General features: G+C 69.4%; 80 protein-coding genes (1 of these 80 only partly in view). 70 read left to right on the top strand and 10 right to left on the bottom strand.

Annotated features, from left to right (window positions below; all coding sequences use genetic code 11):
* The 11 genes from ACFC09_RS36260 to ACFC09_RS36210 all read left to right on the top strand — a co-directional run.
* Positions 1-753 carry the 3' portion of a hypothetical protein gene (locus ACFC09_RS36260; protein ID WP_376535583.1) on the top strand. Its footprint begins 126 nt before the window's first position, so only the last 753 of its 879 coding nucleotides appear in the window; its start codon lies off the left edge, out of view; its stop codon occupies positions 751-753.
* Positions 734-1351, top strand: a complete 618-nt coding sequence (locus ACFC09_RS36255) for a DnaA ATPase domain-containing protein (RefSeq protein ID WP_376535581.1) — start codon at positions 734-736, stop codon at positions 1349-1351. The genes ACFC09_RS36260 and ACFC09_RS36255 overlap by 20 nt, the downstream gene beginning before the upstream one ends.
* Positions 1348-2712: a DnaB-like helicase C-terminal domain-containing protein gene (locus ACFC09_RS36250; RefSeq protein WP_376535579.1), complete on the top strand. Its 1365-nt coding sequence runs from the start codon at positions 1348-1350 to the stop codon at positions 2710-2712. Before ACFC09_RS36255 ends, ACFC09_RS36250 begins: the two co-directional genes overlap by 4 nt.
* Positions 2712-2993 carry a hypothetical protein gene (locus ACFC09_RS36245; RefSeq protein WP_376535577.1) on the top strand — a complete coding sequence of 94 codons (282 nt, stop codon included), beginning with the start codon at positions 2712-2714 and terminating at the stop codon, positions 2991-2993. Before ACFC09_RS36250 ends, ACFC09_RS36245 begins: the two co-directional genes overlap by 1 nt.
* Positions 2993-3469, top strand: a complete 477-nt coding sequence (locus ACFC09_RS36240) for a hypothetical protein (RefSeq protein ID WP_376535575.1) — start codon at positions 2993-2995, stop codon at positions 3467-3469. The genes ACFC09_RS36245 and ACFC09_RS36240 overlap by 1 nt, the downstream gene beginning before the upstream one ends.
* A 90-nt stretch (positions 3470-3559) precedes the next feature.
* Positions 3560-3931: a hypothetical protein gene (locus ACFC09_RS36235; RefSeq protein ID WP_376535573.1), complete on the top strand. Its 372-nt coding sequence runs from the start codon at positions 3560-3562 to the stop codon at positions 3929-3931.
* An 83-nt stretch (positions 3932-4014) separates the two neighbouring features.
* Positions 4015-4338 carry a MazG-like family protein gene (locus tag ACFC09_RS36230; RefSeq protein ID WP_376535571.1) on the top strand — a complete coding sequence of 108 codons (324 nt, stop codon included), beginning with the start codon at positions 4015-4017 and terminating at the stop codon, positions 4336-4338.
* A 520-nt stretch (positions 4339-4858) separates the two neighbouring features.
* Entirely contained in the window at positions 4859-5350 is a 492-nt protein-coding gene (locus ACFC09_RS36225) for a hypothetical protein (RefSeq protein ID WP_376535569.1), read from the top strand.
* A 257-nt stretch (positions 5351-5607) separates the two neighbouring features.
* Positions 5608-6207, top strand: coding sequence for a hypothetical protein (locus tag ACFC09_RS36220; protein WP_376535567.1), 600 nt, complete (start codon positions 5608-5610; stop codon positions 6205-6207).
* Positions 6208-6337: 130 nt separating this feature from the next.
* Entirely contained in the window at positions 6338-6616 is a 279-nt protein-coding gene (locus ACFC09_RS36215) for a hypothetical protein (RefSeq protein ID WP_376535565.1), read from the top strand.
* Between the two features lie 18 nt (positions 6617-6634).
* Positions 6635-6886, top strand: coding sequence for a hypothetical protein (locus tag ACFC09_RS36210; protein WP_376535563.1), 252 nt, complete (start codon positions 6635-6637; stop codon positions 6884-6886).
* A 59-nt stretch (positions 6887-6945) separates the two neighbouring features.
* Here ACFC09_RS36210 and ACFC09_RS36205 read toward each other — a convergent pair whose 3' ends face one another.
* From ACFC09_RS36205 to ACFC09_RS36185, 5 genes are all read right to left on the bottom strand, one after another.
* Positions 6946-7341: a DUF3307 domain-containing protein gene (locus ACFC09_RS36205; RefSeq protein ID WP_376535561.1), complete on the bottom strand. Its 396-nt coding sequence runs from the start codon at positions 7339-7341 to the stop codon at positions 6946-6948.
* An 83-nt stretch (positions 7342-7424) separates the two neighbouring features.
* Entirely contained in the window at positions 7425-7625 is a 201-nt protein-coding gene (locus tag ACFC09_RS36200) for a hypothetical protein (RefSeq protein ID WP_376535559.1), read from the bottom strand.
* Between the two features lie 48 nt (positions 7626-7673).
* Positions 7674-8069, bottom strand: a complete 396-nt coding sequence (locus tag ACFC09_RS36195; RefSeq protein ID WP_376535557.1) for a hypothetical protein — start codon at positions 8067-8069, stop codon at positions 7674-7676.
* A gap of 169 nt (positions 8070-8238) precedes the next feature.
* Complete coding sequence (locus tag ACFC09_RS36190) at positions 8239-8529, bottom strand: hypothetical protein (protein ID WP_376535555.1); 291 nt, start codon at positions 8527-8529, stop codon at positions 8239-8241.
* Positions 8530-8786: 257 nt separating this feature from the next.
* Complete coding sequence (locus ACFC09_RS36185) at positions 8787-10286, bottom strand: peptide deformylase (RefSeq protein WP_376535553.1); 1500 nt, start codon at positions 10284-10286, stop codon at positions 8787-8789.
* 587 nt (positions 10287-10873) lie between these two features.
* Here ACFC09_RS36185 and ACFC09_RS36180 point away from each other — a divergent pair.
* From ACFC09_RS36180 to ACFC09_RS35920, 53 genes are all read left to right on the top strand, one after another.
* Positions 10874-11374 (top strand): DUF6907 domain-containing protein, encoded by a 501-nt coding sequence (locus ACFC09_RS36180; protein ID WP_376535551.1) that lies wholly within the window; start codon positions 10874-10876, stop codon positions 11372-11374.
* The gene (locus ACFC09_RS36175) at positions 11371-11658 is read left to right on the top strand and encodes a hypothetical protein (RefSeq protein WP_376535549.1); all 288 of its coding nucleotides are present in this window, start codon (positions 11371-11373) and stop codon (positions 11656-11658) included. The genes ACFC09_RS36180 and ACFC09_RS36175 overlap by 4 nt, the downstream gene beginning before the upstream one ends.
* Positions 11659-11731: 73 nt before the next feature.
* Positions 11732-11854 carry a hypothetical protein gene (locus tag ACFC09_RS36170; protein WP_376535547.1) on the top strand — a complete coding sequence of 41 codons (123 nt, stop codon included), beginning with the start codon at positions 11732-11734 and terminating at the stop codon, positions 11852-11854.
* A 116-nt stretch (positions 11855-11970) separates the two neighbouring features.
* Positions 11971-12201, top strand: a complete 231-nt coding sequence (locus ACFC09_RS36165) for a hypothetical protein (RefSeq protein ID WP_376535545.1) — start codon at positions 11971-11973, stop codon at positions 12199-12201.
* 32 nt (positions 12202-12233) lie between these two features.
* On the top strand, positions 12234-12470 hold the full coding sequence (locus tag ACFC09_RS36160; protein ID WP_376535544.1) for a hypothetical protein: 237 nt from the start codon (positions 12234-12236) through the stop codon (positions 12468-12470).
* Between the two features lie 147 nt (positions 12471-12617).
* A complete protein-coding gene (locus tag ACFC09_RS36155) occupies positions 12618-12788 on the top strand; it encodes a hypothetical protein (protein ID WP_376535542.1) in 171 nt (56 codons plus the stop codon).
* 130 nt (positions 12789-12918) lie between these two features.
* Complete coding sequence (locus ACFC09_RS36150; RefSeq protein WP_376535540.1) at positions 12919-13299, top strand: ATPase; 381 nt, start codon at positions 12919-12921, stop codon at positions 13297-13299.
* A 33-nt stretch (positions 13300-13332) separates the two neighbouring features.
* Positions 13333-13539 (top strand): hypothetical protein, encoded by a 207-nt coding sequence (locus ACFC09_RS36145; RefSeq protein WP_376535538.1) that lies wholly within the window; start codon positions 13333-13335, stop codon positions 13537-13539.
* A 93-nt stretch (positions 13540-13632) separates the two neighbouring features.
* Complete coding sequence (locus ACFC09_RS36140) at positions 13633-14112, top strand: hypothetical protein (protein ID WP_376535536.1); 480 nt, start codon at positions 13633-13635, stop codon at positions 14110-14112.
* Between the two features lie 48 nt (positions 14113-14160).
* A complete protein-coding gene (locus ACFC09_RS36135) occupies positions 14161-14343 on the top strand; it encodes a hypothetical protein (RefSeq protein WP_376535534.1) in 183 nt (60 codons plus the stop codon).
* A gap of 56 nt (positions 14344-14399) precedes the next feature.
* On the top strand, positions 14400-14597 hold the full coding sequence (locus ACFC09_RS36130; protein WP_376535532.1) for a hypothetical protein: 198 nt from the start codon (positions 14400-14402) through the stop codon (positions 14595-14597).
* A gap of 93 nt (positions 14598-14690) precedes the next feature.
* The gene (locus ACFC09_RS36125) at positions 14691-14888 is read left to right on the top strand and encodes a hypothetical protein (protein ID WP_376535530.1); all 198 of its coding nucleotides are present in this window, start codon (positions 14691-14693) and stop codon (positions 14886-14888) included.
* Complete coding sequence (locus ACFC09_RS36120; RefSeq protein WP_376535528.1) at positions 14888-15091, top strand: DUF4236 domain-containing protein; 204 nt, start codon at positions 14888-14890, stop codon at positions 15089-15091. Before ACFC09_RS36125 ends, ACFC09_RS36120 begins: the two co-directional genes overlap by 1 nt.
* A 107-nt stretch (positions 15092-15198) precedes the next feature.
* A complete protein-coding gene (locus ACFC09_RS36115) occupies positions 15199-16626 on the top strand; it encodes a hypothetical protein (protein ID WP_376535526.1) in 1428 nt (475 codons plus the stop codon).
* Positions 16627-16671: 45 nt separating this feature from the next.
* Positions 16672-17253 (top strand): hypothetical protein, encoded by a 582-nt coding sequence (locus ACFC09_RS36110; RefSeq protein WP_376535524.1) that lies wholly within the window; start codon positions 16672-16674, stop codon positions 17251-17253.
* 59 nt (positions 17254-17312) lie between these two features.
* Positions 17313-19520, top strand: coding sequence for a hypothetical protein (locus ACFC09_RS36105; protein ID WP_376535522.1), 2208 nt, complete (start codon positions 17313-17315; stop codon positions 19518-19520).
* A gap of 211 nt (positions 19521-19731) precedes the next feature.
* The gene (locus ACFC09_RS36100) at positions 19732-20049 is read left to right on the top strand and encodes a hypothetical protein (RefSeq protein ID WP_376535520.1); all 318 of its coding nucleotides are present in this window, start codon (positions 19732-19734) and stop codon (positions 20047-20049) included.
* 21 nt (positions 20050-20070) lie between these two features.
* The gene (locus tag ACFC09_RS36095) at positions 20071-20262 is read left to right on the top strand and encodes a hypothetical protein (RefSeq protein ID WP_376535518.1); all 192 of its coding nucleotides are present in this window, start codon (positions 20071-20073) and stop codon (positions 20260-20262) included.
* Positions 20263-20291: 29 nt separating this feature from the next.
* On the top strand, positions 20292-20459 hold the full coding sequence (locus ACFC09_RS36090) for a hypothetical protein (RefSeq protein WP_376535516.1): 168 nt from the start codon (positions 20292-20294) through the stop codon (positions 20457-20459).
* A gap of 88 nt (positions 20460-20547) precedes the next feature.
* Complete coding sequence (locus ACFC09_RS36085) at positions 20548-21048, top strand: hypothetical protein (RefSeq protein ID WP_376535514.1); 501 nt, start codon at positions 20548-20550, stop codon at positions 21046-21048.
* A gap of 11 nt (positions 21049-21059) precedes the next feature.
* Positions 21060-21254 carry a hypothetical protein gene (locus tag ACFC09_RS36080; RefSeq protein WP_376535512.1) on the top strand — a complete coding sequence of 65 codons (195 nt, stop codon included), beginning with the start codon at positions 21060-21062 and terminating at the stop codon, positions 21252-21254.
* A gap of 11 nt (positions 21255-21265) precedes the next feature.
* Positions 21266-21481 carry a hypothetical protein gene (locus tag ACFC09_RS36075; RefSeq protein ID WP_376535510.1) on the top strand — a complete coding sequence of 72 codons (216 nt, stop codon included), beginning with the start codon at positions 21266-21268 and terminating at the stop codon, positions 21479-21481.
* A gap of 7 nt (positions 21482-21488) precedes the next feature.
* Positions 21489-21722: a hypothetical protein gene (locus ACFC09_RS36070; protein WP_376535508.1), complete on the top strand. Its 234-nt coding sequence runs from the start codon at positions 21489-21491 to the stop codon at positions 21720-21722.
* A 118-nt stretch (positions 21723-21840) separates the two neighbouring features.
* Complete coding sequence (locus ACFC09_RS36065) at positions 21841-22476, top strand: GIY-YIG nuclease family protein (RefSeq protein ID WP_376535506.1); 636 nt, start codon at positions 21841-21843, stop codon at positions 22474-22476.
* A gap of 124 nt (positions 22477-22600) precedes the next feature.
* Positions 22601-22885, top strand: coding sequence for a helix-turn-helix domain-containing protein (locus tag ACFC09_RS36060; RefSeq protein WP_376535504.1), 285 nt, complete (start codon positions 22601-22603; stop codon positions 22883-22885).
* Between the two features lie 994 nt (positions 22886-23879).
* A complete protein-coding gene (locus ACFC09_RS36055) occupies positions 23880-24431 on the top strand; it encodes a hypothetical protein (protein WP_376535502.1) in 552 nt (183 codons plus the stop codon).
* Positions 24412-25989 (top strand): hypothetical protein, encoded by a 1578-nt coding sequence (locus tag ACFC09_RS36050; RefSeq protein WP_376535500.1) that lies wholly within the window; start codon positions 24412-24414, stop codon positions 25987-25989. Before ACFC09_RS36055 ends, ACFC09_RS36050 begins: the two co-directional genes overlap by 20 nt.
* A gap of 13 nt (positions 25990-26002) precedes the next feature.
* Positions 26003-27424, top strand: coding sequence for a phage portal protein (locus ACFC09_RS36045; RefSeq protein ID WP_376535498.1), 1422 nt, complete (start codon positions 26003-26005; stop codon positions 27422-27424).
* A complete protein-coding gene (locus tag ACFC09_RS36040; protein ID WP_376535496.1) occupies positions 27424-28431 on the top strand; it encodes a hypothetical protein in 1008 nt (335 codons plus the stop codon). The genes ACFC09_RS36045 and ACFC09_RS36040 overlap by 1 nt, the downstream gene beginning before the upstream one ends.
* Positions 28432-28479: 48 nt before the next feature.
* Positions 28480-29169, top strand: coding sequence for a hypothetical protein (locus tag ACFC09_RS36035; RefSeq protein ID WP_376535494.1), 690 nt, complete (start codon positions 28480-28482; stop codon positions 29167-29169).
* Positions 29166-29354: a ribosomal-processing cysteine protease Prp gene (locus tag ACFC09_RS36030; protein ID WP_376535492.1), complete on the top strand. Its 189-nt coding sequence runs from the start codon at positions 29166-29168 to the stop codon at positions 29352-29354. The genes ACFC09_RS36035 and ACFC09_RS36030 overlap by 4 nt, the downstream gene beginning before the upstream one ends.
* Positions 29355-29357: 3 nt before the next feature.
* Positions 29358-30650 carry a hypothetical protein gene (locus tag ACFC09_RS36025; protein WP_376535490.1) on the top strand — a complete coding sequence of 431 codons (1293 nt, stop codon included), beginning with the start codon at positions 29358-29360 and terminating at the stop codon, positions 30648-30650.
* 56 nt (positions 30651-30706) lie between these two features.
* On the top strand, positions 30707-31066 hold the full coding sequence (locus tag ACFC09_RS36020; RefSeq protein ID WP_376535488.1) for a hypothetical protein: 360 nt from the start codon (positions 30707-30709) through the stop codon (positions 31064-31066).
* A gap of 13 nt (positions 31067-31079) precedes the next feature.
* Positions 31080-31703 carry a hypothetical protein gene (locus tag ACFC09_RS36015; protein ID WP_376535486.1) on the top strand — a complete coding sequence of 208 codons (624 nt, stop codon included), beginning with the start codon at positions 31080-31082 and terminating at the stop codon, positions 31701-31703.
* A complete protein-coding gene (locus ACFC09_RS36010) occupies positions 31700-32113 on the top strand; it encodes a DUF6093 family protein (protein WP_376535484.1) in 414 nt (137 codons plus the stop codon). The genes ACFC09_RS36015 and ACFC09_RS36010 overlap by 4 nt, the downstream gene beginning before the upstream one ends.
* A complete protein-coding gene (locus ACFC09_RS36005; protein WP_376535482.1) occupies positions 32113-32511 on the top strand; it encodes a hypothetical protein in 399 nt (132 codons plus the stop codon). The genes ACFC09_RS36010 and ACFC09_RS36005 overlap by 1 nt, the downstream gene beginning before the upstream one ends.
* A 5-nt stretch (positions 32512-32516) precedes the next feature.
* Entirely contained in the window at positions 32517-32927 is a 411-nt protein-coding gene (locus ACFC09_RS36000; protein ID WP_376535480.1) for a hypothetical protein, read from the top strand.
* A gap of 11 nt (positions 32928-32938) precedes the next feature.
* The gene (locus ACFC09_RS35995) at positions 32939-33268 is read left to right on the top strand and encodes a hypothetical protein (RefSeq protein WP_376535478.1); all 330 of its coding nucleotides are present in this window, start codon (positions 32939-32941) and stop codon (positions 33266-33268) included.
* 66 nt (positions 33269-33334) lie between these two features.
* On the top strand, positions 33335-33814 hold the full coding sequence (locus tag ACFC09_RS35990; protein WP_376535476.1) for a hypothetical protein: 480 nt from the start codon (positions 33335-33337) through the stop codon (positions 33812-33814).
* Entirely contained in the window at positions 33814-34332 is a 519-nt protein-coding gene (locus ACFC09_RS35985; RefSeq protein ID WP_376535474.1) for a hypothetical protein, read from the top strand. Before ACFC09_RS35990 ends, ACFC09_RS35985 begins: the two co-directional genes overlap by 1 nt.
* Before the next feature lie 47 nt (positions 34333-34379).
* Positions 34380-34631 (top strand): hypothetical protein, encoded by a 252-nt coding sequence (locus ACFC09_RS35980; RefSeq protein WP_376535472.1) that lies wholly within the window; start codon positions 34380-34382, stop codon positions 34629-34631.
* Between the two features lie 37 nt (positions 34632-34668).
* Positions 34669-38748 carry a phage tail tape measure protein gene (locus ACFC09_RS35975; protein WP_376535470.1) on the top strand — a complete coding sequence of 1360 codons (4080 nt, stop codon included), beginning with the start codon at positions 34669-34671 and terminating at the stop codon, positions 38746-38748.
* 19 nt (positions 38749-38767) lie between these two features.
* Positions 38768-39637, top strand: a complete 870-nt coding sequence (locus ACFC09_RS35970) for a hypothetical protein (RefSeq protein ID WP_376535468.1) — start codon at positions 38768-38770, stop codon at positions 39635-39637.
* 22 nt (positions 39638-39659) lie between these two features.
* The gene (locus ACFC09_RS35965; protein WP_376535466.1) at positions 39660-40724 is read left to right on the top strand and encodes a hypothetical protein; all 1065 of its coding nucleotides are present in this window, start codon (positions 39660-39662) and stop codon (positions 40722-40724) included.
* The gene (locus tag ACFC09_RS35960) at positions 40721-41806 is read left to right on the top strand and encodes a hypothetical protein (RefSeq protein ID WP_376535464.1); all 1086 of its coding nucleotides are present in this window, start codon (positions 40721-40723) and stop codon (positions 41804-41806) included. The genes ACFC09_RS35965 and ACFC09_RS35960 overlap by 4 nt, the downstream gene beginning before the upstream one ends.
* On the top strand, positions 41806-42552 hold the full coding sequence (locus ACFC09_RS35955; protein WP_376535462.1) for a hypothetical protein: 747 nt from the start codon (positions 41806-41808) through the stop codon (positions 42550-42552). Before ACFC09_RS35960 ends, ACFC09_RS35955 begins: the two co-directional genes overlap by 1 nt.
* Positions 42549-42788, top strand: coding sequence for a hypothetical protein (locus ACFC09_RS35950; protein ID WP_376535460.1), 240 nt, complete (start codon positions 42549-42551; stop codon positions 42786-42788). Before ACFC09_RS35955 ends, ACFC09_RS35950 begins: the two co-directional genes overlap by 4 nt.
* A gap of 60 nt (positions 42789-42848) precedes the next feature.
* A complete protein-coding gene (locus tag ACFC09_RS35945; protein ID WP_376535458.1) occupies positions 42849-43769 on the top strand; it encodes an N-acetylmuramoyl-L-alanine amidase in 921 nt (306 codons plus the stop codon).
* A gap of 17 nt (positions 43770-43786) precedes the next feature.
* Positions 43787-44005, top strand: coding sequence for a hypothetical protein (locus ACFC09_RS35940; protein ID WP_376535456.1), 219 nt, complete (start codon positions 43787-43789; stop codon positions 44003-44005).
* Between the two features lie 35 nt (positions 44006-44040).
* Entirely contained in the window at positions 44041-44340 is a 300-nt protein-coding gene (locus tag ACFC09_RS35935) for a hypothetical protein (RefSeq protein ID WP_376535454.1), read from the top strand.
* Positions 44337-44975 carry a collagen-like protein gene (locus ACFC09_RS35930; RefSeq protein WP_376535452.1) on the top strand — a complete coding sequence of 213 codons (639 nt, stop codon included), beginning with the start codon at positions 44337-44339 and terminating at the stop codon, positions 44973-44975. The genes ACFC09_RS35935 and ACFC09_RS35930 overlap by 4 nt, the downstream gene beginning before the upstream one ends.
* Positions 44976-44983: 8 nt before the next feature.
* Positions 44984-45160, top strand: a complete 177-nt coding sequence (locus tag ACFC09_RS35925) for a hypothetical protein (protein WP_376535450.1) — start codon at positions 44984-44986, stop codon at positions 45158-45160.
* A gap of 374 nt (positions 45161-45534) precedes the next feature.
* Positions 45535-45855, top strand: a complete 321-nt coding sequence (locus ACFC09_RS35920; protein ID WP_376535448.1) for a hypothetical protein — start codon at positions 45535-45537, stop codon at positions 45853-45855.
* 144 nt (positions 45856-45999) lie between these two features.
* Here ACFC09_RS35920 and ACFC09_RS35915 read toward each other — a convergent pair whose 3' ends face one another.
* The gene (locus tag ACFC09_RS35915) at positions 46000-46224 is read right to left on the bottom strand and encodes a hypothetical protein (protein ID WP_376535446.1); all 225 of its coding nucleotides are present in this window, start codon (positions 46222-46224) and stop codon (positions 46000-46002) included.
* Positions 46225-46332: 108 nt separating this feature from the next.
* Here ACFC09_RS35915 and ACFC09_RS35910 point away from each other — a divergent pair, with 108 nt between their 5' ends.
* The 3 genes from ACFC09_RS35910 to ACFC09_RS35900 all read left to right on the top strand — a co-directional run bounded on the left by ACFC09_RS35910 (position 46333) and on the right by ACFC09_RS35900 (position 48118).
* Positions 46333-46710, top strand: a complete 378-nt coding sequence (locus ACFC09_RS35910) for a hypothetical protein (protein ID WP_376535444.1) — start codon at positions 46333-46335, stop codon at positions 46708-46710.
* Positions 46711-46798: 88 nt separating this feature from the next.
* The gene (locus ACFC09_RS35905) at positions 46799-47086 is read left to right on the top strand and encodes a hypothetical protein (RefSeq protein WP_376535442.1); all 288 of its coding nucleotides are present in this window, start codon (positions 46799-46801) and stop codon (positions 47084-47086) included.
* A gap of 12 nt (positions 47087-47098) precedes the next feature.
* Positions 47099-48118, top strand: a complete 1020-nt coding sequence (locus ACFC09_RS35900) for a tyrosine-type recombinase/integrase (protein WP_376535440.1) — start codon at positions 47099-47101, stop codon at positions 48116-48118.
* A 289-nt stretch (positions 48119-48407) separates the two neighbouring features.
* Here ACFC09_RS35900 and ACFC09_RS35895 read toward each other — a convergent pair whose 3' ends face one another.
* Positions 48408-48818, bottom strand: coding sequence for a DUF6233 domain-containing protein (locus ACFC09_RS35895; RefSeq protein ID WP_376535438.1), 411 nt, complete (start codon positions 48816-48818; stop codon positions 48408-48410).
* Between the two features lie 38 nt (positions 48819-48856).
* On the opposite strand from ACFC09_RS35895, the gene ACFC09_RS35890 reads away from it, so the two are divergent.
* Entirely contained in the window at positions 48857-49054 is a 198-nt protein-coding gene (locus tag ACFC09_RS35890) for a hypothetical protein (protein ID WP_376535436.1), read from the top strand.
* Positions 49055-49285: 231 nt separating this feature from the next.
* Here the strand turns inward: ACFC09_RS35890 and ACFC09_RS35885 are convergent, their stop codons facing one another.
* From ACFC09_RS35885 to ACFC09_RS35875, 3 genes are read right to left on the bottom strand one after another with little or no spacing between them, the layout of a single operon-like run.
* Positions 49286-49483, bottom strand: a complete 198-nt coding sequence (locus ACFC09_RS35885) for a hypothetical protein (protein WP_376535434.1) — start codon at positions 49481-49483, stop codon at positions 49286-49288.
* A 10-nt stretch (positions 49484-49493) separates the two neighbouring features.
* Complete coding sequence (locus tag ACFC09_RS35880) at positions 49494-49673, bottom strand: hypothetical protein (protein WP_376535432.1); 180 nt, start codon at positions 49671-49673, stop codon at positions 49494-49496.
* Positions 49674-49707: 34 nt separating this feature from the next.
* Positions 49708-49944, bottom strand: a complete 237-nt coding sequence (locus ACFC09_RS35875) for a GntR family transcriptional regulator (RefSeq protein ID WP_376535430.1) — start codon at positions 49942-49944, stop codon at positions 49708-49710.
* 137 nt (positions 49945-50081) lie between these two features.
* Between ACFC09_RS35875 and ACFC09_RS35870 the strand changes: the two genes are divergently transcribed.
* Together ACFC09_RS35870 and ACFC09_RS35865 are read left to right on the top strand one after the other, a co-directional pair.
* The gene (locus ACFC09_RS35870; protein WP_376535428.1) at positions 50082-50426 is read left to right on the top strand and encodes a DUF6415 family natural product biosynthesis protein; all 345 of its coding nucleotides are present in this window, start codon (positions 50082-50084) and stop codon (positions 50424-50426) included.
* A gap of 224 nt (positions 50427-50650) precedes the next feature.
* On the top strand, positions 50651-50887 hold the full coding sequence (locus ACFC09_RS35865) for a hypothetical protein (protein ID WP_376535426.1): 237 nt from the start codon (positions 50651-50653) through the stop codon (positions 50885-50887).
* Positions 50888-51195 lie beyond the last annotated feature (308 nt).

Genomic DNA, 51195 nt, shown 5'->3' with positions numbered 1-51195 from the left:
CAGTTGACCGACGGCGTGATCCCCATGCGTCTCGTTCCCCGGCTGACCGACGGAAGCAAACCCGAAGCAAGTGCTTCGGCCCTGGTTCGCGTTGGCTTGTGGCACGAAGGCGCGCACGAGTGCCCGCGATGCCCCCAAGCAGCCCCCGACACATACGTCATCCACGACTACACGGAGCACCAGCGGTCAGCCTCCGAGGTCGCAGACCTTCGAGCGAAGCGTTCCGCCGCAGGTCAGAGGGGTGGCAAGCGCTCCGGTGAGTCCCGTCGAGCCGCCGCGAAGGGCGAAGCAAACGGTGAAGCACTTGCTTCGCATTTGGTGAAGCAAAACGGAAGCAAAACCGAAGCAGAGACAGAGACAGAGACAGAAGAAGAAAAGAGATATACGCGAACTCCTTCGGAGCCCGCGGATGCCCCTCCCCGAGCCGACGTCGAACGCGTCTGCCGACACCTCGCCGCCGTGCTCGAAAAAGGCGGCAGCAAGAAGCCGAAGATCACCGACCGCTGGCGCAACGACGTCCGCCTGCTCATCGACAAGGACGGCATCACGCCCGAGCAGGCCGTGGCCGCCATCGACTGGGCCCACGCCAACGACTTCTGGCAGGCCCACATCCTCAGCCCGGCCAAGCTCCGCCAGAAATACGACACCCTCCGCCGCCAAGCCGCTGCCGAACAGCGCAAGGGCCGGCCGACCGGGCCCGCTACCGCCTCCCACGACGACGAGGAGAACCCCGATGACCTCCGCTTCGGCTGACAGCCTCAGCCCCCGCGAATCCGTCCTCCTGGAGCGCCAGTCCATCGCGCTCAACCGGTTCGACGACAACACCCCCGACCTCTACCGCCGCCCCATCGAACTGCCCGACAAGGTCGCCGACTGGATCGCCGGCTTCGGCGGACGCAGCCTGTTCCTCACCGGCGCCATCGGAGTCGGCAAGACCCACACCGCATGGAAGACCTGCCACCGCTGGCTCGAAGCCCAGTACGCGCCCGGCATGCCCTGGCGCGGCAGCCCTGTCATCAAGACCTACCGCTCCACGGCCCTGTTCGACGCCCTGCGCCCGGACGCCCCCGACGGCGAGGGCGGCTCGCTGGTGAAGAAGCTCCAGACGGTCGACCTGCTGTTCGTGGACGACCTGGCCGCCGCCCGAGCCTCCGCGTGGACACAGGAGCGGCTGTTCGAGATTTTCGACGAGCGGTACATCCGCCGCCGCCCCGTGATCATCACCTGTGACGTGCTGCCCAGCCAGCTGTCCGAAGTCACTGGCCCGCGCGTCGCCTCCCGGCTTGCCGAGATGTGCGGCTCCAGCGTCGTCCGCCTCACCGGCCCGGACCGCCGGCAGGTGGCCGCGTGAGCACCGAAACCGAAATGTGGGGGCCCGACGAGGCCACCGCGCCCGAACCGGACGACCGCCTCAAAGCCGAGCAGATCCTCGCCGCCACCGCCATGGCCGAGCCTGCCTGCGTCGACGACCTGTCCGCCAAGGGCTTCGACCCCGCGGACATCGCCGACGAGCGCTACCGCATGGTCTGGTACGCGGTCGAGGAACTCGCGTCCACGCTGACCGCCTCCGCGATCCGCTGGCAGGCCGTTGCCCGTCTTCTGCAGCGGTGGCACGCCGAAGGTCGCATGGTCTCCCGGCCGCTCACCGAGACCGACCTTGGCGAGCTGTACGTCATCGGCCAGCCCGGCGCCGCCGAATGGTGGGCCAACGAGGTGGCACGCAATGCGGTCGCGGCCCGTGCCGCCGCACTCGGCGTCAACATCCGTGTCCGCGCAACCAATCCGGCATTCGACCCTGACACGGACGTGGCCGCCATCCAGTCCGAGGTCGACGCCCTCATCCGGCCCGCCGGCCAGTCGCAGATGGCCGACCTCGGCGATCTGCTGCCTGCCGTCATCGAACGCGCCACCACGAAGCCGACTCTGGAAGACCGGGTTCCCACCGGGTTCATCGACCTCGACATCCTGCTGAACGGGGGCTGGGCCGGCGGTCAGATGGTCGTCATCGGGGCCCGGCCGGCCATGGGCAAGTCGACGCTGGCTGCCTGCTTCGCTCGCGCCGCCGCGATCACCAACCGTGTACCGACGGCGATCTGGTCGCTGGAGATGTCCAGCCATGACTTCACGATCACCATGCTCTGCGGCGAAGTGAAGATCCCCGTGCATCACCTCAAGCGCGGCGAGGTCGACAACACCGTCCTGGTCCGGGCCGCGGAGAAGCTCCCGACGATCGCCGACGCTCCCTTGAAGATCGACGACAACCCGTACCTGACCCTGCCGGGTCTGCGCGCTCAGATCCGCACGCTGGTGCGGACGTTCGGACTCAAGGTCGTCTTCGTCGACTACCTGCAGTTGATGCAGGCGCCGCCCGCCGAGTCCCGGCAGGTTGCCGTGTCGATCATCTCCCGCACGCTGAAGCTGATCGCCAAGGAATTCGGGATCACCGTCATCGTCCTGGCTCAGCTCAACCGAGGCAACGAGCAGCGTTCCGACAAGACCCCGCTGGTGTCCGACCTCCGCGAGTCCGGATCGATCGAGCAGGACGCCGACATCGTCATCCTTCTGCACCGCGAGGACGCCTACGAGAAGGAGTCGCCCCGGGCGGGCGAGGCCGACGTGATTGTCGGCAAGCACCGCGGAGGAGCCCCGGGCACTGTCACCGTCGCCGCTCAGCTCCACTACGGCCGTTTCGTCGACATGGCGGAGTCGTGATGGACAGGCCCACCGTCGACGACATCGCCGCCATGCGCGAGGACGGCGACCTCACCGACTACCTGATCTCCCTGACCGGCCGTACCCGCACCAAGCCCAAGCCGGCCCCGCTCGCCGCGGTCCCGGAGCCCGGCTACCGGATCACGCACGCCGGCGGCTGGCCGTTAGGCACCGCCGCCACCGGACCCACCCCGCCGCCCGGCCGGTGCAGCTGCGCCAAGTGCAAGCAGTCCGTTCCCGCCGCACCGATCACCCACTCCCACGAAAGCGAGGTCGCCTGATGACCGCCACCGCCCGCACCAACACCCCTGACCGGATCAACGACGGCTCGACCACGATCCGCCTCAAGCGCGCCTGCAACGGCTGCGGCCAGTACCTCGGCGACGCCGACAACCGCGATGTCGACGAGTGCGGCAACCTCACCGACGTCCGCAGCGAGTGCCCCGACTGCTGGCCGCTCGTCGAGCTGGAGGCCGCGGGCTGCGATGTCCGCCAGCTGACCGAGCGCAGCATCGGCGGCCTCTGGCGGTGGATCGACAACGGAAAGCCGTTCTACGTCGACGACCCGACGAACACCAAAGGCCGGGCGGACGGTACCCCGCGCGGCCTCAAGGTCGACGGCCTGTCGGTCTTCAACGTCGAGGCCACCGACTACGCCGACCGCCGGCATGTCGCCCGCTTCGGCGACTGGATCATCCGCCACCCCGATGGCCGCTGGTCCGTCCACAAGGCGCCCGCTTCTGCCCGGCCCGCCTGACTCCCGTCCCTTGACAGCACTGCGGCCCGCGCCGGGGCGTATCCGGCGCGGGCCTGGACCCGAACCCTACCGACCCGCCAGGAGGAACCCGTGACCACCATTGACCCCCGCGTCCGACAGCTTGCCCAGCGACGGCAGGACATCGCACACGAAGAGTCCAGCATCAACCCCGCATGGGGCGACCTCACCGAGCAGAGCCAGAAGGTGCTCTTGGGCGAAGCCGCCGAGTGGCTACGCGCCGCAGTCGAGGCCGGGCTCGCCCCGCTAGCCGGGCGGCCCACCGACAAGCACGACGCCGTTTGGCTCGACAACTACGGACAGCTGTGGGGCGAGTACCAGACCAGCCCGCCCTCCCACGGCGACGCAATCCTGCGCCTCGTCTGGGCGTCCGAGCAGTGCAGCTCCAAGGAGGAGCTGGAGGAGGAGGGCACAGAGTTCCGCCTCATCGGCTGGAGCGAATAGCGCCCCGCCACCACGCACCAGCCGCCCGTGGGCGAATCACGGGCGGCTGGCCACCGAACCGTACCCAACCCTTGGAGGAACCCGTGCTCAACCCCGACCAGTGGAAGACGATCTACGGCCTAGTCGGATGGCTGGACCGTGAGAACGGCTGCAGCCAGCAGGAGATCTGCCTGCGCCTGCTCAAGCTGTCGGAGGAGGCCGGCGAGGTCGCCCAGGCATGGATCGGCACCGTCGGCCAGAACCCGCGCAAGGGCACCACCCACACCCGGGCCGACGTCTGCGAAGAACTCTGCGACGTGATCGTCACCGCCGCGGTCGCACTGGTATCGATCGCCGACGGCAACCCTGACGACTTCCTCGCCGCCAAGCTCGACAAGATCGCCGCCCGGGTGGGGGTGACCGGCTGATGCCCCGCGTCATCCGCGCCCCGAAACCGAACCAGCACGAGCGTGTCCAACGCCAGGCCACTGTTGACGTGCTGCTCGGCCGTGCCCTTCGCGGCGTCCTCACCGTCCCGGAGGCCGCGGTGCTCGCCGACTACTGGCGGGCCGAACGGCGGTTGGCCGACGTGACGCGCCGGAGTCTCGCCCACACGACGCGCGCCCTGCAGCGGCACCGGGAAGCCGCCGACGCCACCATCCGGGCCCTGGAAGGGCGAGTTGAGGAACTACTCGCCGCCGTCGGGGGTGACGCACATGGGGCCGTACAGGCGCCCCCAGGGCCCTCAGATTGCCCTCAGAGCGATCGGGAGCCCGCGCGGGGCGCTCGGGACGACGGAGGCGCCGACAGGGCGGCAGAGAGGCGTACAGGGGCTGCGGCGTGACAGGCGGCCGTCAGGCGGCCCGGGAGACCCGTTCCGGGCCGTCACCCCGACCAGAGGCCAAAAGGCCGTCAGAGACCAAACCAGCAACCCGGAAAGGGCAAGCAGTGACCGACCAGACCAACCCCGCCCCGGCGGACCTCCGGCAGCGCATCGCCGAGGCGCTCATGCGTTGGGCCGAAGGCGGCAACGACCCGAAGTACGCGACGCTCCGCCGCCCCGAGATCGTCACGCGGAACGCCTACGGTCGCGCCGACGCCGTCCTCGCCGAACTGCGGCCCGAACTCGATCGGCTCGGTGACTACGAGAACCGCATCAACTGGGGCACCAGCTGCGGATCCTGCGCCCACGTCCTCGACTCCTCCATCCGCGAGACCGACCGCGCCGAGAAGGCCGAGGCCGCCGTCGCCCGCGCGCAGAACCTCGGCAACGTCTGGTTGGACGCACCCGACCCGCTGGCCCGCGCCATGGCCGCCGACCTCATCAACTGCATCCGCGGACCCCAGCGGCCCGCGCCCGCCCACGATGCCGGGCCGACCATCGCCGAGGCAGCCGCCAACGACGTCCGGTGGTGGGGCGGCGAGAAGACGGGGGAGTGACCTCAAGCCGAGCCGGGCGGCGCCGCCTCACCGCGGCCGTCATCCGGTTCCACACCCGCCCGGCGGAGCGCCGCCTCGAACGCCTGCCGGCGTCGCGGTTTGGCCCAGACCGTCGAGCTGGCGGCACGAGCCAGATCCGCCCTCAACTGATCGAACGCTGGCGCCCCTGACAGCTCCCGCAACCTGCGACTTCTCATGCATAACCAACGCGCCACCGCACCAGCCGTAACCGCAATACCGCCGAACGGAGCACGCTGATGTACCCCGCCGAACTTCCCTGCGCCGTCTGCGACAAGCCCGCCCGCGACCGTGTGCACCGCGGCTGCCGCGACCGCATGGCCGACGCGCTCCGCGAACTCCCACAGCTGTACCGGGATCTCGCCGAGGCGATGCTGCCCGCCCGGCGGGGCGACGGGCCGGCCGTCTCCGGCACCCCCGGCCGCGGCCTCCCCGGCGGCGACGCCCTCGACCTGCGCTCGCGCGGCGGCATCGAAGGCGTCGTCGGCGGCTGGGCACGCGATCTGTGCGAGCGGGAGCGGTGGGAGATCCCTCAACAGCAGTCGGTGGAGGCCATCGTCGACTGGTCGTGCGGCCTGCTCCTCGCCAACCTCGCCGTCATCTGCGACGAGCACCCCGCTGTGAAAGAGCTGGCGGACGAACTCCAGCAGATCAGCGGCCAGGCCCGCCGCGTCATCACCGGCGAGAAGCCGCCCCGCCGTATCGGCGTCACCTGCTCCTGCGGGCGGACTCTCCGCGTCACCCTCGACACCGTCGGCATCCGCTGCCCCGGCTGCAGCGCGCAGTACGGACACGCGGAGGCGCTCCGGCTGCCGCTCGCGGAACGGCGGGCGGCGTAGCGACTCGGCTCTGGGCCCCCTGGCGCATGCCGCTTTGGGGGCCTCGCCCCGCGACCCCACCACCGCGCATCCGTAGGTGCGCTACGGTGAAATCACGATGCGAGAATTTAGTCCGATGGGGGTAAGCGAGATGAGCGAGCAGCAGTGGACCATCGAGTCCATCCGCGACGCCCTCGGCAGCCCCGACCTCGCCCAACGCTTCCTCGCCGAGATCAACCGGGCGCCGGCTCACGAACTGCTTCAGGTCTTCGCGAAGTGGGAGCGCATCGCCAAGAATCTCACCGTGGCCTTCGACGACGACACCGTGACGGCCGTACAGCGCGGCGAGGAGCCCGACGGCCGGTGGATCGATGGTACCGACCGGCTTCGGCAGGCAGCTGACCGGTTTCACTCACACGGAGCAGCCTGACCTGACAGTCTCTACGGTGTGTACAAGCTTCGCCACACAGCGGCAGTAGAGGCCGTCTGGGACTCCCTCCCCGAGCTGGCCAACGAAGAATTCGACCGCGCCATCATCGCCGTGTGCGAAGACCCATGGACCCACACCGAGCCCCGTGACGGCGACCCTCGCGATGTCCGACGCGTCCTCATCCTCCAGCACACCGTCGCCGCGCTGCTGATCATGGACGCGCCACCCGTCCGCAGGGTGTACCTCCGGCACGTCGACTACCTCGGTTGACTGTTGCGAAGGCCCCGACCGGGTTCCGGTCGGGGCCTTCGTCGTGCCGTACAGGCGGATCAGACGGCCGCGAGGAACAGGGCGGCGACAACGAGGGCCAGGACGTGCGCGGTCTGGTCGACGTGGGCCGCGCCGCCGTGCTGCGCCCAACCGGCCTGCCTGGCGAACCGCATCCAGCGGGCGACGGGCCAACGGCGGTCGATCACCGCGTGGGTGGCGCCGATCCAGACCAGCGCGGCCACGCTAGCGGGGATGCCGGCGCTGTCGCCGAGGACGGCCGCGCCGACGAGCAGGGCCAGCGCGCAGACCCCGACGTGCGTCCCGGCGTGGGCCAGGTTGGCCCGCCAACCCGCGGTAGAGCAGTCGGCCTTGTGCCCGGCCTGGTGGTCGGTCTGCAGCGGGTAGTCCGCGGCGAGATGCGCGGCGTAGAGCAGGACGAATAACTCTGCGAACATGGCGGTGCCTCCGGGTCTCGTGACGGGTCTCGGGCGGTGCGGGGTGGCCGTGCGCCTGGCAGTGGACGGCCACCCCGGCGGAGTCAGCGGCGGCGGAAGAGGCTGCCGCCCTTCTTGTTCTTCTGGTCTCCGTCCTCGGCTTCCCGCAGCCACTTGGGGCGCTGGTCCGGGATGCGGCTGCCGACCGGCGGCGGGGTCTGGTCCGGGATGTTGCTGCCGGGCATCGGGGCCGGGTAGGGCAGCGCGGCGGAGTCGTCGGTGGTCTTCTTCTTGTTGCCGAGCATGTCGTCTCCTGTGATGTGTGGATGGTTGGTGTTGCTGGTCAGCGCTGGTCAGCGCTGGTCGGGCCAGTTGCCGGTCCGTGCCCAGGTCTCCCAGGGCGTCGGCTCGGCCGGGGGCAGGGTGCCTTTCTGGCGGCGGCTGGCGACGGTGCTGCGGGACTCGCCCAGCCAGCAGGCCACTTCGGCGTGGGATGCGTTCGGGGACTCGCGCAGAGCCATGTCGCGCACGCCGCCCAGCTCGTGGATGAGGGCCGAGGCGTCCTTGGCGACCGGCCACCACGCCTCGCGCTCTGTCCCGCTCCTGATGTCGGCGATCGCCCAGATCGCGCGCCCGAGCAGGCATGCCATGTGCGTGGCGTCGTCGCCGAGCATTTCGGTTTCCTGCGCAGTCAGCCGCAGGGTGATTTCGGTGCCGCCGTCGCCGGTAGCCGTGGCGGTCTGTTCCATGGGAGTCCCCTCTCGCTGCACGAAGTTCGTACACTGAGAACTGTACGAGGTTCGTACAGTGATGGCAAGGGCGGAGGCCCACCCAACCCCAAGCGCCCGCCGGACAGCACGAGGCCCCACCCGATCCGGGTGGGGCCTTCAGGTATCAGCCTGGGAGGGAGGTGCTGTGCTACGGCGTCCACTGCTCGGTGCAGGCAAGACAGATCCGCCGGTTCGTCCACCGCGCCCGAGCCAACTCCGCAGCCTCCGCACGCCGGTGAAGCACCACGCCCCAGCCGACCCCCGCCGCGACCGCAGCAAGACCGGCGAACACCGCACCCGACACGACGGCCACAACACCCAGCAACGCCAGACCGGCCGCCGCCAGATACGAAACATCCGCCGCGGCCGGCTGCGCGTACACGTCACGCAGCGGCGAACCCGGCGGAAGACTGTCCCGGTAGTGAGAGAGCAACTGCACGTTCGACGATCCACACTTCGAGCTCGGGCAATTCATGGCAACCTCGGTCAGTCCGGGGTGAGTTGGTTACGCCAGACTCCGAACCGCGGAGATCCACAGCAAGCCACTACGGGAGACTGTGGCGCGGGTCACCGAGATGGCATCACGCAGGACCCAGCAGCCACACGGCGGCCGACTGACAGACGGGAGCCCCATCCCGGGCAGGATGGGACTCTCGGCATCGAAGGACTACGCGGCTGCTACGGGCGCTTCAACTATCATTTGGCCCCTGACCCGTAGCTCCAGTTGCTCCCGGTGCCCCGATACTCCGAGACGGGAATGGGGCTGATGCCCTCGCGCATCCGTCCCCGGTAGAGCATGCCGTGCAGGTGGTCCACTTCGTGGGCGACGAGTCGGGCCAGACCGCGCTCGAAGATGGTGATGCGCTCGGTGCCGTCGATGTCCTGGTGCTCGACGCTGATCGCGAGCGGTCGGGGGACTTTGCCGCGGACATCGAAGAAGCTCAGGCAGCCCTCGTACTGCTCATCGCTCTCGGGTGCCTCCTCGACGATGCGAGGGTTGAAGAGGGTGATTGCCTCGCCGTCGGGGGAGCGGACGATGGCGGCGGCCCGGTCGATGCCGATCTGTGGGGCCGCGATCCCCATGCCCTTGCCGAAGACGTGGACCGTGGAGGCCCGTTCGGCGGCAGAGACCAATTCGGCCACGACGCGGCGGGCGTCTTCCGCCTCATCCGGGAAGTCGAACGGCCGGGCCGTCTTGGTAAGGATCGGGTCGCCTTCCTGGACGATGCCGACGGCTCGCATCCTCTCGCTGGCGGTCGCTTCGGTCTCCGCTACGTGCAAGTTCTCCTCCTGGGTTGGGCGTGCGCGGAACTTCCATTCGAGCCGGTATCGGGCGTGCAGCGGCGGGTCGTCCGTCGACCACGAGTAGACACGCCGGCCGTCCTCGTCGGTGCGGCGTATGGCGGTACGGAACGGCAGGGCTTCGGCTGTCATCGTGGTTTCGGTGCCCCACACCGTGGGGTCGAGCGCAGTGGGGAAATCCAGACGGACGCTCATCCTGCGGGTAGGCAGGCGGACCGCGCGCTGGAACCAGGTTCCCCACTTGTCGTCGCCGACGGTGTAGCTGTACTCAAGCCACGCCGAATCCCCTGGGTACAGCGGGTATTGGCCGTGCTCGTTCTCAAAGAGTAACCACAGTTCCTTGAACGCGTCCCGGTCGTGCTTCACGCGCCACGTGAGAGGTTCGCCATCGACGTTGGCACTCAGGTCGATTTCATCCCAGGTGAGGGGGTGCTCGCGGTAGTGCTGGTTGGAGCGCTCTGGGTTGCCCGGGTATCGGTCGACCGAGATGCGGATCAGGTAGCGGGTCACCGGATCCGGAGAGTCGTTGTAAAGCCGGCGCCGCTGCGTCGCCCGGTAGGTGTGGCCGTCGTAGTAGAGCGTCGTGTCCTCGTGCTCCACGATCAGGCTCGTGGCGTGGGAGTCCTCGCCGTTGGGCGCCTGATGCGGGACGGGCGTGCGACCGGTTGCCTCCAGGGCCCGGAACGCACGTCGTAGCGCTCCGCCGGCGCGCAGCACGTCGTCTGCCTGGCTGGCGAAGGCACTGGACGGGGCCAGCTGCCCGCCCTCGACCTTGGACACGTAGGACGGCGTGTAGCCGACCTTGCTGGCGAGCGAGGACTGCGAGAGGCCCCGCACGTCGCGCCAGTACTTCAACTCGGCGATGAACGCCTCGGCTGCCTGCTGCTCGGGCATGGCTCCCCTGCCTGTGCCTGTGCCTGTGATTGAGCTATGAGTGATCGACTTTCAGGCTGCCGTCACACCTGTGGCCTGCGGTGTCCTACTTGTCGAAGCCGAGGCAAGCTCGGCTCAAGATGACGGGAGGTCTACTGCTGATCGATTACTGAGTCCGACGCGGAGGCTGGCTTTGACCACGGTCCGGCGGCCGGGCGGTCGGGCAGCTTCGAGCCGGGTCGCCGCATGTACCAGCGCATGAATTCGCGCAGTACCTGCCCGCGAGGGCTACGCCCTTTGGGATGCACTGCCCTGGCTGCCGCCTCGAAGGACTCCCATTCGTCATCCGAGGCCCGGAAGCGTCTTGGGGTGTCGTACTCGGCGTCAGGACTCATAGCACAGAGGTTAAACGCTCGTGGCCACGAACAGCAAGGAACCGGACATGCATTCGTGGCTACAAAAATCTTGGCGCACCCGCTTGCTTTGTAGCCACGAACCGTCCTAGGTTTGTAGCCACAAGGTCGCCCCGGAAACGAGGCAGCCCCGCATGGTGCGTCAACACCAATGCGGGGCTTGGGTCCGCCCTTCCCTAGCAAGGAGACCGAACCGTGAGCAATACCGTACCTCACGAGAACATCCACCCTTTCCCGGCGGTAATGCCGGGGCACAGCCTGGTCCCGGCCCGCGTGGGCCGCGCCAACGACGCGAGTGTGATCGTGTACGTCGAGTGCCCGAACTGGTGCACAGTCGACCACGTCACGGACCCGGTCGCTGACGCTGTGGACATCTCGCATATCTCCGACTCCGAGGGGCTGTACGTCCGGTCCTTCATGAAGACCGCTCCGACGCAGGAGCTGTTCGCGGCCATCCAGACGGACCCGGTCGCGAGCGACCCGCGGCTGCGGCAGGCGCACGTCGTCATCGAGGACGGTGGCAACGACTACGGGTATCTGACGCCGGAGATGGCCGAGGATCTCGCCGATAAGGCAGTCAGCTTCGCCTCTCACCTGCGCCACCTGGCCCGTACCGCCCGCCTGCACAACACGGCCGGTGACTCGGACCCGAGCATGGACGAAGCTCTGCAGCGGGTCAGTGGAGGTGCGGCATGAGCACCCTCGCCGACCGCCCGACCCCGTCGAATCTTCCCCCGGCCGCACTGCGTGCGATGCGCTCCCTGGAGCTGCGCCTCACCTTCCCGCCGCAGGTCGTGGAGGCGGTTGCCCGCTATGAGGCGGCGGCTGTGCATGCCCGGGATCTGGCTGCGGTGGCTGCGTCGGGCCGGATGTCGGATTTGGACGCGGACAGTCTGGCCGCGGCCGAGGATCTGATGGCCGATGCCCGCGCGACGTTGGCCTCCGCCGGCCAGTTGCGCCTGATCGAGGTCGCGTCGTGAGCGACGAGCACGCGAAGGCGAAGGAGCCGTTGCCGACGAGGCCGCCGCGCCCGCACCCGCAGGGGGTGACGTCGTGACGGAAGAGGAGGCTGCGGACGCCCTGGCCCAGCAGCGCATGCAGGAAGCCCAGCGGGCAGCAGAGGCTGCTGAAGCCGCCCGCGCCGAGGCTGCCCGACTGGCCGCCGAGCGCGGCTGACCCCCTGATCGCCGTGGGTGGCGGGGATGACGTTCCCCCGCGGCCCCTGCCGCCCACGGCCCACCATCCCGATCCACCCCCAAGTACCCCTTGACCGAGAGGTTCCGTGATTCCGCATGTCTCCGTACCTGTTCTCTGCCGACCTGGGCGCCACCGAGCCGGGCCGCCGGGCGCGTGCCGCGACGCTCGTGGCCGACGTGAACGTCCTGTCCATCAGCGACTTGTTCGCCGACTACGCCGCCGCGGTGGCGTCCGGGGATCGGGCGCGGGTGGCGGAGATCCGTCTCGCCGCCGACCCGGGCCTGCTCGCCGAGCTGGACGGCTTCGACTACCCGGCCGCCGCCTGATCACTCACCCCAACTTCCGAGAGGAGCCCGTGATGGGCAGCACGACCGACTACTTCGAGATCGCCACCGACGAGGGCCTGTTCCGGATCGGCGACACCGCCCCGGACGGCACTGTCGAGACGGACCTTGGCGCCAACGTGGAGGTGACCGTCGAGTCGTACCAGCAGGCCGGTGACTGGGTCGACATCCGCTTGTCCGGCGGCTACGTCCTCAGCCTGCCGGAGACCCGAGTCAAGTACATCCTCACCCGCGACCCGGCCGCCGCCTGAGCGGCCCCTGATCGGCTGCCGCGCGGCCGTCTACCCCCCCCGTCCCGCGCGGCAGCACCCAGCCCCGGCCCGGCCACCACGGGCGTGAGCAGCAAAGCAGGCCGGGGCGCGCACCACCACCCGAACCCAATCCGAGAGGAATCGGATATGCAGCGAAAGATCGTCAGCAAGCAGTTTGTGCACAAGGGCGGCGCTGCCCAGGTCGAGATGGATCGTGACGGCCGCCTCTACATGCGCTGCTCTGGATGCCGCGTCGAGAAGCGCCCCGCGGGCATGGCGCCCGCGCTCAAGGCCCTGACTGACCACGTGGCGGAGTAAGAGCCGCGTCATCTGCCCCGTTCGTGGAGCAGTATCCAGCCCCGGCCTGGCCGAACCCGGGTCTATGCCTCAAACGCAGGCCGGGGCACGCATCACCAACCGAACCCCAACCCGAGAGGAGGGCCCGTCGATGGCCACCGTCGAGATCGTCAGCTTCGGTTACCTGCACGCCGCTGCCCCTGAGGCCGACGTAATCGTCGACCTGCGGCGGGCGTTCCGTGACCCGCATGTGGATCCGCGGATGCGGCAGCTGACTGGCCGTGACCGTCTGGTGCAGCAGGCCGTGCTCCACACCGCTGGTGTTCGCCAGCTGCTGCGGGCCACGGTCCGTCAGGTGCAGGCGTATGCGGCTGGCCCGTCCGTGGAGCGGATCGTCATCGGGTCGGGGTGTGCGGGCGGTCGGCACAGGTCGGTTGTTGTCGCAGACCGGCTGGCTCGCCGTCTTCGCCGCCGCGGCTACACGGTCACCGTCCACCACCGCGACATCCACCAGCCGGTCGTCAACCGCTGACCGGTTGCCCATCCAACAGAGGAGTTACCCGACATGAACGTCTCCGCCCGCATCCTCACTCGTGCTGCCAGCCTCGCCGGCAACCACGACGCCACTGTCGAGATCCACGACGACTCCCGCCGCTCCACTGCCCGCTGCCAGTCCTGCGGCTGGTCCAAGGATCACGGCATCGCGTACCGGCCCCGGGTCCTGGAGTGGGCGCAGGAGCACGCCGACCAGTGCACCGCCCTCCCTGGCTAGACCGTCCACCCAGCCCCGGCATCCCGCCGTGAGGGCGCCGGATCGACTCCGGCCCGGGGCGCGCACCACCCACCCGTTCTGATTGGAGGACTGATGATTGACATGTTGGTTGCCGTCGGCTATTCGCCGGTGGCGGAGGCAGAGCAGACCGTCCGGCTGGCTGAGGCTGCTCGCCTCGTGGGGGAGCTCCCGTACAGGTGGCTGGAGATCGGTCTGCGCCGGGCGCCGGCTGCGGCAGCGGCCCGGCACCTGGACGGCGCCGCTGATGTGCTTGCCCGCGAGGGCTGGACCCAGAACCAGATGCGCGCCCGTGACGGCGGTGTCTGCCTCGCGAAGGCCCTGATGCGGGCTGCGGAACTCGGGCACGGCGACCACCCCGATCGGCCTGGCATGGACTTCCGGGCCACCACGTACTACGTGGCCGGCCGCTACCTGGACGTGATGGTGCTGGCCCGCACCGGCAGTCCCAAGTGGTACCTCGGCTGGAACGACGCCCCCGGCCGCACGGCCGTCGAGGTCCTGGAGTTGGTCCGGGACGCCGCCGAGTTCGCCCGCGTCCACGGCCCCCGCTGAACGACGGCGGACACGCACCGGCACCCGATCCGATTCGAGAGGAAGTACGTGACCGCCAACGGGGGCTACGAAGCCGAACTCGACCGCATCTACGCCCAGGCCCGGCGAGCTGCCGAAGTGTGCGCGAGCGATCAGATCGCCGCTGCGACAGCTCACCTCACCGATCAGGCCGAGATCACTCGCGTCACCGGCGAGATCGTCGATACCTACCGCGAGATCGCTGGCGCCTGACCGGCTGCCCCAACTGCACACCCGTCGACTAGCAGCCCCAACCTGAGAGGACCCGCATGTTTCGCAAGGGCGACACGGTCACCGTCATCGACGGTGGCACAGACAACCCCGGCACAGAAGGCTGCACCGGCACGGTCGTCGATGACGGCTCCCTGTCCGGCGGGCTGATCGCCGTGAGGGGCATCGACGGCCGATTCGCCGAGGCGATCAAGGGCTACCGCGGCTACACCGCCGACCAGATCAAACACGCCTGACCGGCTGCCCGCGGCGTGCGTCCCCGGACGTGCGCCAAGGAGAACCGGCCGGCACCACCCCCACTCGAATGCCTGACCTGAGAAGAGGTCGTCATGTCCCGTTACACCCGCTGGCTGCTGCTGGCGCTCGTCCTGATCGTCATCGGTGCGTGGCCGGCCGCGGCCGCCCCGATCGGTCTGGTCGCCACCGGCGCGGCCGTGATCGTCGGCCTGATCCCCGGGCCCGTGCAGTTGCTTGTTGCGGTCATCGCCTGGCTGAAGCACCGGCCCGCCCCGAAGGCGGTGGCCTGATGCCGATCACGTTCCGCAAGTCGTTCCGGATCCTGCCCGGCGTCCGCCTGAACATCAACCGCCGCAGCTGGTCGATCACGTTGGGCGGCGGCAACGGGCCGCGCCACACGATCTCGTCGACCGGGCGGCGCACCACCTCGCTCGATCTGCCCGGCCCGTTCGGGTGGCGGTCCACCCGGTCCCGGCGCAGGCGGGGGGAGTGACGTGAAGTTCCTGTCGTTCCTCTGCGTCGCTGTATCGATCGCGGCGATCGCGTTCGCCGTCGGCCAGCACTTCTAACCACCCCACACACGAAGGGATACCGATCACCGTGACCGCCACATCCGTCGAGAAGGTCAACGGGACGCCCCACCCCGCGCCCGAACTCGGGGAGGAGCGGCCGGAGACCAGCCAGACACAGCACCCGACCGCGCCCGCGGCCGTGTCTCGGCGCGAGGAGAAGCGCCGCGACGCCCGTGCCGACCGCGCCGAGGCCCGCGAAGACCGCGCCCACGAGCGGGCTGAGGCACGCAAGGACGCCGAGCACCGCCGCCACCTCAAGGAGCAGGCGCGGCAGGCCAAGCTGGAACTCCAGCAGCAGAAGCGCGCCGACCAGGAGAAGGCCCGCGCGAAGCGGCGCAAGGAGCGCCGCGCGGCCTGGGCGGCTGTACAGATCAAGCTGGCGCATCACATGCCGCTGTGGGGTCTGCCCGTGGTTGCCGTCTCCCTGATCATGGGGTGGTCCGGGCAGGCCGGCGCCGCCGCGCACCTTGGTATGGGATGGGCCGCCCCCGGCGTGCCGGTCCTCACCGAGGGCATGACGATGACCTTCGCCGGGCTCACAGGGCAGGCGATCGATCAGAAGCGCCCCCACCGCTGGCTGTTGCGCATCACCTGGGCTACTGCCTTGCTGGCTGCGTCCGTCAATGGCTTCGGTCACCTGGTCGAGGACGACTCGGCCGGCGGCATCTACAGGGCGAGCGCCTATGCGGGCGCGTCACTGGCGGCGCTCGCCCTGTGGGCGGTCGTGATCCGCTCCAAGCGGGCGGCGATCTCCGGCCGGACGGCCGACGAGATCGCCCGCTGGAAGCGGATCGGCCGCCGTCATCCGATCCTGGTCCACCGCGCCCGGCATGTCGCCGACAACACCGGCGTCAGCCTCTTGGCGGCCTACGAGACGGTGTGGGAGCGAGCGAACGGGGCGAAGCCGGGGGCTCCGTCGATCAGTGAGATCCGTGCTTCCCAGCGGGCCGCGTACCGGCGTCGTGCCGCCGAGTCCTGGGATGGGCGGCGCCGGTTCAGGCGCGGCCAGGGCGTGCCCGCCGTACCGGTTCCCGTCATCTCCCCGGACTCGACTGAGCGCCCGCAGGAAGGTGCGCCCAGGGATGCGCGTACCCCCGTACAGGCCCCCGTGCTGCCGGTCGCCCTACTGGTTCCCGGGGGGAAAGGGGAGTGGGTCGAGCACCCCATCCCGGTGCTCCCGATGGCCTCTTCGAAGAGTGTCCGGACACGGGGCGACGACACCGCTACAACCCGCTTCCCGCAAGGGAAGGACGCGAATTCGAAGCGCGTCCGAGACGGCGTCGCCGACGACCGGCTCACCGCCGTCCGCAGGCTCGTGGCGGAAGCCTCCAAGGAGGGCCGAGACCTCCGGAAGCACCCGTCCAACCGGTCCGCCGCCCGCGCCCTCGGATGCCGACCGGGAACCGCCCGAGACCTCCTCGCCACCGTCCTCGCCGAGTACGGCATCACCCGCTGACAGTTCGCCCGAACGACACCCAATCGATTCCCGTCTGGAGAAAACATGTCCCCGTACTTCCGTCAGATCGCCGTCTCGGGCAGCGCGGCTGTGGCCCTCCTCGGAGGCGCCGCCGCGATCACCACCGCGAGCGCGCCCACCGCTTCGGCGGCCGAGACGCACGCCGTTGCCGAGCGTGCCGTGACCGCCCCCGTGACCCTGCCGGACGGCCGCACTATGCGGATCACCGGCATGGGCGGCTACGGCCACCAGGCCAGCACCGACCACGTCGCGACCGTCGCGTCCTTCAGCACCGACTCGACCCCGGACGGGCTCACCCCCGACAACGGCAGCGCCGGCTCCAGCCTGCAGAACCCCTACAACCAGCAGCAGGTCCCGGCCGGCTACAACCAGCAGATCACCACCCAGTCCAGCGGCGGCGCCATCGGCGTCGGGATCGTCACCATCCTCATCCTGGGGATCGTCGTCTTCTACAAGGTCCGGCACGGCGGGCTGAAGACCGGTGACGCCGTACTCGGCGGCCTGTTCGGTATCGCTCTGTCCGGCACGGTCATCGGCGCCATGGGCAGCCAGCTCACCAACTCCCTCGTCGGCTCGCTGGGCACCATGCTCGGCGGCCTCGGCTAACCACCCCGCGGCGGGGCCCAACCCGGGCCCCGTCCCCGACCCCAGGAAGGAGCAGTCTCGTGGCCACCGAAGCCGAGCCCGTTGAGAAGACCGACCAGCAGCCGCAGGAGGCGGCCGAGCCCACCCGCGGCGACCGCATGAAGGCGGCGTTCAAGGAGCAGCGCGGCCACGCTGCGGCCCGCACGAAGGCATGGCTCGGAGGCGAGGACATCGACCCGGTCGCCGCAATCCAGCTCGCCACCGAGACGAAGCAGCGCCAGCACGCTACGAAGGTCGCCCGGCAGCAGCAGACCACCGCCGAAGCGGTGGGCCACCTCTTCCACGCCAAGAAGCGGGCCGAGGCCGGGGAGACCGTGCCCGCGTCCGTGCTCGCGACCCTCGGCGGTCGGGCCGCGGCGGCAGAGGCCCGCCTGGAGCAGCTGCAGGCGACGCCCGTGATGCCGCCCAACGACCGCGAGATCGCGGGCGCCCGGCACAGCAAGCGCGCCGGACGGGCGGCGATCGTCGCCGGCGGTGGGCTCGCCTCCCTGCCCGTGCTCGGCACTGCCCTGCAGATGACCGCCCACGGTCAGCCGATCGTCCTCGCCGCCCTGGGTACCGCGGCCGGGTACGGCTGGTACCTCGTGTCCCGCCCTTTCGCCGCCGGCCAGCCTGCACCTGCCCCGACCATGGAGACGCAGCCGCTGGCCGCCCCGGTCAACCTGAGCAAGGAGGAGCCGACCACACGGCCGGAGACCCGACCGGTGATGCGGGAGTTCAACGCCCCGCCGCCGCCCGCGCTCACGGTTGAGGAACTCGACCAGGCGCTCCGTAACATCGGCGAGGTCAAGCCCAACGAGCAGATCCAGATCCTGGCCGTGCCGCAGCGGGAGAAGGACGGGAACACCACCGTCGTCTTCGACCTGCCGCCCCGTACAACGGTCGCTGAGCTGAAGAAGAAGCTGCCCAAGCTCGCCGGTGCGCTCGGACGCGACGTGTCCATGGTCGACGTGGAGAAGGCCGGCACCGAGGCCCGTACATCCCTCTGGCTGACGGACCGGGACCCGTTCGAGGACACCCGTCCCTCGCCGCTCCTCACGAAGCCGGAGCAACTGGACGCCTGGAAGGACGGCGTGCCCGTCGCCTGGAACAAGCGCGGCATCACCATCCGGCTGTCGATCAACAACCAGTCGTATGTGATCGCTGGCATGACCCGCTCCGGGAAAGGCGTCGGCGCGTCCAACCTGGTCGTCGGTGCATCGTTCGACCCGCGGATCAACCTGCGGGTCGTCGCAGGCAAGAACAACGGCGAGTGGGACCCCTACGCCAAGGCAGGAGTCGCCAGCACCTACTTCAAGCCCAGCCCCGAACGTCTCCTCGCCCTGCTGAAGGCCCTCCTTGCCGACAAGGACCGCAGAGAGCGGGACCTCGGCAAGCTCAGCAAGAGCAAGCTCGTGGTGCCCGTCATCGAGCAGATCGGCGGCGTGGAGCTGCTGGTCATCGACGAGTTGGCCACGTACACCCGGCCGGGCAAGCCGCTCCGTGACGAGATCCTGGAGGCGCTGATCGAGCTGTCCGCCGTCGCTGCAGGCGCGGGCATCCTGATGGTGCTGATCACGCAGTACCCCGAGGTCGATGTCATCCCGCAGGCGCTGGCGATGAACTGCGGTGCCCGGTGGGCGATGCGGGTGGAGAACGGGACCCAGTCCAACGCAATCCTCGGTGCCGGCCAGGCGGGTGCTGGGCGGGACGCGTCGAAGTTCGATCCGCCGCGGCAGGGCTTCGGTTGGCTGGTCAACCCGTTCGCTGGCGTCACCGACCTTGCTCGGTCCTTCGACTTGGACGAGGACGAGCGCGGCGAGATCACCATGCTGTTGGAGAAGTCGGCGAAGATCCGGGAGGCCGCGGGGCGGCTGGCGGGGCAGTGGGAGGACCCGATCGAGCAGTATCTCCTCAACGCCACCGGGCTGTCATCGGCAGCCGGCGGCCCCAAGCGGGACGGCGTCCCGGGGCGGAACGTCCTCGCCCACACGCCGGAGCAGCGCATGCAGATGGACGCGCTCCGTGGCTGCCTGATCGCCATGAACGACCTCGGCCGGGACTTCGCCCGCGTCCGGGAGATGGCCGAGATGATCGGCGACGGTATGACGGAGAAGCGTCTCGGCGATCTGCTCCGCGCCGCCGGAGCGGGCGGCACGATCAAGGCCGAGATCGAGGGTGTCGGCCGGGTGAACGGCTACCAGCGGGCCGACATCAAGGACGCGCTGGACCTGCTCGAAGGCAACTGAAGCTGCGCCGATATGTGAACTTTGCCCCGGACAGTCACCCGGACGGTGCCCTATATGCCCCGGACTGTCCGCCTGGATGAGTCGGACGCCACCCGGACGCTGTCCGGACACTGTCCGCCCTCCGTCCGGCTCTGCCTGGGGTGCAGTCCGGGGCAAATCATCCCATGTCCACCCGAACAAACCACCACAAACCAGAAACGGAGCTACACCCATGCCCAAGACCTGGGGCAAGGACCAGGCACGGAAGTTCTGCCGCGAGTTGAAGCCCGACCACACCTACTACGTGATCCGGGAGACCACGCACCTCAGCCCGCTCACGGACAAGTACCACGCCATTTCGATTACGTTTCCCGACCGGCTGCCGCTCACCAACAACCCCTGCACCGAGCACGGCTACAGCGCCGAACAGTTCTGCCAGCTGTTCGGGCCCGTCTACGACGCCAAGCCGTCCAGCGTCCGCCTCGTCGAGGACCCCGGCCCCCAGTTCGCGCCGATGGTCGGCTGCGTCGACAGCTGGATCGGCTTCTAACACCCAACCCGAGGAGAACCAATGTCCGAACTGAAGATCACCCACCAGTCCGTTCGGGACTACATCGCAGCGAAGAAGCGCGGTGACCAGGCCACCACCGACCGGATCGTCGCCGAAGTGACAGCCCGCTTCAACACCCGCACCACCGACGGCAGTGAGGCGGCCGAGCTGATGCACGCCAGCATGCACGTCCGCTTCGGCGCAGACCTCTGACACATCCGACAAGCGATCAAGGAGAACTCATGACAGTCCAGTCCGACGTCGTCCGTCGCTTCACCGACGCCTGGAAGCGCGGCGACGACCACATGATCAACCAGATCACGATCGAGGTCACTCAGGGCGGCAGCGACGCGGACATCGTCGCTATCAGCCGCGTCATGTCCTCCACGCCGCACGGCAGCCGCAAGTAGCTCAGCCGGGGCGCCCCTCGATGCCTGCCAGCGAACCAGGGGCGCCCCGCACCACCTCCCGCGAACACACCACAGAAGGCCCGACCACATGACCACGACCATCAGCCTGCCCGCAACCCGGCCGCCCGCCCTCGACCTCGACGCCCGGCTCGCCCTCGCCAACCTCGCCATGGACGACCGGCTCGCCCACGCCGGCCTCGCCGTCGACGTCAACTCGGTGCACGTTCCCACCGATCCGCTGCCCGAGATCACCATCCCCAACCTGCCGCAGCCCGCGGCGCCCTGCCCGTACCGCACGCCCATCGCCATCACCCTGTGGCAGGCCCACCGAATCCTCGGCGAACGCGGCTGGTGCCAAGGCGCCCTCAGCGACGAGCAGGGCGCCGTCTGCCTCATGGAAGCAGTCCAACTCGCCGCACCTGGCAGTGACCTCGTCCACAGTTCCATCCGCCTACTTCTTGAGGTCATCCGCCGCGAATTCCGCGACACCCAGTCCGTGCCGCACTGGAACGACCACCACGGCACGTCCTTCCTGGCCTTCCGATTCCTCGACCAGGCCGCCGAACTCGCCCACACCCGCAACCAGTAAGGAGACCCGTAATGCCCATGCCCACCCCCGAACAGATTCAGGAAGCCGGCCGACAGCTCCAGCGCGGCGGACTCCTCGGCCGCGGCAGCAGCAAACTCGCCGACAAGCTCATCGAGGAAGCCGTCGCAGCCGGAGCCGACCAGCAGGAGATCGCTTTCCAGATCCTGGGAGCCGCTGCCGACTACGAACCGCGCCCCTGGGCCTGAAGGAGACCGCCATGCCCGACATCTGGAACGGCAAGCCCCTGCCCGACCGCAGGGTGACCCACACCAACATCAACTACCGGCTGTACGACCGCCGCACCGGCAAGCTGCTCTCGTTCAATTCGACGAACAGCATCGACTCACTCGTCACCGACGTCCTGCTCACCCAGAAAGAACACCCGACCGCTCAGATCACCGCCGTCGAATACGACGGCCCCGCCTACCGATAGGAGACCCGTGGCTGAGCCTTTCTGGTGGCCGCAGGTTGTGGCTGCCGCTGACCGGAGGCGGCACGTCACCGGCATGCTCCTCGCCCATGCCAGCCCGGACCTCGTCGGCGGGGTGCTGCGGCTGACGTTCCGCAACGCCCAGCTGGCCGCAGCGTGGCGGGAGTCCAGGGCGCAAGCCGCGCTCGAAGGGGCGATGCAGCACCACGAGATCGCGGCGGCCGTGGAGGTCGCTGGCCCGTAGAGCCGCCCGACGCGCAACGAGCCCCGGCGGGTGAACCGCCGGGGCTCTGCTGTGACCGTACACGGCAACCCGCGCCGGAGTAGGCCGCGTTGTCGGTGGCGCCTTGGAGAATCGACAGGTGCAGGAACTCACCGTCAACTGCGGATGCGGGCGGACCATGACCCTCGACGCCCTAAAAGGCCGCGGCGCCTTCCGCTGTGGATGTGGCGTGCGAATACGGATCGCCGAGAATGCGCGCGCCAGCTCAGCCTGTCAGGTCGACGGATGCCGAACCGCCTCCGTGACGGGCCAGAAGATACGGCTCTGCCCCGATCACCGAGACGAGATCACCGTGGTCCTCGCCCAGGACATCGCCCGCACTGACATCAAGAGCCTCGTTCAACTGCAGGAGCGAGGTGCCGGCCGGTGGGAACCGCCCGTTATCCCCGTGTACATCGGGCCCGCAGTAGGGCCGACAGATGCGGCGACCGTCGTTCGCGAAGTGCCAGGGACCGGCCGTCACGATCCCATCGTGTACTTCCTGCGAAACGGCGATCGCGTGAAGATCGGCACCACGACGAACCTGGCATCCCGGATGACGGCCCTGTCACTCCGGAAGACCAACGTCATCCTCGCCCTCGACGGCGGCAGGGAGCTGGAGGGGCTGCTCCACCGCCGCTTCTACTCCCACCGGATCGGCAACACCGAGTGGTTCAATTTCGCCGACGAGATCAAGCACTTCGTGGCCGTCCGACGCAAGCCACTTGACGCCTGATCGGGATCTACTTGCCATATGCGCTGACCTGCTGTAACACTAGAGGCGCCTTAGCGCACTGCGCCCAAAAACACCAAGAGCCCCCGTCGATATGAGTGGGGGTTTTCCCATGTCAGGAGGTGCGATGAGCCGCATCTACGACCTCTACCCGCGCGACCTCCTCGACAACAAGCAGGCAGCCGAGTACGCAGGCGTAGGCCCGTCCACGATTCGGCAGTGGGTGCATCGCGGGCTCCTCGAACCAGCCCTGCCCGGCAAGGGAAGGGGCGAACGCACCCTCTACAACCGGCCCGACCTTGATGAGGTGAAGCGGAAGCTTGCCGCGGCGGAAGCCGAACGGCAAGCGGCATGGGCCGCATACGAGCCCGGCAAACCGCCGCCGCTGCCCGCCGGAGCCCGCGCCGCCTGAACTCCCGCCGTCCGTGCAAACCCCCGTCGCGGACGGCGGGATCAAGTGTGTCCTTCTACTGCTTTCGTCGCCAAGGACGGCTCTCGCCGCCCGGCCGCAAGATCACTTCCGGATCCGGCCCGGTCCGGCGCTGCCGGGCCGTTGCCGCTACCGCCCCCACGATCAGGCAGGCGGCAGGCAGTAGTAGCCACAAGACGTGCGTCCACACGGCCGCCAGCACGAGCACCACTCCGGCAGCCACCACGCCTACCGCCACGTCGGTACGTCCATCAGCCATAGATCCCCCCTCGACTCGTATGGCGCAGCAGGATACGGAGGTGAGCGCCCGGTGCCCAGACGCGCAGCGTGGATGGTGTGCTCCACTCCTGGCTGTCCCGAGTACACACGGCAGGGCAAGTGCGAGCAGCACCGGCGCGAGGCGGAGCAGCAGAGAGGCAGTGCACGGCAGCGTGGCTACGACCGCGAGCACGAGCGCCGGTTCCGTCGGCCCGTCCTCCAGCGTGACCCGAGCTGTGTGTGCACCGACCAGGCGCATGGTCACGGCAGCCCGTGCGGCCAGCCCTCCAAGCACGCCGACCACTACCCCCAGGACCGTCGGGCCTTGGTCGCCGCCGGCCTGGATCCCAACGACCCAAGGCACGGGCGCGGACTCTGTCCGCCGTGCCATAGCAGGCACACCGCAGGCGAGCAGCCCGGAGGTTGGAACCGGTGACCGATGCTTGCTGCCGAGTCGGTTACGCACGGTGAGTGAGACCCCGGGGGGTTACCCCCAACGGAGATCGTCCGGGGGACCGCCGGGGAGGTGGCTGGCCTTCTGTACGGGTCTGGGAGCCCGATGATCAAGGATTTGTTGATCACCTAGTGTTACCAAGCGTCGCCGCAACGGCTGGCGCCGACGTGCCGCAACGGCACTTGGAGATGATCAGTCATGGCAGGTATGGGACCCCCTCCCAAGCCGGCCGGGGACCGGCGGAGGCGCAATGCCACTGTCGCGATGACCCGACTGCCGGCGGGCGGCCGACAGGGCGATCCGCCCAAGTGGCCGCTGATGGACGACGTGGTCGCTGCGACGCAGCGGGACATGGCCCGCCGCCAGGCCGACGAGTACGAGCTGCAGCTGTTGGAGCCGGATCTGCAAGGCCGCCAGCGGGCTGCGGTGCAGCGGAAGCTGGACGCCGCGCAGTCTGCTGCCACCGTGCTGGACAAGCAGATTGACGCCACGGCCGCCCTGGAGGCTGAACTGTGGAGTGACCTGTGGTCGACTCCTCAGGCTGTTGCCTGGGACCGACTGGGCTGGACCCGTGAGGTTGCCCAGTACGTCCGTTGGAAGGTGAAGGCGGAGCTTGGTGACCTGGACGCCTCGAAGGAGGCCCGCCAACTGGGTGACCGGCTTGGGCTGACGCCGCTGGCGATGCTGAGGCTGCGCTGGGAGGTTGCTCCGGATGAGGTGGCCGAGCAGCGGCAGGAGCGGACGACGCGCACCGCGAAGAAGTCGGCGCGCCAGCGGTTGAGGGTGGTCGACTCGGATGCCGTGGCGGGGTCCTGACCATCCGGGCGAGTTTCCCACGCTGGGCTGGCTGGTGGGGGAGTGGATCGAGGCTCACTGCGTCATCCCTGACGGTGACGAGATTGGCAATCCGTATCTGCTCACAGACGAAATGTGGGCCTTCCTTGCCTGGCACTACCGGCTGCGGCCCGATGCCACGGAGGACGGCTGGCGGTCCGCATGGCACTACCGCCGTAGCCAGCTGGTGCGCCCCCAGAAGTGGGGCAAAGGTCCGCTGACGTGCGCCATGGTGTGCGCGGAGGGCACTGGCCCGGTGCGGTTCGCCGGCTGGGACGCGCACGGTGAGCCGGTGGGCCGTGCGTGGGAGACGCCGTGGATCCAGATCGCGGCCACGTCCGAGGATCAGACGGACAACGTCTACCGCGCGCTGGTGCCGATGATCGATGAGGGCCCGCTGGCGGACCTGATCCCGGATACCGGTGAGACCCGGATCAACGTGCCGGGCGGTGGGCGGATTGAGCCGGTGACGTCCTCGGGCCGTGCTCGTCTGGGGCAGCGCATCACGTTCGCTGTGCAGGATGAGACGCACTCCTGGCTGGAGGCGAATGGTGGTTGGAGGCTCGCCGAGACTCAGCGACGGAACCTGTCCGGCACCGGCGGCCGGGCGGTGGAGACGACGAACGCCTGGGACCCGTCGGAGCAGTCGGTGGCACAGCGGACCGCGGAGGCGTCCGTGAAGGACGTGTACCGCGATCATCGGGTTCCGGCTCCGGCGTCTCTGGCGAACAAGCGGGAGCGGCACAAGGCGCTGCGCGTCGCCTACGGCGACTCCTCCGTGCAGGCCGGCGGCTGGGTCGACCTGGACCGCATCGACGGCGAACTCGTCGAGATCGCAGAGAGGGATCCGGCGCAGGCAGAACGGTTCTACCTGAACCGGATCGTCGCCGGTACGGGCGCGTACATCGACGGCGACCGCTGGGATCTGCGCCGTGCGCTGCGCGAGGTTGAGCCAGGTACCTCGGTGACGCTCGGGTTCGACGGCTCGGACATCGACGACTGGACCGGCATCCGGCTGGAGACCCTCGACGGCTACCAGTTCACACCGGCCTACGGCCCGGACGTCCGGCCGACGGTGTGGAATCCCAGCGAGTGGGGCGGGCAGGTCCCACGACTGGAGGTCATGGCGGCCTTCGATGAGGTTTTCTCCACGTACTGCGTCGTGCGCGCCTACCTGGATCCTCCCTACTGGGAGTCCGAAGCCGACACGCTCGCCGAGCGTTACGGGGAGAAGCGGGTCGTGCGCTGGTACACGAACCGGATCGCTCAGATGCACAGCGCCGCCGAGCGGCTGGCCACGGACGTCACGAAGAAGGACTCGACCTTCCGTCACGACGGCTGCGTGTGGGCTGGCCAGCACATCCGAAACGCCCGGAAAGCGGCCCGGCCAGCAGGCCGCTACCTGCTGAAGAAGGCGTCCGAATCGCAGAAGATCGACATCGCCATGTGCTCGATCCTCGCCCACGAGGCTGCCGGTGACGCCGTGGCTGCAGGCCAGGCCCGCCCGAAGAAGAAGTCCAAGATGCTGGTTCTGCGGTGAAACGAGGTGAGCTGTGGAGCGCACTGAGTCGGACTGGCTTAAGCATCTGATCTCGTGCCACGACAAGGAGCGGTCGGAGCTGAAGCGGCTGAACGCCTACTACGAAGGGACGCAGCCGCTCAGCTACATGGCTCCGGAGCTTCAGGCGGAGCTTCAGGAGACGGTCCGGCAGGTCGTCATCAACTGGCCCCGCCTTGCCGTGGACTCCCTTGAGGAGCGTCTGGATGTCGAGGGCTTCCGGTTCCCGGGCATGGCCGAGGCGGACGCGGAGCTGTGGCGGATCTGGCAGGCCAACGACATGGACACCCAGTCCCAGCAGGGCCACCTGGACGCTTTGATCATGGGCCGGTCCTACGTGGTGATCGGCTCGCGGGAGGATGACGCTACGACGCCGCTGATCACGGTTGAGAGCCCGCTGGATATGTTCGCCGAGTTCGATCCGCGCACGCGCGAGATCCGAGCGGCTGTCCGTCGCTGGACTGAGGAAGGCCCCGACGGCGGGAAGGTCGAGCATGCCACCCTGCTGCTCCCGGATGCCACATCGTTCTGGGTCCGCGAGAAGGGCGAGTGGGCCGAGGATCCGGAACTGGCTCGTGACGATCACGAGATCGGCGAGGTCATGGTCGAGGTGCTGGCGAACCGGCCGCGCCTGAAGTGTCCGAACGGCGTGTCCGAACTGGTTGACGTCATTCCGCTGTCAGACGCGGCCTGCAAGGTGGCCACGGACATGATGGTGTCCGCCGAGTACCACGCCACCCCGCGCCGGGTCGCGTTCGGCTTCGGCGAGGAGGACTTCGTCGACGCCAACGGGCGCCGGGTGAGCGCGTTCTCCCGGATCATCGGCCGGATGTGGGCGACCGAGAAGAACCGCAAGGAAGACGGGGCCGACGTCGTCCAGTTCTCCGAGGCCAGCCTGAGCAACTTCCACGAAACGATCAAACAGTTGGCGATGCTCGTGGCCAGCCTGTCCGGCCTGCCGCCGCACTTCATGGGCCACGCCACCGACAACCCGGCCTCGGCCGACGGCATCCGCAGCGCGGAGTCCCGCCTGGTGAAACGGGCAGAACGGCGCCAGCGTGGCAACGGCGGCACCTGGGAGCGGGTGCAGCGCAAAGTACTGCGGGTGAAGGACGGCGACTGGAACCCGGACTCGCGGTCGCTGGAGACGATCTGGCGGGACGCCTCGACGCCGACGGTGGCGCAGAAGGCGGACGCGGCCGTGAAGCTGTTCCAGGCCGGGATCGCCCCTCTTCGGCAGACGCGCGAGGATCTGGGCTACACCCAGGCGCAGATCGAGCGCATGGAGGAGCAGGACGAGCAGGCCGCGCAGGATGCGATGCAACGCATCATGTCCGGCGATCTGGCCGCACTTGAAGCAGGTCCGAAGCCGCCTGCCGAGCCTGCTCCGTCGCCTGAGCCTGTGCCGGTGGGCTGATGCGGGTCACGCGGTCGGTGCGTGAGCTGGCGTTGGCGTTCCAGATGGCGCAGGCGAGGCGGACGCGGCTCACGGCGAACGAGGTTCAGAGGCTGTGGAGCCAGTTGGACCGCGCGGACCTGTCGGGATCCTGGAATGCCTCGGTCGGCCCCCGGATCGTCCGGGCGATCACGGCTGGGCAGATGTCGTCAGCGAACGCTGCGGACGGCTACGTCGACGAGGTGGTGGGCGCGGAGGGCGCGGGCCCGGACCGGGCGGGCCGGGTCCGCGCCGAGGCGTTCGCAGGGGTCGCCGCTGACGGCCGCAGCCTGGACACGCTGATGCTGCTGTCGGTCATCACGACCAAGCAGGGGATCGCCGGGGGCCTGTCGACCGATGACGCGATGATGCGCGGGCTGCGTCAGGCGCTGCGGCTGTCGTCGTCGGAGGTCACGCAGGCCGGCCGGGGAGCGGTTGGCGCGAGCATGGTCGGCCAGCGCACGATCCAGGGCTACGTGAGGGTGGTCAATCCGCCAGCCTGTAGCCGCTGCATCATCCTGGCGGGCAAGGAGTACGGCTGGAACAAGGGGTTCCAGCGGCATCCCAAGTGCGACTGCGTGCACCTGCCGACGACGCTGATTGCCCGGCATCAGCGCCGCGGTTTCATCGACCCGAACGACTACTTCAACAGCCTGTCCGAGAGCGAGCAGAACCGAATCTTCGGCCTGGCGGGTGCGCATGCGATTCGCGAGGGCGCCGACATGGGCCAGGTCGTGAATGCCCGCCGCGGCATGTACACCACGACGGCCTACGGCCGCACGGTGCAGGTGACCCGCGAAGGCGTCACCAGGCGCGGTCTCTTCGGCCGGCAGGAACGCCGCCGTGCGATCGACCGCGGTCTGGTTGGGCCGAGCGGGCGCGGCTATCAGCTGCGCACACCCCGCCTCCTCCCAGAGGAAATCTTCCGGCTGGCCGACAGCCGGGATGAAGCGATCGCCATGCTGCGGCGCTTCGGCTATCTCACCTGACCTGGCGCAAGGCCCGGTCACTGATCCCGCAACGGGAGACCCATCACCATGAAGATCCGTAACCGCTGGCTGCCCGCTGCGCAGAGCACGGAGTGGTTCCAGCTCAACCGGCACGATGACCCCGAACCGGCCGAGCCTGAGCCTGCCACGGAGTCCCAGGGCGGCCCGGCGGACCCGGGGTCCGAACCGGAGCCTGAAGGCACCGGCCAGCTCGGCGACGCCGGCAAGAAAGCCCTCGACCGCATGAAGGCCGAACGCGCCGAGGCCAAGCAGCTCGCTGCCGCCGAGAAGAAGCGCGCCGACGAGCTGGCCCGAAAGGTCGCCGATTTCGAGGACCGTGACAAGTCCGAGCTGGAGAAGGTCACGTCAAAGGCGGAGCGACTCGCCGAGCAAGCGGCGAAGGCCACGAAGCGGGCTGTGCTCGCCGAGGTGAAAGCAGCTGCCTCTGAGTTCGCCGACGCCGAGGACGCTGCGGCATTCCTCGACCTGGCGAAGTACACCAGCGGCGACGGCGAGATCGACACCGAGGCAATCTCGGCCGACCTCACCGATCTGCTGGAACGCAAGCCGCACCTGCGCAGGCAGGTTTCCGAGCCAGCGAAGAAGCCCGCCCCGCGACCCGACCCGAGCCAGGGCGCGCGCCCGACTGAGCCGCCCGCCGATTTCCGCACGGCCGACCGTGCTGCCCTGGACGCCGAACTGGCGAAGGTGGCGCCCGGATTCCGGCTGCGTTCGTGATCCGTATCCGCGCCCGTCTGGGCGACGGCCGTACCTCGATCGAGGTTGACGGTCACGAGGAGCACGCCGAAGCCGGCCGGGTCTGCGCCGCGGTGTCGGCCATCACCCAAACCGCGCTGCTGGGCCTGGAGCAGGTCGCGCAGCAGCACCCGGACCTCGTGTCCGTCGAGATCACACAGGAGTAGACCATGACCGCACCGACGGCTGCCAAGCCGTGGTTCAGGCTCGACCGCCACGACGTGCGGTCGACCGTCCCGCCCGCGATCCGCGCCATGATGCAGAACGGCATCCTCGACCGGGTCTTCCAGGAAGCCCTGGTCCCGAACTTCATCTTCCCGGCAATCGCGGATGCGATGCCGTGGCAGGGCGGACTCGGCGACACCAAGACCTTCACCCGCAAGGGCCTGCTCGCCCCGGCGACCACCGCGATCACCGGCTCCGACACGTCGGCGGCCACGTACTCGATCGAGCAGTGGTCCGTGACGATGGACCAGTACGGTCAGGCCGTCGACACGAACATGCTGACCTCGGCGATGGCCCTGGCGAGCAAGTTCCTCGCCGACGTCGAGACCCTCGGCATCAACGCGGGTCAGTCCATCAACCAGATCGCCCGGAACAAGCTGTACAACGCCTACGCGGGCGGCCGGACCTGGGCGGCCTCGGCCACCACGTCGAGCGCGACCCTCCCGGTCAACAACTCAGCCGGCTTCGGCACCGTGCTGGTCAACGGCGTTCCGACCGCGGTGTCGGCGTCGAACCCGCTCAGCGTGACGGTGAACGGTGTCGGCAACACCGTGACCGGCGTCTCCGGGAACAGCCTCACCCTCGGTACGGCAATCTCGGCCACCGCAGGCTGGGCGGTCGTGGCGGCGAACGCCCCGGTGACGGTCCGGCCGACCGGCTCCACGGCCTACGACCTGGGCACCTCGAACACGGCGACGTTCGCGATGTTCCGGTCCGCGGTGACCCGCCTGCGGAAGATGAACGTTCCGACGGTGGGCGGCTATTACGTGGCGCACATCGACCCGGACACCGAGGCGCAGTTGTTCTCCGACAGCGACTTCAAGCAGGCGCTGCAGGGCCGGATCGACAGCCCCGTCTACCGGGATCTGTCGATCGGCCGGTTCGGCGGCATCGACTGGATCAGGAACATCGAGGCCCCGACCATCCTCGGCGGCTCGGCGGGCAACGTGACCGTGCACCGACCGCTCGTGCTCGGTGCGGGCGCCCTGGTGGCGGCTCCGTTCGAGGGCATGGGCAGCCTGCTCGCCGGCACCGGCGTGGAGGACGTACCCGACATCTCGATGATCGAGGCCGCTCCAGGCGTGCAGGTCGCGCGCATCGTCCGCCCTCCGCAGGACCGCCTGCAGCAGACCCTGTCTACCTCGTGGTCCTGGGTCGGCGACTACGGCGTCCCGTCGGACTCCACCACCGGTGACGCGGCCCTGTACAAGCGGGCCGTCGTGCTGGAGCACGCCTGACGAACCCCCGCCAGGGCAGGCGCGTGCTTGCCCTGGCGTCGTAAAGGAGGTTTCGCATGCGTGCTCGCGTGCTGGAGAACTTCGCGCCGTACTGGAACTACGGCGTGCACCCGCTGAAACAGGACGACGAGGTGAGTGGCGAGCTGGCCGCCTACCTGGTGTCCACGCACTCGCCCGTCGAGCCGATCGACGACGAGGCCCGCGCCCTGCGGGATGCCCCTGCCGAGGAGCCGCAGGAGCCGACCGGGCCGCCCGCAGAACTGGACATCGACGGCACCGCCGCTGACGTCCTGGCCTGGGTCGGCGAGGACCCCGAGCGGGCGTCCAAGGCGCTGGAGCAGGAGCAGGCGAAGGACAAGCCGCGTTCGACTCTGGTGAAACAGCTGGAGAAGCTCGCCGCTGCCGACGGCGAGTGAGGGGGAGGCTGCCATGGCATTGCCTCCGCTCGCCACGGCGGCCGACCTGCAAGCCGCTGGCGCCACGGGCTCGGATGCGGCGCTCGATCTGGCGCTGCGGCGGGCGTCGGCGCGGGTACGCCGCTACACCCGGCAGGACATCACGTTCGTCGAGAACGACTTGATCACCCTGCCGGGCGGGGAAAAGGTGCTTCGCCTGCCGCAGTACCCCCTCGTCGCCGACGACACTCACCCGCTCACGGTGGTCGAGATCGCGGATTTCAGCGGCATCGAGTGGAATGCGATCGAGAACCGCGACTACTCGCGGCTCGGGAACGAGTTGACCCGCGGCTATCCATGGCAGGCGCCAACCCGCCTCATGGGCTGGCCGTGGAACCGGGCGCAAGGGGTCTGGGCGCCGAAGGTCCGTATCACCTACAGCCACGGCTACAGCGAGGTGCCTGACGACATCGTTGACGTGGTCCTGGACCTGGCGACGATGAACCTGGCCAACCCCGAGAACCTGCGGCAGGTGTCGATCGATGACTATCAGCGCACGTTCGCGTCGGAGACGATCGGCAGCGCGGCCCTCACGAAGGCCCACAAGGAAGCGCTGCGGCCGTTCCGCCGACCGGCGTTCTCGGTGGTGACATCGTGAGCCTGCTGGATGCAACTCTCGCCGCTGGACGACGGGAGGCCGAGTCCCGGATGCGGGATACCGTCCGTCTCTACACCCAGGCCGCCGACGTGTTCGACCGGACGACCGGGCAGACCGTGCCGGGCGCGCAGACGACCCTGTACGAGGGCGTAGGCCGGGTGAAGCCGGTTGCTCAGGCGTCCGGTGTGGACACGGAGGCGGGCGAGCGCGAGGTGCGCCTGCTCGACTATCTGGTGTCCCTGCCCTGGTCTGTTCCGCTGCCGCCCGGTGCCCGCGTGCTGCCGGGCATGCGGATCGAGGTCACTACCTCCCAGGACTCCCGCATGGCCGGCCTCGTCCTGTGGGTGACCGGCGCCCAGTTCAGCGACCAGGCCACGGCCTGGCGGATCAACGCGGAGGACCGCTCCTGATGGACAACCGCTTCGACATGAGCGACGTGCGGGCGCTCCAGCGTCACCTGGCCCGCTCCGTTCCGCGGATACGGCGGGACGCCCGCGCGGTGGTCGCCCGGGGTGCACTGAATGTGAAACGGGACTGGTCGGCCAACGCGCGGGCGAGCAGCGGCCGGCACGCGCCCGCGTACCCGTCCAGCGTCTCCTACGACCTGCTGCCGATCGGCCCGAACGTGATCGATGCCGAGATCGGCCCGGACAAGACGCGAACGCAGGGCCCGCTGGGCAACCTGCTGGAGTACGGCAGCGTGCACAACCCGCCGCACAACGACGGCGGCCGGGCGCTCGCCGCCGAACTGCCCCGCTTCGAGGCGCAGATGGATGCTGTGGCCGCGCGCGGCCTGGCCTGGTGGTGAGTACCGTGACCACCCCCGATGTGCTGCCAGAGGTCGACGCCGTCCAGGCCGTCCTGGAGGCGGCCGGGCTCGCCGTTTACGTGGGCGGCGCCCCGACAACGGCCGGCTGGTCCCCGCCCGACAAGTACGCCGTCCTCTACCCCGACCCCGGCACGGCCGTCCGGGAGTCCCTGGCCGACGACCGTGACGGCCTGGCCGCCCTCATGCAGGTGACCTGCGTGGGCGCGACCGTCGAGCGGGCCCTGTGGGTGGCTGGCCGGGTTCGGACCGCGCTGGCGGTGCCGCTCGTCGTGGACGGGCGGGCGTGCTGGCGGCCGGAGGACCTCGGCGGGCCGCCAGTGCAGCGCGACGACGACGTCACCCCACCCGTTTGGTTCGTGCCGGTGCAATACCAGCTCCGCTCCACCCCCGCCTGAGGAGGCACCCCTTGGCAACCCTGTCCACCCAGGTCATCTCTCTGTCCGGCCTGAACCCGGCCTACGCCAACGCCACCAGCGGCGGGGACAAGTGCGAAGTAGGCGACCGAGTCTTCCTGCACGTGCAGAACGGCAGCGCCTCCAGCGTCACCGTGACACTCACGGCGACCGCGGCCGTGCGCGGCCAGGCCGTCTCCAACGTCACCGTGAGCGTCCCGGCCTCCGGTGAGCGGATGATCGGCCCGCTGAACAGCGACCTGCTGCAGAACCCGTCGGACGGCCTGTGCGCCATCGGCTACAGCGCGGCCACGACCGTGACCGTGGCCGCACTGCGTATCTGACCCCACCCACCACCGCCGAGCCCTGAGCCCCACGGCCAGGGCCTTTCTCATGCCCTGGAGGGCCCAATGGCTGACCTGATCAGCGACGGCAAGACCCGCGTGGCCTGGCTGTCGACCGTCGCGAACATCAACGCGCCGACCGTCGCCGAGCTGACCGCGGGCGCGGACTACACCAAGCGGATCACCCCCGACGGCCTGAAGCTGGACCCGAGCACGGCGGACGTCGACACGTCCTCGCTCGCCTCCACCTTCGACACCAAGACCACGGGCCGCGTGGGCTTCGACGTGGAGCTGACGTTCAAGCGCGGCGACACTGTGCAGGACGACGCTCCGTTCACCACGCTCAAGTACGGCGTGAGCGGGTTCCTGGTCGTGCGCCGCGGTATCGCCTACGCCACCGGCTGGACCACCGGTCAGAAGTGCGAGGTGTACCCGATCACCTGCGGTGAGCCGCAGAACAGCTCCCCGGCGGCGAACGAGGTCATGAAATTCGTGTCCCCGATGAAGGTCACGGACGCGCCGGCGACGTCGGCGACGGTCGCCTGATGGCGAGCATCACGGACATCCTGAAGCAGGCCAGGCCCCGGGAGCGCACCGTCATGGTGTGCATCCGGGGCGACCTGGCGGGCGAGGCCGAGCGCCTGACGGCGGAGCTGGCCCGCACGTCGGAGGACTGGGAGCCCGCCGACCTCACCGAGGAACATCCCGGCCGGGAGCTGGCGGCGCAGCTGAAGACGGTGCGGGAGCAGATCAAGGCGGCCGAGGTGCCGTTCCTGCTGCGGTACATCGGAGACCGGGCCTACTCCGATCTGCTGGCCGCGCACCCGTCGGACAAGGACACCGAGCTGTTCAACTCCGACACCTTCCCCCGAGCCCTGATCGCCGCCTCGTGCGTCGACCCGGTCATGAGCGAGGACCAGGCCGCCGACCTGTTCGAGGTCATCACGCAGGGCCAGATCAAGGCCCTCTTCGATGCCGCGTGGGACGTCCACAACTCGGCTGACGTCGTCCCTTTCTCGTTGGCCGCCTCCGCACTCCTGGCGGGCCTTGGCGGCGAGAGGTAGAGACCGCCCGGACCTGGGGCGTCCCCCGCTCCGTGTTCCTCGGCCGGGTGGTCGCCGACGGAGAGCCGCTGTGGCTTCCCGAGGACCGGGCCTGGGCGCTCGCCCTCGCCCACGTGGAGGCCGATTCCTGCCCGGAGTGCGGGCAGCCCTGGTCCGAAGCCACGGACCCCGCAAACGAGTTCGCGTTCCGGGCTGAGCTGGTGCGCTGCCACGCCTGCACGACGTCCGTCCGGACCGTGAAGGCGTACCAGGACAAGGGCGGGCAGAGCGAGGGCCTGCACGTCCACATCACCCGATGACGGCCGCACGCGGCCCTGACGCCCCAGGAGGTGGCCGGTGGCTGTCCGTACCGTGACCGTCCGGCTCCGCGCCGACGTCGCCCAGTACACCCGCAGCCTCAACCAGGCGTCCGACCGGACGTCCCGGCTCGCGGGCGCCGGTGCCCAGGTCGGGGCGGTCATGCTCACCGGCTTCGCCGTGGCCGCTGCCGCCGCCGCGAAGTTCGACAAGGCCATGTCGAACGTCAGGAGCGTTACCAACGGCACGTCGAAGGAGATGGCCGCGCTGCGGGCCGCCGCCCTGGAGGCGGGCAAGTCCACCCAGTACTCGGCGACGCAGGCCGCGGACGCCGAGGCCGAGCTGGCGCGCGCCGGCGTATCCGTCTCGGACATCACCGGCGGCGCCCTCAAGGGCTCCCTCGCCCTGGCGGCGGCCGGGCAGATGGACCTCGCCGACGCGGCCACCATCTCCGCCCAGGCCATGAACACGTTCGGGCTGAAAGGCAAGGACGTCACGCACATCGCGGACGTCCTCGCGTCCGGCGCAAACAAGTCCGCGGCCGACATGTCCGGCCTGGGGACGGCCATCAAGCAGGGCGGTCTGCTCGCCCACCAGACCGGCCTGTCCCTCGAAGACACGGTCGGCACGCTCGCCGCGTTCGCCGACCACGCCCTGGTCGGCTCCGACGCAGGCACGTCGCTGAAGGTCATGCTCCAGCGCCTGGTCCCGCAGTCCGACGAAGCCCGCCGGATGATGGACCAGCTGGGCTTCAGCGCCTACGACAGCCAGGGGCAGTTCGTCGGCCTGTCCAAGCTGGCCGGGAACCTTCAGAGCAGCTTCAAGAACCTCACCCCCGAGGCCCGCAACGCCGCCTTCGCGACCATCTTCGGATCGGACGCCGTCCGCTCGGCGACGATCCTGTACGAGCTGGGCGCCAAGGGCATCGACCGGTACGTCAGCAGCGTCAACGACTCTGGCGCGGCGGCGCGCACGGCCGCCCTCATGACCGACAACCTCCAGGGCGACCTGGAGCGGCTGCGCGGCGCCCTGGAGACCGCACTCATCGAGGGCGGATCCTCGGCCAACGGCGCGCTGCGGCAGATGGTCCAGTGGATCACCCGGCTGGTCGACGCCTACAACAGCCTGCCGTCGGGACTCCAGCACACGGTCACCCTGCTGACCGGCATCGGCGGTGCTGCCGGCATCGCCGCCGCGGGTGTGCTTCTGCTGCTGCCCCGGATCGCCGCGACCCGCACGGCGCTCGCATCCATGGGCGTCACCGCCGCCCGCACACGGGCCGCGATGCTCGGGCTGGGGCGCATGACGAACGTGGTGCTGGGGCTGGCGGCAGTCGGCTACGCGGTCAGTAGCGTCGCGGACAAGTTCGCCGAGACGCCGCCGAGCGTGTCCAAGCTGAAAGCGTCCATGGTCGACTTCGCCCAGCAGGGCAAGGTCACCGGCGAGGCGGCGGACAAGTTCGGCAGGGACTTGGACGGCGTGGGCGATGCCGCGGCCCGTATCGCCCACCCGTCCGTACTCAAGCGCACGAAGGATTTCTTCAGCACGTTCGACCCGTTCAGCAACACCGACCTGGACCGGGCCCGCGACAAGATCGACTCCATCGATAAGAGTCTGACGGACCTGGTCCAGTCGGGGCACGCAGACGTCGCTGCGAAGAACTTCAAGGCATACGCCGCAGCGGCGGAGAAAAGCGGTACCAGCACGGAGAAGTTCCGGTCCCTGCTGCCCGGTTACTCCGATGCGCTGCTCACGGCGGCCACGGACGGGAAGCTGGCCAAGGACAGCCAGGCCGCTCTCGGCGACGAAGCACTGACGACGGCCGACGCCCTCACGGAACAGAAGACCGCGGCCGAGGCACTGTCGGATGCACTGGACTCGCTCAACGGCAAGGCCATCTCGGCGGCGGAGAAGGAGATCTCGTTCCGGAACTCCATCGCTGATCTCACCGCGGCGGTGAAGGAGAACGGGACCAGCCTGGACGTCACCTCGGACAAGGGCCGGAAGGTGAAGTCCGCGTTCCTGGACGCGGCCCAGGCAGCGATGGCGCACGCCACCGCGGTCGCCGACCAGACCAACAGCCAGGCGAAGGGCCAGGCCGTGCTGGAGAGGGACATCAGCCTGCTCCGGCAGCAGATGAAGGCGGCCGACTTCTCCAAGGACGCCATCAACAAGCTGACGGCCGCCTACCTCCAGCTGCCTGCCTCGAAGACTACGGACGTCAGGGCGGACACCAAGGGCGCCCTCGCTGACCTGGAAGCGGTCAAGCAGAAGGTCGCCTCCACCAAGGGCAAGTCCATCACGGTCAACGCCCTGACCAAGTCGGCCGAGGACGCGCTGAAGTCCCTCGGCTTCAAGGTCACCCACATGAAGAACGGGAAGGTGTCCGTCACCATCCCGACCGGGCCGCCCAAGAACGCGATCTCGTCCATCCAGTCCGCGATCAACAACATGTCGGGGCGGAGCATCGGTATCGGCGTCTACACGACCGAGTACTACAAGAAGGTCCAGTCGGGCGGCGGATCCGGCCCGCAGGTCCCCGGGATGCCGGGGAGCGCGCGGGGTGGTCTCGTTCCCCGCTACACGACCGGCGGTGGTGTGCAGGCCGGTCCGAACGGGCTCATCCACGGCCCTGGAACGGGACGGTCCGACAGCATCCTGGCCTTTTTCGCCAGCGGTGCCGTGGGCCGGATCGCCAACACGGAGTTCGTCGTCAACGCGGCCAGCACCAAGCGGTACCTGCCGCTGCTGATGGCGATCAACCAGAACCGCATCCCCGGGTTCGCCGCCGGCGGCCTCGCGTCGGGTGGTATCCCCGGCTTCACCTACACGCCCTCCGGGCAGCCGGTGCTGGGCGGTCCGTCGGACGCCAAGCAGCGCTACGACCAGGAGGTCGAGGACCTCAAGAACGCCTGGAACGATCTCAACACGGCCCTGGCGAACCAGAAGAAGGCCGTCAACGACCTGAAGGCGGCGGAGAACAACCTGTCGAAGGTCCGGCGCGGCCACCACACCGCGGCGCAGCTGCGGGCCGCTCAGGAGAAGGTCGACGACGCGAGGGCGGCGAAGAAGAAGGCGGACACCACGGTCCGGACTGCCCGGAACAAGGTCAACGCCGCCGACAGGGAACTGGGGCTGAAGAACGGTGCGAAGGCGCCCACGTCGTTCAACCTCAGGGCATACGAGACCCAGCTGAACGAGTCCGTAGCCGCGACCGAGAAGTGGCGCAAGAACCTGACGAAGATCGGGCAGCGCGGCGGCAAGGAACTGCAGGCCATGCTGGCGGGCATGGGCGAGGACGGGTACGACCTCGTCAACGCCCTTGCGGGTGCCTCGGACAAGCAGTTCAAGTCCATCGTGGCCAAGCTCCAGAAGACGGGCGAGCTGGCCAAAGCGACGCTCGCGGACTTCACGAAGCAGCTGAGCGGCTCGACGAAGGAGTCCCAGCAGTTCGCCGCGGACTTGCAGAAGCTGGCCGCGCAGGGCTTCGGCGACCTCGCCCAGGCGCTGGCCGCCCAGGGCGACGCGTCCGCGATGACGCTGGCCCACGAGGCGGCCGGGAACAGCAAGTCGGCAAAGACGGCGAACGACCAGGTGAAGAAGGCGCAGTCGACGCTGACCGGCGAGGACCTCGCGAACAGCCTGGTCCTGCTGTCCACGCTGCGCGGCGGACCCGGCCGCGGGTTCGCCGACCTCATCGCCGCGGGCCTGGACGTGGCCACCATCCGCGCCCTGGTCCCGAAGATGACGGCGCAGATCAAAGCGCTCCCGCCCGTGAACCGGGACGAGTTCGCCAAGGAGTGGGTACAGCAGGGCGGGAAGGCCATGGCCGCCGGCGGCATCCTCACGGGCCCGGCGGTCGTCCTGGGCGGAGAGGCCGGGGTCCCGGAGTCCTGGATCCCGCTGAACAACTCCGCCCGCTCCCGGGCTCTGCTGGCGCAGTCCGCCACTGTCATGGGCTACCGGCTGGTGTCCGCGCGCCAGTACGGCAGCCCTGCCTCGGTGGCGTCCCTCGCCCGCGAGGTGACCCGGCAGGTCACCGTCAATCTGTATGGCGCCAAGCAGTCGGCCGCCGAGCAGGCGGCCGACATCGCCCGGCACCTCGCCTTCGTGGGCTGAAACAGAGAGGGGGAAGGGAATGCCCTACACGCCGGGTCCCGTCCTGGACGGGCTCCAGGCCACCCTGGGCGGCGTCGCCCTGGGGGCCGTCGACACTGCCGGGGTTGCCTGGTACCTCCAGAGTCTGGAGGGCTGGGACTCCCCGGATGTCCGCTCCGAGTGGACCGAACGGGAGGGTGACCACGGGGCATGGGCGTCCCCCGTCTACCTCGGCGCCCGGCCGATTACCCTGGGCGGCACGATCGTCGCGCCCTCCAGGGCCCTGCTGGAGCAGGCGATGGAGCAGGTGCGGGTGGCGGCCGGGCTGGCGGACACCGTGCTCACGGTGTGGGAGACCGTGCCGAAGCAGGCCACCGTCCGCCGCAGCGGCAAGCCGCTCATGCAGTACCTCACCGACACCACGGCCACGTTCTCGGTGATGGTGACGGCTGCCGATCCGCGCCGGTACGCGACCGCCGTGCAGTCGCTGGCCACCGGTCTGCCGGCCGTCACCGGCGGTCTGACTCTGCCCGCTGCCACGCCGTGGCTGCTGTCCGCGAGCGTGACCGACGGGCAGGTCCAGGCCGTCAACCAGGGCGACTTCGAGACCCGGCCGGTCCTTACAGTCACCGGGCCCGTGACCGCCCCACAGATCCAGGCGCAGATGCCGGACGGCAGCCTGCGCACCATGTCCTACGCGCAGGACCTCACGGACGGTGACGTCCTGGTCATCGACACCGACGCGCACGCGGTCACCCTCAACGGCAACGTCAGCCGCCGCAGGTTCCTGACGGTGCCGTCCGGCTGGCCCGTCATCCCGGCCGGCTCCGCGACCAGCTTCCTGTTCCGCTCCAGCGCCTACAGCCCGACCGCAACGCTGACCGCCACCTGGCGGTCGGCCTGGCAGTAAAAAAAAGGGGGGAGCACGCGCTATGGCGGACGCTCTGCCGAAATGGATCGACGGTCTCAGCTACACCGGGCTGAGCCTGCGCCGCGGTGACATCCTCACGGGCATGCACGACGGCACCGCCCTCGGGGTGCGGGCCGGTGTCCGGCCCGGGGGCGGCGGGCTGAGCGTGACCCTGTCCGGGAGCACCATCACCGTCACGGCCGGCGTGGCGATGGTGCAGTACCAGTCCGGGCAGGGCGTCTACCGGGCATGCTTGGCCTCGTCGACGAACGCGACGCTGACGGCCGCGCACGCCACCTTGTCCCGGATCGACCTGGTCTACCTGCGGGTGTGGGACAACGCGGTGGACGGCTCCGGCCTGAACCAGGCAGACGCCGTCTACCTGACCGGCACCCCCGCATCGTCGCCCGTCGCGCCGGCCCCGGGCGGAACGCAGATCTACATCCCGCTCGCCACGATCACCGTGCCCCCGGCGGGCGGCGGCTCGCCCACGGTCTCCACCGCGGTCACACCGTTCACGGTCGCCCCGGGCGGCATCCTGCCGTCCCCCACCGCGCCGGCCGCCCCGCACACCGGGCAGGCGTACTACGCGAGCGGGAACCTGATGCTGTTCAACGGCAGCAGCTGGGACACCTACCTCAAGGTGCCCGGAGCGTGGACGGCCTGGACACCTGCCTGGTCCACGTCCACCGGACTGCACCTGCCGTCGTTCGGGAACGCGGCGATCGACTGCCGGTACTCGAAACTCGGCCGGACCGTCCTGTACTACATGCACATCGTGTTCGGTACGACGACGAACTTCGGCAGCGGCGCGACCGCGGCCGACAACTGGACGCTCTCCATTCCGGTCCCCGCGGCAACCTCCGGGATCTCCATCGGCACCGCGAGCATCGAGCCGGGGCACAGCACCCGCGCATCGACCGCCATGGCCCAGGTCAACACGGACCTCACCACCACCAGCATCTACATGACCTCCCCCCGCGTGGACGGCACCACGGCCACCGGCGTCATCGACAGCGTCTCGCCCTTCACCTGGGGATCCGGGATGCGGCTCGAAGTGTCCGGCCAGTACGAGGCCGCATCGTGACCCCCGGCCCGTACACGCTCGCCTGGTACGGGTGCGACCTGCGCACCGGCGGCATCGTCGAGGACCTGCCCGCGCTCAGACCGGCCGGCGCCCTGTCCCGGAAGCTGGGCGTGTCCACCACCCTCCAGCTCGAACTGGCCCTCAGCGGCGCCCCGGACGAGTGGGAGTCGGCCACAGCACCCGGGCGGTCCCTGCTGGTCGCGGTCGACACGGCCACCGACACCCCCATCTGGGCCGGTGCGGTCCTGGCACGCGACGGCGGCAGCGCGGACACGGTGCAGCTCGGCGCGGCCACCCTGGAGGCGTATCTGGACGCCCGCTACCCGGGCACCCAGACCCTGCTCGGTACCGACCAGGCCACGGTCATCGCCGCGCTCGCCGCTCCGGCACTGACCGGGGGGCCGCCCATCGTCATCGACGCCGTGGCGACCGGTACCACGATGGACTACCTGGTCAGCGACGGCGACGACAAGACGGTCCTGTCCTGCCTGACCGAGGTCATGAACCTCGAAGGCGGCCCCGAGTGGACGATCGAGGTGGCCTGGAACGCCGGACACAACGGGTTCCAGTTCCCGCTCAGGGTGCGCAAACAGATCGGTACCCAGGCGCCATCGCCTGAGGCCGTCTTCGACTTCCCCGGCTGTGTTGCCGAGTACGTGCTGAGTGAGTCCTACGAAGCCGGGAAGGGCGCTACCCGGGTTATCGCCCGCGGCGAGGGAGAGGGCGAGTCCCGGCTGTCGTCCCCGCTGCAAGAGGCCACCGCCCTGACCTCCAACGGCTGGCCCGTCTGGGAGTACCGCTACACCCCCTCCACGGGGATCACTGACCCCAATCAGCTGACCGCTCACGCCTCGGGATCCCTCGCTCTGATGGCCCAGGGCGCCCAGGTGTGGACCATGCAGGCCACCGCCTCCCGGGCGCCGCGCGTGGGCGCCGACTGGAACCTGGGCGACACCGTCCGCCTCGCCATCGAGCACTCCCGCCGGCACCCGGCCGGAGCGGACACCGTCGCCCGCTGCTGGTCGTGGGAACTGGAGCCGGCCGCAGACCAAGTCCGCCCGATTCTCGTCGAGGAGGGCTGATGCCCCGCCAGCTCGACCAGCTGCCCGCCGACACCACCACACTGGCCCGCAGGATCCGGGACCTGGAACGGCAGGTGACGGAACTGCGGGCCTCCCGCCGCGCCGGCCACACCGCCGTCTCCGAAGGCGCCGTGACGGTCTACCGGCCAGGCAGCGGCATACCGGCTGCGCTGATGTCCCCGGACCTCGGCGACGGGAACGCCGGCTTCCAGACGAACGCCGACGACGGCACCTATGCCCGCCTGGAATCCGGTGAGATGACCTTCGGCGCCCGCGAGGTCAGCCAGTTCCTGCCCACCGGCATCCGGGCACGCGCCGTGGGCGGAACCCTGGACATCCAGTCCGGCATGATCTCCGGCGGTGCCCAGGCGCACATCCTCATGGTCTCCGGAGACAGCCCCCTCGCCCCCGGCAACGGCGCCCCCATGATCAGCCTGATGTGGGACGGCTCCGGCCAGAACGACATGATCGTGGACGTCTCCGGACTCCTGCTGCCCCGCAACATGGTCTGGGGCTCCGTCACCATCACCCCCTCCGCGGCGAACATCCCCACCTCGGTGACCGTGTCCGGACTCACCGTCCGCGGCGCCACCTTCACCGCCCAGGTCACCCCCGCGGCCAACACCCCCGGCACCCAGGTCACCGGAGTCGGCGCGACCAACGTCACGTCCTCCGGCCTGACCGTATGGCTCACCCGGACCAACCTCACCGCGACCACCGTCTACTGGGAGATCAAGGGCCAATGAGCAACGACGCCACCGACGACACCAGCCCGACCGATGTGGTGTTCGAGCCGGCCACCTGGTACGCGGTCACCGCCCGCGACAACACCCCGGCATGCCACAACTTCAACCGCACCTTCGACGTGAACCCCTTCTACTCCAACGACGGGAACTTCGTCCTCGTCCAGTGCGGCATATGCAGCCAGCCCATGGAGATCCTCACCGCAACCCGCCTGGATCCCCAGCCTGAAATGACCTGACCACCCCCACCACCGTCCGCCCCGCGCCACCCGGCCGGGGCCTTTCTGTCTGGAGGCCGCATGGCCACACCGATGTCCGCCGCCCAGTTCGCCGCGGCGCTGCGCGCCGAGGGCGTCACCGTCGTCGAGGTCGGCGACTGGGAGCACCACAACCGCAACGCCAAGGGCCCCTGGGGCCCGGTGAACGGCGTGATGATCCACCACACCGTCACCAAGGGCACCGACGCCACGGTGAAGATCTGTCGCGACGGCCACTCCGAGCTGCCCGGCCCGCTCTGCCACGGCGTCATCGCGAAGGACGGCCGCGTGCACCTCGTCGGCTACGGCCGCGCCAACCACGCGGGCCTGGGCGACGGCGACGTGCTCCAGGCCGTCATCGCCGAACGGCCCCTGCCGCCCGACAACCAGGCCAACACCGACGGCAACCCGCACTTCTACGGTTTCGAGTGCGAGAACCTCGGCGACGGCAAGGACCCGTGGCCCGCCGCCCAGCTGACGGCGATCGAGAGGGTGTCGGCCGCGATCTGCCGCCACCACGGGTGGAGCGAGCGCAGCGTGATCGGCCACCTGGAATGGCAGCCCGGCAAGGTCGACCCCCGCGGCTTCACCATGGCCTCGATGCGCGCCCGGATCGACAAGCGCCTCGGTGTCACGCCAGAGCCGAGCAATCCGCCGAAGCCCGCCCCGAAGCCGGTCGTCGACCTGTCCCGGCTGGTTGCCGCGGCCCGCACCGACCCGCGCGCCGCCCAGGGTCACCAGACCTACGCGGCTGGCGTCCGCCTCGTGGAGGCCGCGCTCCGCGCCGAGGGCCTGCTGGCCGCGCAGTACGCGAGCGATGGCAGCTTCGGCAGCACCACCGTGACCGCCTACGCCGCGTGGCAGCGGCGCCTCGGCTATTCCGGCTCGGCAGCGGACGGTGTCCCCGGCCGCACCAGCCTCTCGAAGCTGGGCGCTCGCCACGGCTTCACCATCACCAACTGACCCGCAAGGAGTCGACCATGAAGTTCCTCACCGACCTCGCCGAGCGCACGATCTCCACCTACCTGGAGGCGTTCCTCGGCCTGCTCCTGGCATCCAGCGTCGTCGACCTGTCCACGGCCAAGGCCGCCGCGGTCGCCGCGATACCGGCCGGCCTCGCCGTCATCAAGGGCGCCCTGTCCGGGGTCCTCGGCAAGCCTGCGACCGCGGCGGCCCTGCCGTCGAAGCCCAGCGTCTGAGCTGAAGCCCAGCACCATCCGATCGGAGCACCACCGTGGCCGATGAGCCGACTCTCGGCGAGGTCGTGAGGCGATTCGAGGACCGGCTCACCGACGTCCGCGACGACATCAAGCAGCTCGGCGAACGCATCGACACCAAGGTCAGCCAGGAGGTGTACGACCTGCGACACGAAGCGCTCGCGTCCCGGGTCGTGGCCTTGGAGACGCTACGGGAGAAGGACGCCGAGAAACTGGTTGCGACTCGGCGCTGGCTGATCGGTGCGGTCATCGTGCCGCTCGTCGGGATCCTGCTGCCCGTCATCATCCTGCTGACGCAAGGGGCGGGGGCGGGATGACACGGTCACAACTCCGCGCGGAGGAACGACGCTGGCGCCGCGGCGACTTCCTCACGGTCGCGGTCGCCATCCTCCTCGGCACCGTTCTGGCGTGGATCGTGCTCAGCATGCAGGGCCTCCGCCACGACCTGCGGACCGCGAACAGCGCGCGCGACGCGCTCGCCCAGCAAGTCGAGCGCCTCGGCGGCACACCGGTCGCCGGGCCGGCGGGCAGTCGCGGGCAGCCGGGGGAGTCGGTCGTGGGCCCGTCCGGAGCGCCGGGCGTCGAGGGCCCGCGGGGCGAGCCGGGGCCGACCGGATCACCCGGACCTTCGGGTTCGCCGGGCAAGGACGGTAGCGACGGCAAGGCCGGGGCGAGCGCCACGGGCCAGCCGGGCGCACCAGGCGCCACCGGCGCGGCGGGCCCAGCCGGACCCGCAGGATCCCAGGGCCAGCCCGGACCGGCCGGACCTCAGGGAGAGAAGGGCGACAAGGGAGACCCCGGGCCCGCCTGCCCGGCCGGCTACAGCCTTCAGCCCCCGGCCAGCGACCCGGACGCGCTGGTCTGCCGCCGGGACGCCCCGCAGCCGTCCAAGAAGAAGGGCGACGGCCTGCTGTCGCTGGGCCTCGATCCCACCCGCCGCCAGTATCCGTAGGAGACCGCATGCCCGAACCGCCCGCCCCGCTCCCGCTGCGCCGCGACACCAGCGCCGCGGACGTCGGCTCGCTGGTCCGCCTCGGCTGGACGGACCCGCCGCCCATACCGACGCCCGCAATCCAGCCGTTCCAGGAGCCGGTGTACGACCCGCCGCTCCCGCCGCTCGACGACGAACCCGCGTGACAGACGCCCCCGCTGCTGCCCCTCCCTGGGGCGGTGGCGGGGGCGTCTGTATGTCTAAGGGCTACGACTCCCCTGATTCGCCATCGAGCGCCCTCTCGCGCCGCCGCCGGTTCACGTACCGGTGCAGGTCGCTCACGATGACATCGGTCAGCGAACGCCCCTCCTCATTTGCCTCCGCCATGGCTGCAGCCCACAGCTCGTCAGGTACACGGATGTTCCGCAGCTTCGTCTGTCCTGTCGCTGGCCTGGCCATCTCCCCCCCTTGGGTGTGTAGGTACAGAAACTAGCATTCATCTGCCATGACCGCTTGACAAGGGTCTCGCGTGGATGCATTCTGTAGGTACAGAAACAACTGGCAAGCAGGGGAGATCGCCTTGAAGGTCATCGCTGGCATCGACTGGACCCTCGTCGTCAACTTCGACAACGACGGCACGCTGTGGGGCGTTGACAGCGTCGAGAACGCGGACGACATGATCGACCGGGAACGGGCCAACGGTCTGACGATCCATGAGTGGTTCGTCGCCGACCGCGCGGGCCTACCCATCCGCATCGTGCGGATCGCCGACCCCGAGTTCCTCGACACGATCTGCGTCTTCCCCGCCGAGTGCCCCTACTGCGGGGAGCCCGTCACCACTCTGAAGTGGACTCCCGACGAGCACCACGCGAAGTGCCCGCGCCACGACCCGCACTTCTGAGATGGCCCGCATGACGATGCCCCGGCTGAAGGAAGCAGCCGGGGCATCGCCCTGTCAGGGTACGCGTCCACTGGTCCCCCAACGCGCGGCTCGCGGCGTCCAGTTGAACCGAAGGACTCTCGATAACATGCCATATCGCGGGCATTATTTGGGCAGATTGTCCGACTCTCGCTCGGCCGCTTTCATGAGTAGTCGGATCTGCTCGCGCGTCCATCCGGTGATGCGAGCGACCTCCGCCTGGTCGCCGCGCTTGGGGTCCTGGCGCATGGCGGCAACGGCTTCGGCGCGCAGGTCTGTCCGGGCCGCGTCGAGCGCCGCCTCGGCCTCCCTGTAGCGCTGGGCTGCGAGTTCAAGTTTCGCGGTGTCCATGCGACACATCATGCCATCGGCTTGGCCAAGTCGCTAGGCCGAACCGCTTGACAATGCCAACACACTAGGCCAAACTTAGAGGCATAGGGGAGCGGCAGGGAGACGGAAATGACCAAGGGCCAGCAGTTCGCGAAGACCATGCGGAGCAACCTCGGCATCGGCGCCCGTACTCGGCGCTTCCGCAAGGGCGTTGACCTCCACGCCGAGATCCTCGACTGCATCCGCAACGCCACCTACTACCCCGGCTACTACACCGGGGAGCGCGCAGAACTCTTCCAGGCCGCATTCGGAGCCCAGGTCTCGTACACCAAGCACATCGCCGGATACCGTGCAGACGCCGCCGTGATCGCCCACATCAACGCCCTGTCGCCGTGGCAGTTCTGCACCCTGATCGGCGAGATGGTCGACGCCGGAATCAGCAACGTCGGCGACGGTGAGCGCTTCTTCGCCCAGCTCCGCACCGAGCTGTACGCCCAGGCCGCCTGATCACAGAAGTGAGTCCCAAGAGTGCGATGCCCCGGCTGAAGGAAGCAGTCGGGGCGCCACCTCGGTTACCCAATACAAGGAGGAAGCTGTGACCGCACTGCACTCAACCGTCAGCTGCACCGACGACCTTCGCGCCGCCGCCGAGCGGCTGCGCGACCTCGGCGACAAGGAGATCGCCCGCTCGGACGACCCGCTGACCGTGTTCCGCAACCTGTATGCCACTCTCGCCGCGCTCCGTGACGCCTGGCCCGCCCTCAGTGAGGCGGCCGGGTTCGAGGACTTCTTCAGTCAGGAAGACATCACATTCACCGACGACATCAAGCGCGGACTCCACCTCGCCGCCGACGGCTTGTGGTCCGCGCAGGACGCGATCTGACAGGCGGAACTGATGGCCGACCTCATCCCGCGCCAGCCGGACGCCACCCCAGCCGCCTACGACGCTGCGACGCTCGCCGTCCTCCACGCCATGGAAGAGGCAGCCGAGAAGCACCTCGACGCCATCCGCCCCCACAACACCAAACGGGGCTACGCCAACGACTGGGCGCTCTGGGAAGAGTTCCACGACTGGCTCGCCGAACGCACCGGGCACCGGCTCCCGTTGACCGCCGTCACCAAAGGCACCCTCGTCGGATTTGTCGTCTGGCTCGACACCATCAAGCTCGCCGCGCCCAACAGCATCGACAGGCGGATCACCGGCGTCACCGTCACCGCGAGGAACGAGCACAGCGTTGAAGTCCCCAAGGCGGCCACCGTCGCCGCCCGGCAGGCCCTCAAGCCGCTGAAGAACGACCCCGAGCGCGTGGCGCGCGGCCGTGGGAAGGCAGCCGCCGTCACCCCCGAACAGCTACGGCAGATGAACGCCGCCGTCGCCGACGGACTCACCGGACTCCGCGATCGCGCGCTCTGGCTCGTGGCCTTCGCCATCGCCGGACGCTCTGCCGAAGTCGCCGCGCTCCGGGCCGAAGCGATCGTCCACGTCAGCCAAGGTCTCGAAGTCCACGTCCCCGCCGTCAAGGGACGCCCGCCCCGCGACGTCGTCGTCCACTACGGCACGAACCCCGACACCTGCCCCGTCCGCGCATGGCTCACCTGGAGCACCACCGCAAGCATCACCAGCGGCCCCGCCTTCCTGCCCATCGACGTCTGGGGCCACCTCGGCGACCGCCCGCTTTCCCCGGAAGCTGTCCGGGAGATCATTGCCCGCAACGCCGAACGTGCCGGGCTCTCCGTCCGGCTGACCGGGCACAGCATGCGCGCCGGATTCATCACCACGTCGCGCCGCGCAGGGAAGCGCGAGGAGAAGATCCGCGAACAGTCCGGGCACGCTGAGAACAGCCCAGCCTTCTGGGGGTACATCCGCGAAGCCGACAAGTGGACCGACGCCGCATCCGAGGACATCGGCCTCTGAGCACACCAACGCCCCCGCAGCCGTTGTCTGGCTGCGGGGGCGCTGCGCTGTCTGGGGTTCATCCCCAGCCGGCGTCGCCGTATCCCCAGGTCGTGTCGTCGCTCATCGCCCCTCCTCGTATTGGTGCGGCCTGCCGAGGGGTTCCCCACGCCCCTGAGGGGCGCTGCGAACGAGGCAGGCCGCCCGCATACGGTACGCGGAAGGAGCCCGTCCCGTCAGCCCTCGTGCCACACTGACCGCAGCCCGCCAGGCTCCCCCGTCTTGGCGGGCTGGCTCCGTCCTGAGGGACCTACTTCTCCAGCAGCCCCAGCTTCGTGTCCGGTCGGCAGAACTCGCAGGGCGCCGCGCCCACGAACTCCTCGGTGAGTGCCAGCCGCGCTTGCTGGGCGTCTATCTCGCTGGTCTGGCCGTGCACCATGGTGCAGTCCCATGTGTGGATGAGCGGGGGCTCTGGGTGCGACGGGTGGATCTTGGATTGCAGCCGGTACGTGCCCGGCCGCGCGGTGGGCTGCCGTGGCGGGTCGGGCTGCCGCTTTCGTTGCGCAGGCGCAGGCGCAGGCTCGGCCGCGGTGAGGGCGCGGCGTACTACGTCTCGCTGAAGGCGCAGGTAGATGCCGACGGTCTCGTTGTCGGCCAGCTGCTGTTCGAGGTGCGCCAGGATCGCGCGGAGACGCGGAGGATCAGGCGGCAACTCGGGCATGAGTTCGATTCTAGAGCGATGTCTGCCACCATGGGCACGTGACCATTCCTGAGCGCTACCGCCTCACCCTCACCGTCGCCGGCCGACCGGTGCAGCACGGCTGGTGGGCGAGCGAGGCAGTCGCGCGCGGCAAGTTCGCGAGCTGGGTCGGCGAGTGGGGCAGGCCCGGGGCACGGATCACCCTCACTGACGAGGTCACCGGCGAGACGTTGACGACCTGGCCGAACGCCGAGTGATCTCTGCCATCCTGGCCGCATGGCCCACCGCCCGTACCCGAACGTCAACCGCGCCCTGCGGCAGCTGGCCCGCAGCTCTCGCCCGCGGCGTCGACTGCCAGCCGCCCGCCTGCCACAGCGCCCGTACCCCGTGGACGAGTACCGGCTGACGACGCGACCCGGCATTGTCGGTGGCGGCTCGTAGGCTGGTCGCCCCGCCCGGCGTGATGCACCGGGCGGGGCGCCGCCGCGTCAGCCCTCCGGGTGCCGGACGGCCTTCTTCAGCACCTCTTCGACCTCCAGCCGCGACCGCCCGGCCTGCTCGGCGAACGCCAGCATGCCCTCGTGTACGGCGGCGGCCTGCTCGACGGTGAGGCTCCCGGCTTGGATCGCAGCCCAAGCCTCGCGCTCGGCGGCCAGCAGGGTGTCGGGGAGGTCTATGTCGCTCACGGACCGGATCCTAAGCCGCAGCCGGAATCTCCCCGCGCACAGCCTCCACCCACTCATCCCGCAGCTGCTGATAGCGGTCCCGGGTCGGCCCCCACAGCCAGCCGCCCGTCTCCTGCATCAGGGCGCGGATCTCCGCCTGCACGACCACGGCGGGCCGCGCTGGGATCGCGGGCGGGGGAGCGGGGGACATGCCGCTGATCGTATCGGCGGGGTCTGACAGCAGGCTACGAATGCGGCTCGACGAAGCTGCCGAGCCCGACTTCCGTGCGCACCCAGCCCTCCGCCTTGAGATGAGCGAGCACCTTCTGTGCAGTGCTCGCAGCGACCTCGAACTCGGTGGAGATCTCGACAACGCTCGGCACGCGAGACCCGGCCGGATACGTCCCGTCCTCGATGCGGCCCTGGATGACGGCCACGATCTGCCGCCAGATCGGCCGAGTCCGATCAAGATCAACGCTCACACAGTTGACCGTAGGTATCTGCGGTGTACCGCGCGACCGCAGTAAGGTGCGGTAGACCGCAGTAGACCTGCGGCAGCAAAGACCCCCGCGACCGCGGACACGGCCCGGGGGCATGGCCGACGAGCGGAGCGTCGACGATGACTCAGCCTACGGACCGACCGGTCACGCGACAGCCCCTCGACGACCTCATCGCCGAGGCCGCCGCCGCAACCGGCATCCTCCCCACCATCGATCGCTGCCACCAGCTCAACCGGGAGCTGCGTGCCGCCCTGGCCGACCTCGCCAGCCAGGCCCGCACGCGACAGGCTGCCGCCGGGGATCGGTCCCGGGACTGGTACCGATACGACCGGCTCCTCACCGACACTGCTGGCGTCCTCGGCCAGGGCCTGGGGTACGGCCTGCTGTCAGCAGCCCTGCACGTGTCCGCACTTGGCCGGCAAGCCCAAGCCCTCGCCGACGGGCTCACCGAGCAGCAGACCTGAGCCTTGGCCAGGGTGGGCGCGGATGGTGACGGTTTCACACCCCGTGTAAAGAGACCACACGCGAACGCTCGTGACACGGCTTCCCCCTTTGCCTGACGCGATGTTGACTCACAGTCAGGCCGGTAACGCTCTGGCATATGCCGCACGACTCGCTGTAATCTGCATGTGGAGAATCGAACGCACGTTCGTGAACTCCATGGGCAATACCAAGACGGGAGACCTAGATGGACCGCCAGCAGATCCTCGACCTGTATCCCTGGGGCGACGGGATCTGCTTCCGGCATCCAGGGAGAGGTGAAGTGCTAACCGCCCACGTGAAGACGGTCCGACCTGCTGCCGGTGGCATCAACGACATCCGCGCCTGCGAGGAGTGCGTCCTGGAGATGGAGGCCGTGCGGGCGGAGGCGGCCCGGCGGCGGGGTGGCGGCTACGTTCCAGGCTGCCTTGAGGGCGGGGGATAGATGCTGGTGAGCGCGTGTAGCAAGGTAAGTCTGTGGGGAGTCGCTGGGGAGAATCTGATGACTGGGGGGTCGCTGGGGAGATCCACGATGAACGCTTGTGCTATTTCATGCTCCCCTATGTCGTGCTGTGCTTGACTAAGTTATGCAGGTCAGACGGCATTTGGGCGCTCGCGGACACATCGCCGCAGAAACCGGCGCCATGCGCAGTCATACGGAGAACATCTGGCTCAGGACCAAGCGGTACAACGCCAGTGGAACGGTGGCCTCGGGCACCGGCGGGGTCTGCTACCTCTACTTCCCGGCGCAGC

It is taken from the genome of Streptomyces sp. NPDC056161, assembly GCF_042268025.1.
GTDB lineage: Bacteria > Actinomycetota > Actinomycetes > Streptomycetales > Streptomycetaceae > Streptomyces.
This window is presented reverse-complemented; position numbering and strand designations above follow the sequence as displayed.

Coding starts and splice junctions, on each gene's coding strand:
- ACFC09_RS36255 (WP_376535581.1), top strand. CDS start 734: ATGACCTCCGCTTCGGCTGACAGCCTCAGCCCCCGCGAATCCGTCCTC.
- ACFC09_RS36245 (WP_376535577.1), top strand. CDS start 2,712: ATGGACAGGCCCACCGTCGACGACATCGCCGCCATGCGCGAGGACGGC.
- ACFC09_RS36240 (WP_376535575.1), top strand. CDS start 2,993: ATGACCGCCACCGCCCGCACCAACACCCCTGACCGGATCAACGACGGC.
- ACFC09_RS36220 (WP_376535567.1), top strand. CDS start 5,608: ATGTACCCCGCCGAACTTCCCTGCGCCGTCTGCGACAAGCCCGCCCGC.
- ACFC09_RS36215 (WP_376535565.1), top strand. CDS start 6,338: ATGAGCGAGCAGCAGTGGACCATCGAGTCCATCCGCGACGCCCTCGGC.
- ACFC09_RS36205 (WP_376535561.1), bottom strand. CDS start 7,341: ATGTTCGCAGAGTTATTCGTCCTGCTCTACGCCGCGCATCTCGCCGCG.
- ACFC09_RS36200 (WP_376535559.1), bottom strand. CDS start 7,625: ATGCTCGGCAACAAGAAGAAGACCACCGACGACTCCGCCGCGCTGCCC.
- ACFC09_RS36195 (WP_376535557.1), bottom strand. CDS start 8,069: ATGGAACAGACCGCCACGGCTACCGGCGACGGCGGCACCGAAATCACC.
- ACFC09_RS36185 (WP_376535553.1), bottom strand. CDS start 10,286: ATGCCCGAGCAGCAGGCAGCCGAGGCGTTCATCGCCGAGTTGAAGTAC.
- ACFC09_RS36175 (WP_376535549.1), top strand. CDS start 11,371: ATGAGCACCCTCGCCGACCGCCCGACCCCGTCGAATCTTCCCCCGGCC.
- ACFC09_RS36165 (WP_376535545.1), top strand. CDS start 11,971: ATGTCTCCGTACCTGTTCTCTGCCGACCTGGGCGCCACCGAGCCGGGC.
- ACFC09_RS36160 (WP_376535544.1), top strand. CDS start 12,234: ATGGGCAGCACGACCGACTACTTCGAGATCGCCACCGACGAGGGCCTG.
- ACFC09_RS36155 (WP_376535542.1), top strand. CDS start 12,618: ATGCAGCGAAAGATCGTCAGCAAGCAGTTTGTGCACAAGGGCGGCGCT.
- ACFC09_RS36150 (WP_376535540.1), top strand. CDS start 12,919: ATGGCCACCGTCGAGATCGTCAGCTTCGGTTACCTGCACGCCGCTGCC.
- ACFC09_RS36145 (WP_376535538.1), top strand. CDS start 13,333: ATGAACGTCTCCGCCCGCATCCTCACTCGTGCTGCCAGCCTCGCCGGC.
- ACFC09_RS36140 (WP_376535536.1), top strand. CDS start 13,633: ATGATTGACATGTTGGTTGCCGTCGGCTATTCGCCGGTGGCGGAGGCA.
- ACFC09_RS36130 (WP_376535532.1), top strand. CDS start 14,400: ATGTTTCGCAAGGGCGACACGGTCACCGTCATCGACGGTGGCACAGAC.
- ACFC09_RS36125 (WP_376535530.1), top strand. CDS start 14,691: ATGTCCCGTTACACCCGCTGGCTGCTGCTGGCGCTCGTCCTGATCGTC.
- ACFC09_RS36120 (WP_376535528.1), top strand. CDS start 14,888: ATGCCGATCACGTTCCGCAAGTCGTTCCGGATCCTGCCCGGCGTCCGC.
- ACFC09_RS36110 (WP_376535524.1), top strand. CDS start 16,672: ATGTCCCCGTACTTCCGTCAGATCGCCGTCTCGGGCAGCGCGGCTGTG.
- ACFC09_RS36100 (WP_376535520.1), top strand. CDS start 19,732: ATGCCCAAGACCTGGGGCAAGGACCAGGCACGGAAGTTCTGCCGCGAG.
- ACFC09_RS36095 (WP_376535518.1), top strand. CDS start 20,071: ATGTCCGAACTGAAGATCACCCACCAGTCCGTTCGGGACTACATCGCA.
- ACFC09_RS36090 (WP_376535516.1), top strand. CDS start 20,292: ATGACAGTCCAGTCCGACGTCGTCCGTCGCTTCACCGACGCCTGGAAG.
- ACFC09_RS36085 (WP_376535514.1), top strand. CDS start 20,548: ATGACCACGACCATCAGCCTGCCCGCAACCCGGCCGCCCGCCCTCGAC.
- ACFC09_RS36080 (WP_376535512.1), top strand. CDS start 21,060: ATGCCCATGCCCACCCCCGAACAGATTCAGGAAGCCGGCCGACAGCTC.
- ACFC09_RS36075 (WP_376535510.1), top strand. CDS start 21,266: ATGCCCGACATCTGGAACGGCAAGCCCCTGCCCGACCGCAGGGTGACC.
- ACFC09_RS36060 (WP_376535504.1), top strand. CDS start 22,601: ATGAGCCGCATCTACGACCTCTACCCGCGCGACCTCCTCGACAACAAG.
- ACFC09_RS36055 (WP_376535502.1), top strand. CDS start 23,880: ATGACCCGACTGCCGGCGGGCGGCCGACAGGGCGATCCGCCCAAGTGG.
- ACFC09_RS36050 (WP_376535500.1), top strand. CDS start 24,412: ATGCCGTGGCGGGGTCCTGACCATCCGGGCGAGTTTCCCACGCTGGGC.
- ACFC09_RS36040 (WP_376535496.1), top strand. CDS start 27,424: ATGCGGGTCACGCGGTCGGTGCGTGAGCTGGCGTTGGCGTTCCAGATG.
- ACFC09_RS36035 (WP_376535494.1), top strand. CDS start 28,480: ATGAAGATCCGTAACCGCTGGCTGCCCGCTGCGCAGAGCACGGAGTGG.
- ACFC09_RS36025 (WP_376535490.1), top strand. CDS start 29,358: ATGACCGCACCGACGGCTGCCAAGCCGTGGTTCAGGCTCGACCGCCAC.
- ACFC09_RS36020 (WP_376535488.1), top strand. CDS start 30,707: ATGCGTGCTCGCGTGCTGGAGAACTTCGCGCCGTACTGGAACTACGGC.
- ACFC09_RS36015 (WP_376535486.1), top strand. CDS start 31,080: ATGGCATTGCCTCCGCTCGCCACGGCGGCCGACCTGCAAGCCGCTGGC.
- ACFC09_RS36005 (WP_376535482.1), top strand. CDS start 32,113: ATGGACAACCGCTTCGACATGAGCGACGTGCGGGCGCTCCAGCGTCAC.
- ACFC09_RS35990 (WP_376535476.1), top strand. CDS start 33,335: ATGGCTGACCTGATCAGCGACGGCAAGACCCGCGTGGCCTGGCTGTCG.
- ACFC09_RS35985 (WP_376535474.1), top strand. CDS start 33,814: ATGGCGAGCATCACGGACATCCTGAAGCAGGCCAGGCCCCGGGAGCGC.
- ACFC09_RS35970 (WP_376535468.1), top strand. CDS start 38,768: ATGCCCTACACGCCGGGTCCCGTCCTGGACGGGCTCCAGGCCACCCTG.
- ACFC09_RS35965 (WP_376535466.1), top strand. CDS start 39,660: ATGGCGGACGCTCTGCCGAAATGGATCGACGGTCTCAGCTACACCGGG.
- ACFC09_RS35955 (WP_376535462.1), top strand. CDS start 41,806: ATGCCCCGCCAGCTCGACCAGCTGCCCGCCGACACCACCACACTGGCC.
- ACFC09_RS35950 (WP_376535460.1), top strand. CDS start 42,549: ATGAGCAACGACGCCACCGACGACACCAGCCCGACCGATGTGGTGTTC.
- ACFC09_RS35945 (WP_376535458.1), top strand. CDS start 42,849: ATGGCCACACCGATGTCCGCCGCCCAGTTCGCCGCGGCGCTGCGCGCC.
- ACFC09_RS35940 (WP_376535456.1), top strand. CDS start 43,787: ATGAAGTTCCTCACCGACCTCGCCGAGCGCACGATCTCCACCTACCTG.
- ACFC09_RS35930 (WP_376535452.1), top strand. CDS start 44,337: ATGACACGGTCACAACTCCGCGCGGAGGAACGACGCTGGCGCCGCGGC.
- ACFC09_RS35925 (WP_376535450.1), top strand. CDS start 44,984: ATGCCCGAACCGCCCGCCCCGCTCCCGCTGCGCCGCGACACCAGCGCC.
- ACFC09_RS35915 (WP_376535446.1), bottom strand. CDS start 46,224: ATGGACACCGCGAAACTTGAACTCGCAGCCCAGCGCTACAGGGAGGCC.
- ACFC09_RS35910 (WP_376535444.1), top strand. CDS start 46,333: ATGACCAAGGGCCAGCAGTTCGCGAAGACCATGCGGAGCAACCTCGGC.
- ACFC09_RS35900 (WP_376535440.1), top strand. CDS start 47,099: ATGGCCGACCTCATCCCGCGCCAGCCGGACGCCACCCCAGCCGCCTAC.
- ACFC09_RS35895 (WP_376535438.1), bottom strand. CDS start 48,818: ATGCCCGAGTTGCCGCCTGATCCTCCGCGTCTCCGCGCGATCCTGGCG.
- ACFC09_RS35880 (WP_376535432.1), bottom strand. CDS start 49,673: ATGTCCCCCGCTCCCCCGCCCGCGATCCCAGCGCGGCCCGCCGTGGTC.
- ACFC09_RS35870 (WP_376535428.1), top strand. CDS start 50,082: ATGACTCAGCCTACGGACCGACCGGTCACGCGACAGCCCCTCGACGAC.
- ACFC09_RS35865 (WP_376535426.1), top strand. CDS start 50,651: ATGGACCGCCAGCAGATCCTCGACCTGTATCCCTGGGGCGACGGGATC.